The sequence below is a fragment of the Candidatus Zymogenaceae bacterium genome (genome assembly GCA_016931225.1).
In the GTDB taxonomy this organism is placed as follows: domain Bacteria; phylum Desulfobacterota; class Zymogenia; order Zymogenales; family Zymogenaceae; genus JAFGFE01.
This window is the reverse complement of the sequence record JAFGFE010000014.1, coordinates 1-57,671: the sequence shown is the minus strand read 5'-3', so window position 1 is coordinate 57,671 and position 57,671 is coordinate 1. Positions and strand designations below refer to the sequence as shown.

The window sequence follows — 57,671 nt, the reverse complement described above, 5'->3', positions numbered from 1 at the left end:
ATCAACCCCGGTGTGCTGAAATATGCGCTCGCCCATGACGATCAGATGGATCGCGTAATCGATATAGATGAGTTTCCCGTGATCGTCGAAGAAAAATCACGAACCACACCGGTCTATCTCTTTCTGAACGGCTATCAATATGATCGCTATCTCGACAAACTCCCGGAGCCGGCATCCATCGATATATACGGAATTTTTTTGATCTTGAAATTTTAGCAATAACTGTTCTCATCCTTCTACCCAAAAAGAGAATCGTTCTTCGAAATAGAAATCTTGAGAAATCTCCCTGTATTGTGTATAGTGCCGGAACAAGACGCTCTACCGGTGTCTGATTACTCATTGAAGGAAACACATCATGGAAAAACGATGGTATTTCTATATTTTGATCCTTGCTCTCTTGTGCACGGCGCTCTATTTTCCGGGCCTGGGGGTCAGGGATCTGTGGAATCCGAACGAGCCGAACTTCGCGGAAGCCGCCAGGGAGATGATGGCGTCCGGCGACTATACGGTTCCCACCCGAAACGGCGAGCCTCTGGGAATGAAGCCCGCCCCCTATTACTGGTTGATCATCGGAAGCTCCTACATAACCGGGGGCCTCACGGAGACCGCCGCCCGCCTTCCCTCGGCCCTGTTCGGGATGCTGACGGTGCTTGTGGTCTTTTGCCTGGCCCGGCGGGTCATGGAGGACGAGTGGGCGTTTCTCGCGGCGCTCATCTTCGCCACCATTCCCCGTATCATGTGGCAGGCCCGATGGGTGGAGGCGGATATGACACTCCTTTTCTTCATCACCCTCTGTCTCTACTTGTTCCTTCGCGGATTCGAATCCCTGGACGACAAAGGCAAGAAGCGCCTGTTTTTCATCCTCGGATACGCCGCGGCGGCGGGTGCCGTGCTCATCAAGGGCCTTGTGGGCGCGGTGGTGCCCGCTGTGGTGATCATCGCGTATCTTGCAGTGACGAGGGATCCAAAAAAGATACTCAAGATGGAGCCGATTCTGGGTCCGATCGTCTTTCTGGCCATCGCCCTGCCGTGGTATCTCGCCGCGGGATCGCACACATCCTCCACCGCCGGGGGGGAGGGCTATCTCTACGAGCTGGTGATCCGCCAGAACTTCGTGCGGTTCTTCAGCGCCTTCAATCACGACGAGCCCATATACTATTTCATCGGGATATTCTTCGGCGATTTCGCCCCCTATTCACTCATCTTTCCCGCATCGGTGGTCTGGGCGTTTAAGACCAGAGACGAGATGCCCAAGGGGATCATGTCCTTTTTCCTCACCTGGTTCTTCGCGGTGCTCATTTTCTTTTCCCTGTCCGACTCCAAGCGCACCCCCTACATCATGCCGCTCTATCCCGCCGCCGCCGTCCTCACCGCCTGGCTGGTTCGGGCGTGGATTCAGGATGTGCTTGACGGGTGGTACTGGGTGAAGGTGCCGGCCTGGATCATCTCCATCAGCCTCGCCGTATCAGTGGTCGGCTGCGTGATCTTCCTGTTAAATCCGTGGGGGATCTTTTCGCCGCTCTACCTCGAAGCCGTGGAACACGGCGTCGGTGCCGACATGATCCGAACGATGGCCGTCCCCGCCCTGGTGCTCTTAGGCGTCTGTACTGCGGCGCTCATCGTATCCCTGGCACGGGACCGGCGCCGTGCGTGGACCGTGGCCCTGGCATTGACCCTGGGCGTTGTGATGCTCTACACCCAGTTGAAAATATTGCCGCCGATCGACGAGTATAAATCGGCAAAACCCATCTCGGAATATATCGCAGCCCACCTGGAAGATGAGGACGGCTTTGGTGGGTATTCCCCGGACGACGACTTCATCTGGTATGGCTACATGTTCTACACCGGTCGATACATCGACCTGTTCAACACCCCCGAGGACCTGGCGTCGTACTACCAGCGGGATAGTCGGGTCGTCGTCATCATGCGGGACAGGTATTTTGAAGAGCTTCCCGAAGATATTTTGGAAGAGATCGAGACGGTTCAACCCTTTCAAGTGGGCCACAAGGAAATGATGCTCACGTCCAACGAGGAGTTGTAAGTCTTCATGCGCCGACGACCCGCACCCCGAAAGGAAGAATGAATGGAGTCTGAACGGGAACGACGGACGGGAGCGCTCCTCATGCTGGTGGGCGCGGCCCTGCTCTGGAGCACCGGGGGACTTCTGATCAAGTCGGTCTCGTGGCATCCCATGGCCATCGCCGGCATGCGGGGGATCATCGCGGGGCTTTTGGTGCTGTTGGTGGTCCGTCGGCCCCAGTTCACCTGGTCCGCGGCACAGATCGGAGGGGGCGTTGCCTATGCCGCCACGGTGATCCTCTTTGTACTGGCGAACAAGCTCACCACCGCCGCAAACGCCATCCTGCTCCAGTTCACCGCACCGATCTACGTGGCGATCTTCGGCCCCTGGTTCGTGGGCGAGCGCACCACAAAGTTCGACTGGTGCATCGTCCTGACGGTGTTTCTCGGCATTGGCCTGTTTTTCTGCGATTCCCTGGACACCGGGGGGCTTGTGGGGAACATTCTTGCCGTGGTGAGCGGCGTCACCTTTGCCTGGGTCGCGCTGTTTGTGCGCAGGCAGAAAAAGGGGTCAACCCTTGAATCCCTGCTCATCGGAAATGTCCTGGCGGCCCTCATCGGCCTTCCCTTCATGTTCACGTCCATGCCGGACGCTCGAAGCTGGACCTGCCTGATTCTCCTGGGTGTGTTCCAGTTGGGGCTTTCCTACATCCTTTTTGTGACCGCGGCGAAACGGGTGCGGGCCCTGGACTCCATCCTCATCACCGTGCTCGAGCCGCTTCTGAACCCGGTTTGGGTGTTTCTGCTCCTGGGCGAGCGCCCAGGCAAATGGGCCCTGGTCGGCGGGGGGGTCGTTATCGTTGCGGTGACCGTCCGTGGGATCATCATCGCCCGGCAGGACAGGGATGCGGCGCTGTTGCGCCAGCAATTGCCGGCGCCCACGGGGACGCCTCCGGAGAACCCGCCTTTCCCCTCGGATACAAAACGAAACCGATAACAATCGGCCGATCCCTCCGGACACCCCTTCCCCGGGGAGAAACGGCATTCGGAGGGGAGGCGGGCCCTGTAAACACCGGCCCGGGAACGGATAAGGCTTGACGACCGTCAGTTCGTCTCGAGGGAACCTACGTCTCCGCCGGACAGATCGGCATCGTAAAAGGAGTGGTTCTCCGGCAGTACCAGGAAAAGCGCCGTGGAGTCGTCGATCTCTGCGATCGCATCACTGATTTCGCAGCCAAATACGTGGCCGCCTGCGCTCCTATCGTCGGTCACAAAGTGCATGTGAAATCCCGCGACATTGATCCCCGCCGCCGAATCGGGGAAGTAGAATCCGACCATGGTGCCGGACACGTCTTCCAGTTCGAATATCGCCTGGTGTTCGATGGCCTCCGCCAGAGGAGGATAGGGAGGCGTCTGGCGGGGGACGCTGCGGACCGTCATGCGGGAAAACATGCCCGATACGACGATTGTATAAAAGATGTTTTCCGACGGCATCTTTTCTTTCAGGGCGGCCGTCAAACCATCGTAGTCGATATCGGAAACCGGAAACGACCGATCCCCCTGGAAATAGGTGACGACGGCAAAGGGCGTTGTGGCGTCATCGGGGATAACGTGCACACTGCCGTCCACGGCGATTCGATAAAAGATGCCGTCTACGGCGATCATCTCCCCGTCCAGGCCGTCCACGGTCCCCAGACCCGTATCCCCCATCATCACAAGCTCGGAAAACTCGGCGGCTCCGTCATAACAGCCGGCCAAAAGAGCATCAATGGTCGAGATCTGGTACAGGGCGTCTCCCCCGTGCAGCATACACACACAGCCCGACAACCCGAAACAAAGACATACCAATACAGCGACACATGCCGCTGTCATGCGTTTTTTATTATTCATACATCCTCCATATGGGTAAGAAAGTATATCAAATATTCTGAGAAAGCCAATCAAATTCCCCACAGATTCATCCGAAACGGATGTGCCTCTTCAACGTCGGACGGTACAATACACGAACGAGGGTGCGCAATCATCCACTGACAACATACTGAAATTACAAAATAGTTGGCTTTTCCAATATTTCTCGTCCTGTTTTCATTCAAATCAAAATGTGGTATCATCATACATGCTTTATTGCGAGTGTCTGTAATAGAAAGATATTGCATTCACGCATCGGCATCAATCATACATGATTCATTCACATATAAAAAACGTTTTGTCAATCATGGATCATCCTTCGGTGAATCAGACATGAAACGAACAGCAAAAAAACACCCGCAGACAGATTCCCTCTCGTCCCAAAAACGGGAAAATGAGGATCTGAAGAAACACATAGAGCGGCTTACAAAAGAGGTGCAATCCTCCCGTGAAAATGAAACACGGTTTCGGGAAATAGTCAAACGCAGCTATGATATCATCTTCATGATACATCCCGACACAACGATCACGTTCGTGTCTCAGTCGGTCAAGAGCGTCATCGGCCTCTCTCCCCGGCAGGTCATCGGCACCTCTGTGTTCGACTATTTACCCTCCGATGAACAGAACACGGTTCGGGATCATATCTCCGAGGCCCTGGCGGGCAAAAACGTGCCAAATTTTCAGCTTTCTGTTCACCGGAAAGACGGCTTGACAGCCACCATAGAGGCAAACTTCACACCGATAGTCAGAGACGGCGAAATCATCGGCATCCAGGGCATCGCTCGTGATCTTACCGCCCGAAAAAACATGGAACAGGCCCTAAAAGATACAAATGAAAAATACCGTCTGGTGGTTGAGAACTCCCACGAGGCCATCACCATCACTCAGGAAGGCACGATCAAATACGCGAATCCCCGGGCGCTTGAGATCAGCGGGTATACCCTGGAAGAATTGACCGCTCTCTCATCCTACATGGACATCATTCATCCCGACGACCGCCTCGAGGTTTTCGAACAGGAGGCGTATCGTTGGGAAAACAATATCCCAATGCACGGGTATGAATTTCGCATCATCGATAAGGCCGGCACAGTAAAAACTCTCCATATCAATACGATATTCATACTATGGGATGAGCGGCGCGCCTCCCTGGAATTTATGAACGATATCACCAAACAAAAGAAGACCGAGGCCGCCCTGAGACACACAACCGATCAGTATCGCCTGGTGGTGGAAAACGCGTATGAAGCCATCACTATCACTCAGGACGGCACGATCAAGTACACAAATCCCCGGGCCGTACAAATCATCGGCTACAGCACAGAGGAGCTGCTCTCTCTTCCGTCTTACATGGAGCTTATTCACCCGGACGATCGGCGGCGGGTGCTGGAAAACGAGAGCGTCTCGAGAAATGAAACAGACGTCTACCGTTACGACTTCCGCATCAACACCAAGAAAGGTGAGACACGATGGATCGAAATAAACGCGGTCAACATCGAATGGGAGGGTCGGCACGCCTCTTTGGACTTTCTCACCGACGTAACCGATAGAACTTTGGCGAAAAACGCCCTGACGGAATCGGAAGAAAAGTACCGCCAGGTGGTGGAAAACGCCCATGAGGCCATCACCATCACCCAGGACTACACGATCAAGTACGCAAATCCTCGTGCCGTTGAGATGAGCGGCTACTCCATGGAAGAGATACAATCCGGCTCATACATGGATTTTCTCGTGCATCCCGACGATAGGGAACAGCTTCTTGAACACGACGATTTACGCACCGACCAGCTGACCTTCACCTATGAATTTCGATATATCACAAAAGACAATCGGACCAGATGGGCGGAGGTCAATGCCGTTTTCATCCAGTGGGAGGGAAAAGAGGCGTCTCTTGATTTCATCCAGGATGTGACGGATCGTAAAGAGGCGGAGTGTGCCCTTCGGGAATCCGAGGAGAAATACCGCTTGGTTTCGGAAAACGCCAACGAGGGCATCATGATCGTCCAGGACGGAACCTTTCAATACGTCAACCCGAAAACTCTGTCGATTACCGGATTCACCGAAAGCGATGCGGTGGGTCGTTCCTTTTTGGAGTTTCTCCATCCTGACGACGTCGAGATGGTACGCCAAAATCATCAGAAGCGATTAAACGGTGAGGATGTCCCCGATCATTACAGTTTCCGTATTATCGATAATTTCGGCAGGACCAGGTGGATAGACAACCACCCGGTGGTCATGAACTGGCACGGAAAGATGGCCGTACTCAATTTCATCACGGATATCACCGAACGCAAGAAGAATGAAGAGGAGCTCCATCAATATCGAAACCATCTTGAGGAACTGGTTTCACAGCGTACCAATCAGCTCTCCGAAACCAATACACAACTCCGTATGGAAATTCGGGAGCGAAAGCTGGCCGAAAAGGCGCTCATCCAATCGGAAAAGAAATATCGAGACCTGATTGGAAACATCGATGATATCATTTACATCGTTGATGATGAAGGAAGAATCCGGTACACCAATGATGCATTTGAAAGAATCTCGGGTTATAAAACAACGGACCTCAACGACAAGGTTTTTTCTGAAATCATCGTGCCTGAATCCTTCGTCCGAGCCGAAGAGATATATAAGGAGCAGTTGAGGGGGAAAAACGTCGGTACCTTTGAGCTTGAGTTTTTCGCAAAAGACGGAAGTATCATCGTTCTCGAAATAAAAGAACGCCTCGTCTGGAACAAGGACCGGGTCATTGAAATTCACGGTATCGGCCGCGACGTGACCGAAAAAAAGCGGGCCGAAGAGGCGCTCAGGAAATCCGAGGAAAAGTACCGCCTTGTGGTGGAAAACGCCCAGGAGGCCATTACCATCACCCAGAACGGCATCATCAAATACGCAAATCCCCGGGCCCTGGAGATCGGGGGATACGACATGCATGAGCTGTCGTCCCTGCCGTTTATAGAAATCGTCCATCCTGACGATCGAGAAAAGATTGTCGATCAGGATTCAATCCGGTCCCAGGAGGTCTCGCGCACCTATGACTTTCGTATACTCACCAAGGACGGCAGAATTCGATGGATCGAGATGAACACGGTCACCGTCGAATGGGAGGGTGAAATGGCCTTCCTGGACCTGTTCAACGACATTACCGAACGAAAGGAAGCACAGGAACGTCTTGCGGAAAGCGAAGCCCGGTATCGAGAGTTGGTGGAAAACATCAACGATATACTGTTTGACATCACCGTAGATGGATCGATAACCTATATCAGCCCCGCCATTGAGCGAATACTCGGTATCAAGCCGGAGGATTTCATCGGAAACGGGTATCATCGTTTCATTCACCCGGAAGACCTCTCGCAGCTTCGGAAAAAAGTGATAAGAACACGAATAGGCGAACAGGAACCGTTCGAATTCAGGATGCTCACCGCCGACGGCGATATCCGCCATATTCGAACATCCGCGCGGCTGAATACGGAAAACGGTGTCCCGAAAAGCTTGATCGGCGTCGCCACCGACATCACCGTGGAAAAAGAGGCCCTGGAAAAACTGGAGAGCTCGAGAACCCAGCTCGACGCCCAGTACCGCTCCATACCCCTTCCAACATATACCTGGCAGAAAACCGACGATGATTTTACCCTCATCGACTGCAACGACGCGGCCATTAAAATCACCCAGGGCGGAGTGAACGACTTCATCGGAATCCGTCTCTCAGAAATGTATGAACATGATCCGCAGACCAGAGCGGACATGCATCGCTGTTTTACGGAAAAGAAGCTAATCACCCAGGAGATGAACTATCGTTTCAAGACCACCAATATAGTGCGTCACCTGATTGTGTATTACTCATATGTCCCCCAGAACCTTGTGCTGGTCCACACCATGGACATCACCGATCGAAAGAAAGCGGAAAAAAGGCTTGCAGACAGCGAGGCACGATACCGCGGCATCGTCGAAGATCAGACCGAATTGGTGTGTCGATTCAAAAAGGACGGCACCCTGACGTTCGTCAATCCGGCATTCTGCCGGTATTACAATACTCCCGAAGACGAACTGCTGGGGAAAAACCTTTCCTTGTTCTCCCACGACGAGGATCGGGAAATGCTCAAAGCATATTTCGATTCCTTCACGAAGGATGAGCCGATCAAGAGAAACGAACACCGAACCGTACTGACCGACGGGACCGTCCGCTGGCAGCACTGGAGCGATCGCGCGCTGTTCGATGAATCGGGAACGCTCATCGAATTCCAGTCCACCGGCAGGGACATTACCGAGCGCATTCATGCGGAACAGGAACTCATTCGCGCGAAAGATGAACTTGACGACAAGGTGAAGGAACGCACGATCAACCTCAACGAAGCAAAGGAAAAACTTGAACGGGAGCTGGTTGAGCGGCTCTTTGCGGAAAAGAGTCTGAAAGAATCACGGAAAGAGGCGCAGATGCTTTCCAAGAAATTGCTCACGGCTCAAGAGGATGAGCGAAAACGCATCGCCCAGGAGCTGCATGACAGCGTCGGTCAATTGCTCTCGACGATCAAGTTCCAGGTGGAAAACGCCTGCGAGGACCTCGCACGGTCATATCCGGGAGGAGACATCTCTTCTCTGAAACGGCTGGTGCCGGCGATACAGATGACGATCAAGGAGATACGGGGAATCGTAAAGAACCTGCGTCCCTCTCTGCTGGACGACCTGGGAATCCTGGCGACGATTTCGTGGTTTGTACGAAACTTCATGTCCAGCCGACCCGGCATACAGGTGGACAGCCATCTGTACATCCACGAACACGAAATTCCCGAGCATCTCAAGATCATTATTTATCGCATCCTGCAGGAATCCTTCAACAACATCGCCAAACACGGGCAGGCCGATCAGATAACACTGCTCTTGCGCAAGAACAACGGGAACATCGAGCTGTCGATTGAAGACAACGGCACGGGATTTGATGAAATCAAGGCCGGAAACCTGGAGAAATCCGGCCTGGCCTTTGGAATAACCAGCATGCGGGAGCGGGTTATCTTTTCGGGTGGGTCGTTTACAATGAATTCAGAAGAGGGGGAGGGCACGATTATTCAGGCATCATGGCCGTTTAAGGAAACTCCTCTTACGCGACAAGACCTTTCTTGATCGCATAGGCGGTCAGGGCGGAGACGGTTCGTGCGCCGATTTTTCGCATAATGTTTGCCCGGTGTTTTTTCACCGTCTTTTCGCTGATAAACAGGTATTCGGAGATTTCCCTGTTCTTGTATCCCTCCGCTACGAGTTTCAGCACTTCCCGTTCCCGGGGGGACAGTGTCTGCCAGACGCTGTCATCCCGGGGTGAAGCCCTTCCATCAAGGAAACCATCGATAACCTTGTTCGAAATACCGGTACAGATATAGCGCTTTCCCATTACCACGTTTTCCACGGCGAACAACAACTCGTCCTTGGTGGAATCCTTAAGCACATATCCATCGGCCCCGGCTTTAAATACTTCTATGATATATTCTTCATCCTCGTGCACCGTCAGCACCAACACCCGGATATCCGGGCTCTGCCTCTTGATTTCACGGATCGCGTCGATGCCGCTGAGGCGGGGCATCGAGAGGTCCATAAGCACCAGATTCGGCCTTTTCCGCTCCACGGAATGCACCGCATCCAGTCCGTCCACCGCCTCCCCCACAACCTGATATCGATCCCTGATCTTTTCATCATCGAACATGGCCTTGAGACCTTCCCTGAGGATGGTATGGTCCTCGGCGATGAAGATTTTATGCTTGTGCGCGTCCATGGTCTCTCAGTTTAATAGATAGAAGAAGACAAGAAGTATTCGGTGCCGCTTTTCCGACAGTATTCGATACCTTACGCCCCGGGTAGAGATGTTTCAGAATAGATAATCACACACGGAAACACCATAGACGATGGGAGGGGACCGAAAAATATGATGTGTCAGTATTCTCTCGTCTCTTTTCCCTTTTTTACTTCACCCTTTTTCATTGTTAGAATACCATGTATTTGTTCCTCTGTAAACAATTATATGAGATAGATTTATTTTTATTTATCGATCATTTCATTGTCCATTATTTTTAAAAAAAACCTTCCGGAGGTTTTCATCCCCCCTTCGTTCGGGTATAATGACACCGTATGGTGTCTGTCCATGTCCCGGATTTCCGGAAAGCCGAAAGGGAACATCTTCATGCCCTTGCTCCTGGGACTTGACGTGGGAAGTTCATCGGTAAAGGCGGCGCTGGTGGAGGCCGACTCCGGTACAGTGTTGGCCCATGCCGTATCCCCCGAACACGAGCTGCCGATCACGGCGCCCAAACCGGGCTGGGCGGAACAGGACCCGGAGATCTGGTGGGAACACGTGAAAAGGGCGGTTCGACTCCTGGCCCGGGACTCAGGCGCCGATCTCACGAGAGTCAGGGCCGTGGGCATCTCCTACCAGATGCACGGACTGGTCATCGTCGATGACACGCATGCCGTGATTCGGCCCGCCATCATCTGGTGCGACAGCCGGGCGGTCTCCATCGGGAAGAAGGCCTTTGGTGAGATCGGCCCGTCCGTCTGTTTTTCCCACATCTTGAACTCGCCGGGAAACTTCACCGCGTCGAAGCTTGCGTGGGTCAGGGAACACGAGCCCGACGCCTTCGGCCGCATCTCAAAATTCATGCTCCCCGGAGATTACATCGCCCATCGCCTGACCGGTGAGATCACCACGACCCCTTCGGGTCTCTCCGAGGGGATGCTGTGGGATTTTTCAAAGGGTGCCGTGGCCGACCTCGTCCTGGAGCATTACGAAATCCCCCCCGATCTCCTCCCCCGAGCACTTCCCACCTTCTCGATCCAGGGCGTCGTCACCCGAAATGCCTCGGACGAGCTGGGCATCCCCACGGATGTCGTCGTATCCTACCGGGCAGGTGATCAGCCCAACAACGCGTTTTCCCTGGGCGTGTGCGAGCCGGGAGAGGTGGCCGCCACGGCGGGAACGTCCGGCGTGGTATACGGTGTGGGGGATAGAATCGTCTTCGACGAGGCCTCCCGGGTCAATACCTTCGTTCACGTAACCCACACCAAGGAATCACCCCGTTACGGCGTTCTCTTGTGCGTAAACGGAGCCGGCATTCTCAACAGCTGGCTCAAGCACAATATCATGAGTATAGATGATCTCGCTTTCGACTATCCGGAGATGAACAGCCGTGCCGCCCAGGCGCCTGTGGGATCCGAGGGGCTTTTTGTCTTCCCGTTCGGCAACGGGGCCGAGCGGACACTGGGAGACAGAAATCCGGGGGCCATGATACACGGTCTGAACTTCACCGTCCACGATCGCCGCCATCTCTTGCGGGCGTCCCAGGAGGGAATCGTCTTCGCCCTGAAGTACGGCGTCGATATCATGAGGGATATCGGCCTTGCCATACACATCGTCCGGGCCGGCCGGGCGAATATGTTCTTGAGTCCGCTGTTCCGTGAGGCGTTCGTCAACACCGTCAACGCCCACCTGGAAATCTACAACACCGACGGTGCTGTGGGGGCGGCCCGGGGCGCCGGCGTGGGCGCCGGCATCTATCCCGATGTCGCCGACGCCTTTGCCGGCCTCAAAACAGAGATGGTCCTGGAACCGGACGATATCCTCGCCTCGTCGTACACGGCATGCTACGAGCGCTGGCGGGAAGAGCTGGAGAACCGTCTTGCGACCCTCGACTGACAATTCTTAAAACGGAGTCTCGATATGAATCGAATCGAACGGGTGAAGGCCGCCGTTCATTTCACCGGCCCCGATCGTCCGCCGGTGTTCAAGGCGGGCCTGGCCGACTTTTTCCCCCTGGTAATGATCCCGCCAAAAACCTGGACACCGGGACATCTCACTCATGAAGAGGGATTGTTCCCCTATTCCCAAGACGAGATGGCCGTCAAATTCCGCATGTGGCGGTGGAAAAAACCGACATGGGCAAAGGCCCCAAAGTACAGAAACTGGCTTGACCTCCCCCGAAAAGAGATCGACGAATGGGGCGTCGTCTGGTCCCAGACCGGAAAGCACGACTCCATCGGGCACCCTCTCGCCCCGGCGCTGGAGAGCTGGGACGACTACGACGAATACCTCTCCCGATACAACCCGGACCCGAAGGATGAGACCCGGTACCGATTATTCACCCGATTGAGCAGACTTCTCGGAAGGCGGTACTATCGACTTGGAATTCTATGGAATCTGGGCCCCTTCGGCATGGCTGCGAACATCCGGGGCTTCAATCGGTTTCTCATCGACCATCGAAAGCACCCCGAACACGTGAAAAAACTCCTCTCCCACATCACCACTATTTTCATTGAGAGCATGAGGATGTGGCACGCCACAGGCGCCAAGCCCCACGGCTTCATTATGTATGACGACCTGGGCGACCAGCTCAATCCTTTCATGTCCCCCGCCCTCTTCCGCGAGTTCTACGAGCCGGTCTACCGCCCAATCATCGAGGAATCACACAGGCTCGGCTGTGAGATCATCCTCCACTCCTGCGGCAAGGTGGACCCGCTCATCCCCTCCTTCATCGAGTGGGGACTGGACGCGTTTGAGTTCGACAGTCCCCGCATGTGCGGCTATCCGGACCTGGCCCCCTACCGGGGGAAGATCGCATTCTTCGGCTGCGTGAACATCCAGACCATCTACTCCCGGGGAACCCCGGACGAGTGCCGTCGGGAGGTCTGGCACATGATCAGAAACCTGGGGACGGAAAAGGGCGGATTCGGGGCGTATTTCTACCCCGAGACCCACCACATCGGGGCGTCAAAGGAAAACGTCCGGGCATTCCGGCAGGGGTTGAAGGATTTCGGCGTGTACGCGAACATACCGAAATCGTGGTGGGAGCATCCGACGCCCGACGAGTGGCAGGACCCGGAGGTGCCGCCGCTGCCGCCCGCGCCATAGGAGCCGGATACAATAACCCCTATTCATGGAGCAAAACACGTCATGGGCATGAACCGGAAGGAATTCAGAAACCCGACATTCGACGAACGGACGAGAACCTACATCAACTCCCCCACGTATCGCGGATTTCCCCTTGGGGGCATCGGGACCGGCGGCGTCTCCCTGTTTGCCGACGGAGACTTTTCCGAGTGCCGGACGGCGTACAATTGGTTCCGTGCGGTCAGGGACCTCCGGGGATCCTTCTTCGCCCTGCGGACGGAGGACGCTCGGGGCACGATTACGAGCCGGCTGCTCAGGAAGACCCATCACCACTCCCGGGAATTTTCCGTCCCGAATATCGCCGAAACACGGTTCAGGGGACGAGTGCCGCACTTCGAGCTTGATTTCGTGGACGAATCACTCCCGGTGACGGCGAAGCTTTCCGGCTTCACACCACTGATACCCCACAACGAAAAAGACAGCAGTGTGCCGGCGGCCCTCTTCGACCTTGTCGTGACAAACCCGACGGACCACGCACTTACGGTCAGCGCGCTCTTTTCCTGGCAGAGCCCCCTGGGGATAACCGGCACCGCAGGCAGCCCCCTGACATGGAAACACACATTCAAAACCGATGTGAGCCGATACTGTAAAAACCGACTCCCCGCGGGAGACATCGCCGGGGTGTCCTTCGGCATCGATACCGACTTCGACCCCAAAGACACCCGGAGGCGGGCGGTGGGAGAGCAGCTCATCGCCACGGAAATCCGAGACGATCGTACCGTCTCCACGTGCCCCACCTGGGATGAAAAAAAGAGCGTCCCTTCCTTCTGGGAGGAGTTCACCGGGGCCGGTCGCATCTCCCCCGCATTCGGCACGGGAGGAAAGAGCGGCGCCGTGTGCGTGGAGGTCATCGTGTCGCCGGGGGAATCGGAGACCGTCCCCTTCTACCTGATCTGGCACTCGCCCCATTACGTGCTCCAGAAGGAGGCCCGGAAAAAGCTCCGAAAAAAAGTCTTTGACGGTATTGATTACGGCACCTTTGCACAGAACAGCTTCGACGGCACAGGCGAGGTACTGAGCTACCTCATCCGGGAAAAAGAGCGGCTCTTTGCCGAGACGATGGAGCTTCCCGGCATCCTGACCGATCCGGAGGTCACGGACCTTCCGGAATGGCTGATTGATGTGGTGCTGAACGCCACAGACTCCATGCTCACCAACACCGTCCTGACGAAGACCGGCGATTACTCCATGATCGAGGGGATGGACTGGCAGTTCATCAAACGGTTTCAGAACAGCTTCTGGCCCTTCGGCGGCCTCACCGGGACCAACGACCAGCGCCTGTCCTCGCACCCCTATTCGTCAGTCTTCTTCCCGGGGCTCGACAAAAGCGAACTCGAAACCTTTCGCGACCTGGCCCACGCCGACGGCGGCAAGGTGCCCCACGGCAACGGCGGCGCGGAGATCGCCCTGGGAGACGCCGACACCCCCTACAGTAAGCCCATCCCCTGGATAAACGACGGCAAGAACGACTGGCCGGACCTGACCTGCTCGTTGATACTCCAGATGGGAAAGCTCATCAAGATCACCGGCGATCTCGACCTCCTATACGCGTCCTGGAGGCCGTTTCTCGAGATGACCGAGTATCTCCTGACCCTGGTGGAGAACAACGTGCCCGAGGGGTCCAGCACCTACGACGTCTTCTCGTTTGAGCCCTGCTTTCTTTACCACGCGACCCTCTACGCCGCCGCCAACCGGATGCTGGCGGATCTTTCGCGGCACATCCCGGACGACCTGGACCCGGACATTGTCAATCACCGGGCGGCCTTCATCGAGAGGGCAAAAGCATGCGAGGAAACCTTGACTGAAAGACTCTGGATGGCGGATAAAGGCTACTTCCGGGCCGCCGCCGACAACGAGCACCTCTTCCAGGGGGGGCTCGCCGGGGACTGGATCTGCCGCTACGCGGGCTTACACCCCGTCATCGAGCCGAACCGCGCCCGGTCCCACAGCCTGATCCAGCACGACATACTGGTGAAAGCCGCGAAAGAGCGGGGCAAAAACAGGACCTCCTTCGGCGGCGCGCCGCTGCCGTACAACGAGGCGGGACTGGACAAAAAGGAGGTCCCCATCTGGCTCTTCGGCGTCATCCGGTTCTGGGGATATAACTACATTTACCAGGCGCTTTCCTATCAGGCGTTCGAGGCGATATACCTGGGGAATACGGCCGAGGGGTTGGAGCTGATTAAAATGGTCTACGACAAGGTCTACCGGGAGGGATACCCCTGGGACATGAATCTGATGGGGCTTCCCGGATTCGTCTACATGACCCACCCGGTCATGTGGGCGCTCTTCAACGCCCTGACCGGCGCGGCGATGGACGTGCTCACCGGCACGCTCACGCTTTCCCCGAAGGCCCTTCCGGGGAAAACATCCCTCACGCTCCCGGTCTTCTTCCCCCGGTTCTGGCTGGCCGTCTCTTGGGATGAGGTGAAACAGTCGGGAACCGTCCGGGTGCTCAAGACCTTTCCCGCAGACGATCTCACAAAACAAAGGCCCGTGTCCCTCAGAGACGGGGCGTTCGTGCTCAACGAGTTGATCCTCACGGGGAGAGACGATCGTACCCGGACGATCGACCTTGGGGGCTTCATGATCGAGGAGGGGGCGGGGTTCGATTTCTCGCTGTAGGGGCGTTACGGCGAGGGGGAGGGGAGGGGCGAGGCGGGTGTGCCCACAGACATCCCCGTCACGTCATCGGACACCTCCCGGACGAAGAACTCCTGTGAGAAGGTGATGTTCGGCTCAGGGCCGGAGGAGTCGATCCGGTAGTGATAATCTTCGATGTCCGGGGATTCGAAGACCGAGGGATTTTCGCCGGTGTAGGCGTAGATATACACGGGCGGGCGAATCCGATAGCAGCACATGGTGGCGTCGGCGATGCTCCAGCCCGCCCCGGGGAGATACACCTCGGAAAAGGCATGGGAATCCAGATCGTCGGTGCCGAAATAGACATACCCGTTGCCCTTGCGTGCGGGAATGCCCACGGCCCGAGCCAGAGCCAGGATCGAGTCGGTGTATTCATTGCAGTCGCCGACGCATGATCCCAGCGCGCGAAACGCCCCCACCATCGGCCCCTGGAACTGGTAGGTGAAATTGCTCAGGACATGCCAGTAGATGGAACCCGCCTTGCCGCAGAGGGTCTCGTCCCCGACCGTGATGCGTCGGGCAGTATCGACAACGAAGCCCCGGTTCGATTCGATCAGCGGCTCCGGCTCCAGAAACTCGTCGATGACCGCCCCGCTGCACGTCTCCGGCACATCATACACCCCCCGCATCCTGACGAGATAGTCCATCTCCACCCTGATGTCCGCCTTCGGCCCGACGTTGAAAAACTCGAAGCGATAGAATCGATTGCCGTAGTTATCGGTGATAATGCTGTAATCGGTGATGTTCACCGTAGCCTCCAGGACATCCTGGTAGTCCTCGAACGACTCGATGACCGGGACGATCAGCTCCACCCGATCCGCCGTCCCCGATCCCCCGGCATGGCTCATCGTAATGTGGTTGGAAAACCGCACCAGACGATCAGGCCGGTTTTCGTACGAAAAGGAGTAGCTCCCTCCCGTGTTGGGGGTGGATATCTTGACGAAGAATCCGCCGGACAGCGGCACCTCCACCGACCGGGCGTTGCGATAGGTAAAGGACGACATGTTCGATTTTCCGTCCCCGTTGATCAGTTCAACGTGGAAGTTTCCGCCCTGAATCGGTCCCGGGAAATCGAGGAAGAAGTCGGCCGCATCGCTCACCAGGTATATCACGTCCGCGTCGTGTGCTCCCGCGAGATCTCCGGAGACCGTCACGCGCCCGCCGTCTATATACCGCTTTGTCCCGTCGTCTTCCAGGGCGCTCCGCTCAAGCAGCAGCTTTGCCGCCTCGTCGATATGATACTCCACGCTCCAGGAGCCGGTCCCCGCCCGGGAATAGACGGAGACATAGAACACGCCGCCGCCGATGAGCTGGATGATTGTGCCGTTATCCAGGTCGAAATCCCCCAGCACCGTCGTCCGATCCTCGCCCACCACCTTCACCCAGAAATCCACGGCCCCCTCCGGATAGGAAAACGAAAGCTCCACCAATTCGTCGATGCCTGTGTCGATACTGAAGCTGTGGGTATCCCCCGGGGCCCTGAGAGAGCCGGAGCGGATATCGGCGAACGACACGGCGGACAGCGTGGTCAGCGCCAACACCATCGCCGCACATACTATCAGGGGAGCCGTTCTTTTTTTGTTCATCGTCATCGCAGGCCGTCGGAACGTCAGACAATAGGTTTGTGATGGTATTGATTATATCATGGTTTCGAAAAATCTCATCTCAATGGTCCGTGGAAATCACACGGAAATTTCGTTTATACAGCACCTCCCCGAACCCGATTGGATTGGTATCCCCCTTTGAATCCCGGACAAAAATGCTTGAGAAATAAACGGTATTGACTTACAATATGCGAACCCGAGTGGTACGGTTCAGCACACAGATCGATCCAATTATTTGAATAGATCTACCAAATAAAACAAGGGGGAGAAGAACATGCGGGATAATAAGCTATCGGTGGGCGTGAAGATGGGCTACGGCGTGTGTGACATGGGGGGGAACCTCTTCTTCACCGCCATGGCCTTCGTTTTTCTGTTCTATCTCACGGACGTGGTGCTCATCAAGCCGGCCCTGGCCGGGGTGATCGTGGCGGTCGGGAAAATCTGGGACGCCGTGACGGACCCCGTAGTCGGCTTTATCTCCGACAGGACGGAGACCCGATTCGGCAGGAGGCGGCCCTTCATGCTGGCGGGAGCCTTTCCCCTCTTCGTCGCAACGGTCATCATGTTCACCAACCCGCTGTTGTTCTTCGACAAGATTTCGTTCCTCTCTCCGGACGTTTTTACCAAAGGTTTCAACTGGTCGGCGGCGGCGTGGAACCCGAGTGAGCATCAGACCCTCCTCCTCGTCTGGGGCATCATCTTTTACTGCCTGCTGAACCTCGCCTATACCCTGGTCAACATCCCCTACAACTCCCTGACTCCGGAGCTGACCCAGGACTATCACGAGCGCACGAGCCTCAACGGCTTTCGGTTCGGCTTCGCCGTCTTCGGCACCCTCCTGGGCGCCGCGGCGGCTTTTCCTATCATCCACGCATTTGTGAACAACAACGTCGGTTTTTTGGTCCTGGGAACCATTTTCGGACTGGTCATGATGATCACGGCCCTCATCACGGTGATCGCGGTCCGGGAGCCGGAGAGACACGGAGACAAGCCGACCAAGGGCTTCTTCGAGACCTACCTGAAGGTTTTCAAGAACAAGCCCTATCTCTTCATTGTTTTCACCTATGCCCTACACATCACGGCGCTGTCGGTCGTCAGCGGCGTGGCGGCGTATTACTTTAAGTATATCCACCAGAACGAGGATATCATCACGCTGGCCATGGTCATCCTGCTGGTCACCGCCATGCTGTTCATCCCGGTGAGCGTCATCCTGTCCAAAAAAATCGGCAAGAAGCTGGTTTACAGCCTCGGGATGGGTGTTTTTGGTTTTTCCATCCTGATCATCGGGCTTTTTGGAGCCCGCTTTTCCGTTAATTTCTCCCTTGTGATGATGTTCTTCGCGGGGATCGGCATGGGATTCACCTACGCCATGCCCTGGGCCATTGTGCCCGACGCCGTGGAATACGACTACCTGGTGACCGGGGAGCGCACCGAGGGCGCTTTCTACGGCATCTGGACCTTCGCCATCAAGATAGGCCAGGCTCTGGCCCTGGCGATTTCCGGCGTCGTGCTGCAGATAACGGGATACCAGGCGAATATCGTGCCCCAGCCCCTGGCATCGGCAAACACCGGCATCCTGCTCCTGATGGGGGCGATCCCGGCGTTCATCTTCCTGATCGCCATCCTGGTACTCTCCCGATACCCGATCACCGAGGAGCGCTACAAGGAAATTCTGGCGGATATCGAGAAAATGGAGAAGGGGGCCTGATACGGATCATACGCTGACTCCGGGATATATCGTTTCGTGCGGACGAAAAAGGGTGGCATGGCGGCTCGAGCGGATCACCATGAAGACGGATCGCATCATATGCGATCGAAGCCGGCCCATCCACGCCCGGCAGGAAAACAGACCATCATCCGTACCCTCGCGGGCGATTCGCCGGACGCCTATAGCGATTTTGACAGGCCCGATGCCGTCGCCGTTGAAGAGAACGAAACCACAGCCTCACCGAACGGGGTACGGATAACGCTCCCGCCTCATTCGGTCACGTCGATCACAGTAAATAGAGAATAACACCTTTGAAAGAGCGGGGAACACCGAGCATGGATCAATTACGGGAAGCGGTATATCGGGCGAATATAAAATTGTTCGAAAGCGGCCTGGTGCTTTACACATGGGGCACCGTCTCCGGCGTAGACAGGGATATGGGGGCCGTCGTCATCAAGCCGTCGGGAATTCCCTACAAGGAGCTCACGCCCGAGCTGATGATCACCGTATCCCTCGAGGATGGACGGATTATCGACGCGCCCACAGGCTCCGGGAAGTTCGTTCCATCACTCGATATGCACACCCACCTCGAGATATACCGCGCCTTCGACTGCAACGGCATCGCCCATACCCACTCGGAATACGCCACGATCTTCGCCCAGGCGAGGCTTCCCATCCGGGCGATGGGCACCACCCATGCCGACTATTTCCAGGGGGACATCCCGGTCACCAGACCGCTGAAGACCGCCGAGGTGGAAAGCGACTACGAAACCAACACCGGCCGCATTATCACCGAGTGCTTTCGGGAGCGGGACCCGAAAATCATCCCGGCGGTGCTCGTGTCCTATCACGGTCCCTTCACCTGGGGACGCACCCCGGAGGAGGCCGTGGAGCATGCGATCGTCCTGGAATTCATCGCCCGGATAGACTACCGCACGATGATCCTCAACCCGAACGCCACCAGGCCCGCCGCAAGCATGATAGAAAAACACTACCGGAGAAAACACGAATCGGGGGACCCCCAAAAAGGCGAGTGACGGGAAAAACAGCCTGGATACATGCGAACAGGAGGAAATCATGTACCTGCCCCTGGGTACCTACTCACCACAGGTGAAAATCGGTCTGGTCTCCGCTTCCAGAGACTGTTTTCCCCGGTCCCTCTCAGAGATACGGACCGGACGACTGCGTACCGAGGCGAAAAAGCTGGGCCTTGATCTTTTCACACCCGATGGAGACAGCGCCGTCATCGAATCGAAGGCCCACGCACGGGACGCCGCCGATCAACTCAACCGGGCGGGATGCGACGGGGCCGTCCTCTTTCTGGGAAATTTCTCCCCCGAGATCGAGGACGCGAACTTCATCCGGTCGTTTCGGGGACCGGTCATGATCATCGCCGCCGCCGAGGAATCGGCCGATACCCTTCCCGCCGACCGGGGAGACGCCCTGTGCGGCATGCTCTCCGCCGTGCTTGCGGCAAAGAAGCGGTCCCTGAGCTGCCGGATTCACATCCCGGAACGGCCGATCGTCGATGCCGAGACCGGCGCCCGGGAAATCTTTGAATTTGAGAAGATCATGCGGGTGTATACGGGGATATCCGGCGCCACACTTGGGCTGTTCGGCCCCCGGCCCCGGGATTTCGAGACCTGCAACTACAACCTGGCGTCGCTCTCGTCCATCGGTGTTGAGATCGAGGAGCACTCCTTCTTCGACCTGGTCAAGGAGGTCAAAAAAGCGGAAAGCGACGATCTTTCCGACATCACAGCCTCCATGAAGCGGGAGGTGGGAGAAATCCCGGCAGACCTGGCCGGGCGGCTGGGCGCCTACGAGCGGGCGGTACTGAACCTTCGGGAGCAGCTTCGCCTTTCGGCCATGACCAGTCAGTGCTGGTCCGAACAGGAGGAGACCCTGGGGCACGTCCCCTGCTACATCAACGCCCGGATGGCCGGCCTGGGGTTTCCCATCGCCTGCGAAAACGACGCCTATTCCCTGACCGCGGAGTTGATGGGGCAGTACGCCTCGGACGGGAGCGTCACGGTCCTGGACCTCAATCACTCGATCCCGACCGATTTCGACACGGTCACATCACACCTTCCCACGGAAGACCTCGTGGGGCTGTTTCACTGCGGCAATACGGCCCTTTCCCGGATGAAAAATCCCGCCCTCAAGCACCAGGTCATTATGAAGCGGCTCATGGAGCCCGAGGGGGACCCGGACATCACCCGGGGCACCATCGAGGGACAAATCGCCGCCTCCCCCCTGACGCTGCTTCAGGTGCACGGGCGGGGTGACCGGCTCTGCGCCTATATCATCGAGGGGGAGTTTTTAGACGTCGACCCGAAGACCTTCGGCAGCACGGGCGTGGCCCACATTCCGGGCTTCGGCCGCTTCTATCGTCACGTGCTCCTGGGGAGATTTCATCATCACGCGGCGGCGGCCTTCGATCGGGTGGGGGGCGTTCTGTTCGACGCGATGAAGCTTTTGGGGGTTGAAACCATCCATACGCCGCTTCCGGACGGCGTCCCCTATCCGGGCGAAAATATATTTCGAAGGTAATCGGGGAGCGACGGCGATTCGCCGTCTGTGGGGCGCACCAGGATCGCATGTGAAAGCCCCCTCCCCTGAAAAAAGATAGAGAGACACCCATATTTCCAACATCAACCGCGCCGTTCGCCGGTTCCCCGTAAAGAGGAGAGCCGGCGAACGCACGGATATATGAAATGACATCAGCCATGAAACTGTTACGACTCGTCTGCTTTCTGTCCATCATGTGTTACGGCATCTCCTTGACGATCATCGGACCGGCGCTGGGAGAAGTGGGGGCGAGCTTCGGCCTGACCACAGACCGCCTCGGCCTTCTCACCACCGCCCTGTCCGTGGGGCTTCTCATCTCGGTGCTCCTGTGCGGCTACATTGTGGATCGAACCCCGGTGAAGCTCGTCATCATCCTGGGACAAATCTTCCTGACAGCGGGGCTTTTGCTGTTTTCCTCTACCGGTCTCTTCTGGGCGGCCCTTGTCGCCTTTTTCATGATCGGGGTCGCCGGAGGCGTCATCGAGGTGGTCACCAACACCATCATCGCCGATGCATACGCCCACAACCGGGGACTGGGGATGAATATCCTCCACTCCTTTTTCGGCATCGGCGCGTTGATCGGCCCGTTTTTTTCCGGGCTGTTTCTGGACCTGGGGCACCCCTGGCGGTTCACCTATATGAACGCAGCACTCCTTTCGGGGCTTGTGCTGATGCTCCTGTTTTTCACGGCGTTTCCCCGGCAAGTGGATTCGGAGAGAATCGAGCTTTCCACCGCCGTCGACATCGTGAAAAGCCCCTACGCGCTGCTGTTGGGCCTGCTTGTGCTCTTGTACGTCGGGTCCGAGATGGGGATCAACTACTGGTCCGTCCTTTACATGGAAAAAAGGATGGATATCTCCACCCTCATCGCAAGCTCATACCTGAGCTATTTCTGGATCGCCATGACGGCGGGGAGGTATGTGTGCGCCGCGATATCGAAGAAGATCGGCGAATGGGGACTACTTCTCATCCTGACGATCGGGGCGCTGGTGGGATATGGGCTGTTTCTGACGGTCGACGTCGGCTGGGCGGCGGGCGTCGCCATGACCGGGGCGGGCGTATTCTTCTCCGGGATTTTCCCAATCCTCATGGCACTGGGCGGAAACCGCTTCTCCCACGCCCTCGGCTCCATCAACGGATTTCTGATGTCGTTTATGGCCGGTGGTATGCTGATCTTCCCCTGGCTGGTGGGGGTTATCGCCCAGCGGACGAGTCTCGATACCGGCATGATGTTCATCCTCATGCTCCTTCTGCTGCTCGCCGCGGGATCGTTCCTCCTCGCCCCCCTGGGGGCGCGCCGGACGCAATCATAACGCGTCCCCTCCCGCGGGGGTCGGGGGTGATCACACAAATAAAGGAGTATGTCGTCGAGGCGAAAAAAACGAGAGTGTTCACGCAGGAGCGGAACATATGACGGTTGAGAAGAGACTCAAGAGATTCTCTGAGTATCTCTCGCTCGGGAAAAGGAAGCGGGTGGGACTGGCCCTGGGAAGCGGCGCCGCCCGGGGATTGACCCATCTGGGCGTCATCAGCGTGCTGAAGCGGATCGGGGTGGAGATCGCGTGCATATCCGGCACCAGTATCGGCGCCCTAGTCGGGGCCTTTTTCGCCGCGGGAAAGATCGACGAGCTGGACAAAATCGCCGCCGGCCTCTCCTTTCGGGAATCGCTGAAGCTCATCGATCCGGTCATCCCCCGAAGCGGTCTCATCGAGGGGAAGCGCATCGAGACGTTCCTCCGCACTCACCTGGGCGATGTCGCCGTTCAAGAGCTTCCGATCCCGTTCGCCTGTGTGGCGGCGGACTTCCGCACCGGCGCCGAGGTGGTGCTGGACACCGGAGACCTGGTCCGCTCTGTCCGAGCCTCCATCTCCATCCCCGGCATCTTCAGGCCGGTCCATCACCGGGACATGTTCCTGGTGGACGGCGGCATCGTCAACCCGGTGCCGGTGGAGGTGGTACGAAGGCTGGGGGCGGAGTTCATCATCGCCGTCGATATCTGCCCCCGGCTCCCGGAGACCTGCCTGGTCACAAGCCACCTTATGGACCCCGGCATCAACAAGGGAGCGGCGGAGCCCCCGGAGCCACCGGAATCAGGCCCTCATGAAACCGACGACAGACTCTCCGCCCAGGCGTCGAAGCCCGCGACGTTCCCCACGGTGTTCGAGATCATCGACACCTCCATCGGCGTGATGGAGTCCATCATCAGCAGGGATCGACTCGCCGCAGAAAAACCGGACGTGATCATCACCCCGAACCTGGACGAGCTGGGCCGGTTCGATTTTCATAAACACGAGGTAGGGGTACGTGAAGGATCGCGGGCGGCGTGGGCCGCACTCTCCGAATTCGACCACCTCGCCCGGTCGTCGGGGGACAACCCCGCCGACTGAGAAGACACCAAGAGCTTCAGGAGACGGAAAAAACCGGACGGATTGTGGAATCCGCCCGGTTTCCTTTTTCCATTAATCTTTTAAATACCCGGACGGCGCCGCCGAACCGGGTGCGTCGGCATTCCGCCCCCCTCTCCCCCGTCACGACAGGCAAACGGAGGGATCGGCATCGTCGGCGAGAGGCACTCCTCACCCATCACGACAGGATATCCAACGCCTCCCGCCCGCTCATCCCGATCGTCACGCCGTATCCCGCGGCCTTTTCCGTCACGTCCTGAATCTTCGCCGAGAGGAGATCATCTGTCGTCACCAGTTGTTTTTGGGGCGTTCCCCGGGCGATGGCGACGGCGGCCCCCGCCCGCTCCATCACGTTTTTATCGACCACGCCGCAGGCCACCACCCCCTTTTCCGCGATGATCATCACGAACTGGGAATCCGTCCACGACACCTCGAGGCCGACGGCCGGTGAGTGTTTTCCCGCCACGGGGAGTGTTTTTACCTGTGCCATATTTTATCTCCTCTTAAAACACAAAGACCTTTACATTAATCACACATATAGCTTATTATGTATGTCTTAAAAAACTAAAAATGAACGGAGGGCTCCATGACAGACCTGTCCACTTACACAACCTTAGACGGAAGAGTCTCTCAATATAAAGAAGATTATGATCTAGAAGATAAGCCATCCGCCTTTACTCGTTTATCACTAGAGTTATTACTTGACTTGAGTGAAGATGAAATCGAGGATGCAGTTACAGATGGTCCTTTTGATGAAGCTATTGATGCTGTTCATATAGTAAATAATGTTGTACACTTTTTCAACTTCAAATATTCATTGTCTTTTGATGGAACAAAAAAAACTTCCCCAGCAATGAATTTAATAAGATGTTAAGTACAATCCACAGAATACTTAATAAAGAAATAGAGGAGAATGACGTAAATGATATTCTTTGGGAAAAAGTAAATGAAATATGGGATTTATTTAAAAACAGACATCCCAAATTCGAAATTTACATTTGCTCTAACAAAGAAAAACCTATCAAGACAGAAATAACAAAATTTGAACGGTCATTAGCACAATATAGGTGTTTTAATTTCCACTACTTTGACCAAGATGATTTAGTTACAAGACTATTCGAAAAACGATTTAATAAAGTAGATGGCAGTATTCATTTTATAGATAAACAATATTTTGAAAGAAGTGATGGTGATTTGAAGGGAATAGTTGCTACAATTGATGCAACAGAACTAATTTCAATAATTAAAGACCCTGAAAATCCAGAAAAGTTAATAGAAGATGTTTTTAATGAAAATGTAAGGATGTTTAAGGAATTAAAGAATAGGATTAATCAAAGCATTTTTGAATCTGCCTTATCAGACACGAATTATGAATTTTGGTATTTGAATAATGGGATTACTATTGTATGCGAAGAATGTAAATATACTCCGAATACACGTTCTCCGTTAGTCACTCTAAAGAATTTTCAAATAGTTAATGGTGGACAAACAACACATACACTATTTGAGGCTTATAAAAAAGATAAAGAGAAAATTTCTAATGTATTACTTCTTGTTAGAATATGTAAAACAAAAGACCCAACAATATCTGAAAGAATAAGTGAATCAACAAATAGCCAAAATCCAATTAGTACAAGAGATCTTCATTCAAACGATAGAATTCAAAAAAACCTTGAAGAACAATTTCAAGCCTTAGGTTATTTTTTTGAAAGAAAAAAGAATCAATATGCTGATAAACCAAAGAAAAAGCGTTTAGATAATGAATTATTGGGTCAAATATATTTAGCCTACTATCTCGATATGCCCTCAGAAGCAAAGAACAATAAAAGACTTATTTTCGAAGAAAAATATGAAGAGATTTTTGATGAAAATGAGATCAGTGCGAAAAGAATGCTATTACCATATAAAATATTTCTTCCTTTAGAAGCCATGAAAAAGACAATCCAAAAGAAAAAAAGGGAAAAAGAAAGAATAAATGAAAAAGATGCGTTTGTATCAAGGGCAATATTTCATATACTAAATATAACAAAATATATTGCGGAAAAAGAGAATTTGAATCTTGAAAAAGAACAAGATATAAAAAAGGCTACAAAAAAAGCAATATCCTATATTAACGAAGTTGTTAAAAATGAGATAAGAGAAAGAAAAGAATTATATACACACGATAAGTTTTTTAAAGAAATACCTACAAACACAAAGATTAAAAATCATGTATTATCAAAATACAACTGATCTAATGAAATTAGTAACTTAAAAATCACTTTTAAATGTGAAAGGCGCTCCTGACCTTGAGGCCCTCCATGGAATCCCCCTCCACCTTCAGCTCCCGCTTGAAGAGCGCCGTCTCCAGCCGCCGCTGGCCCAGGCAGACGGCGGCCCAGACGCCTGCGGCCATGGTGATGGTGACCCCCGGATTCTCCAAAAGCTCCCCCTTCGTGAGGGAGACCTTCCCGTCCTTCACTCGAATGGAGTAGACGGTCTCCGGTACGCCGCCGTCCGCCGTCAGACGAAGTCCCACCCGGCCGTCCCAATCCTTGGCGGCCACGGGGTCAAACCTTTTTACGAATTCCTCGGTCAGCTCGTCGGCCCGGGGGGCGTATTTGGAAAAGCTTTTCCCGAAGAGCGGCTGCTTAAAGCTCTCAATATACGACTCCTTCTTCTCCCGGCGCACCCGTCTTCTGGCATAAAGAGCCGGGAAGGGTTTTTCCAGCTCGTCCAGGTAGACGTCCCTTCGCTTCTTCGCGGCGTTGTAGATGGCGAAACTCATCTTGAGGATCTCCTTGCCGTCGGCTCCGGTCAGAAACGGCTTCGCCTCGCCCCTGACGGCCTCGACGAAGTTGTGGGCGGCGCCGGTAAATCCGCTCACCCAGTCACTCTGGACGTCGAAGGTGTGCCATCCGTCTGAATCGAACAGGCTCACCGCCGGGCCCTCGTGGATATCCCCGGTGCAGCGATGGATGAAGATGATCCCCTTGCTGCCGGTGATCTCGAACCACTCGTCGTTGGCGTAGTACTTCGAGGGGACGTACAGCTCCTCGGCGAAGCAGAAGTCGCACAGGCCGTAGCGCTTTTTGTCCTTGTATTTCCACATGAGGGTCACGGGGCTGTCCATGAGGCCGTCGAGAGAGTCGATCCACGCGCTGACCCGGTCCACCTCCCCCATCAGGAACCAGGCCACCGCCCACTCGTGATGTCCGTGGTCGTAGGTCTCGGAAAAGCGGCCCTCCGAGTATTCGTCGAAGCGCCAGTCATACGACGACACCGGCAGGTCCCACCCGCCGTGGGCGCTCGAGACCATCTTCATGCGTATCATCTGCGGCTCGCCGATGGCCCCGGTATTGATGAGCTCTTTCGCTTTCACGATGGGGGGATAGAAGACGTAGTTGTCGGTGATCTTGTAGATTTTATCGGACCGGTCCGCCCGGGCGATCATCCGGTCCGCGCTCTTGAGGCTGATCGTCATCGGCTTCTGTATCGCGACGTGCTTTTTCGCATCCAGGGCGTCGATGACCATTTTTTCGTGGAGCTTGTGGGGGGTGATGATCTCCACGGCGTCGATATTCGGATCCGCAAGCATCTCATGGTAGTCGGTGTAGGTCTTCTCGACCTTCCACTCGGCCTTTCGCTGGGCCAAAAGCTCCGGGTCCGTATCGCACACGGCATAGAGTCTCGCCTTGTCATAATTCTTGTATGCCGGATAGTGGAGGTTTGATATCTGACCGCACCCTATGAAACCTACGTTGATCTTTTCCATTGACACACCTCGCCTCGTTTTTTGAAACAGGGTTTTTCTCATTCTATCCGCATCGATCAGGCGGCCCGTCCCGGCTCCGACTTCATCATCCGCCTCATCGAATCGTTTTATCAGAAGCCGGCCCTTAGTCGGTGAAAACTGTCTTCTGTTGTATCACTCACGTGCGTCGAGGTCAAGTCCGTCCCGTTTTTTTGAGAAACCCTCCCTTCATCACAAAAAGACCTGGATATCCGCCTGAATCGACCCTCCTTGACAAGCGGGCGAAACGGCTCTACAATACAATCCCGGGGGGCGACTCCCCGTCAATGGACACATTTTCAACCCGAGATCTCCGGAGGCATCGATGACCGACCCCCGCACACCCATACACATCCCCCATCCCGAACGGTTCACCTGGGATTTCTGGTATCATTACGACGCAAAGAAGGGGCTCTTTCACTTGCTGTTTCTCAACGCCGACCGGACCCTTGCGCCCCAGAATCTCCACCATTTCTCCTCCCACGTCGGATACGCCGTGACGGAGGATTTCACCTCCATCGACTGGATCGACGATAACGTATTAGAAGCCGACAATTCGGGGTGGGATAACACCTCCATCTGGACCGGAGATGTGGCCTCAGTGGTGGGGGGATATCTCCTTTTTTACACGTCGCGAGACGGCCGGGTGGGAGACACACTGACCCAGAACGTGGGGGCGGCGTTTTCCACCGATTTTCGGAACTGGGAGCGGGTCGGCGGCTTTCGGTTGGAGCCGGACGAGGGATACTACGAGCCGAAAAGCATCATCGGAGATCCAAGCATCCATGCCTGGCGGGATCCCTTCCTGTTCGTGTGGGAGGACGATGCTTACATGGTGATCGCCGCCAAGGACGTCTCCCATCCCCTGGGAAGGAAGGGGGCGGTGGGGCTCTTGAAATGCCGCGGCCGGGACCTGACCGAGTGGGAGGCGCTTCCGCCGCTGTTCTCCCCGGGCGGTTACTGCCAGGTGGAGGTGCCCCAGGTGGTACTGGACGAGACACAGAGTCCGTCCATCGTCTATTCCATGCCGCCGGAGTCGGATCACATGCCGGCGACATCCGGGGTCGGGGGGTTTCATCGGGTTTCCGTGTCTTTTTCCGACATGGATGAAAACCACGCCCGCACTCCCGAGGTGCTGCTCCCCCATGCCGGGAATCCCTACGCCTGCCGCATCATCCCGGAGCTGGACGGCCTGATTGTCGGCTTCCATCTCACGGAGGGGGGCTTCGTCAATACCGGGATATCCACCGGCTTCGGAGCGCCGAATAGGAATTTCGAAGGCTTCACCTTCGGCGGATAGCGGCCCCCGCTCCCCACGCCGTACGGAAAGAACCAGACCCTACAGGAAGAGCCGTCCCGTCTGCCAGATGAGAAAACAGACGATCCAGGCCAGGGCGAAGGTATAGCCGATCAAAAACAGCGGCCACCGCCAGGTGCCCGACTCCTGCTTGACCACCGCCACCGTGGCGAGACACGGCGTGGAAAGGAGGGAAAATACCATGATCACCACCGCCAACAGGACCCCGGTGTTGCCTTCAAACATCGGGTCGGTGCGAATGGACTGAATCAGGTTCGGGCTCCCCTCAGCCGAGTCGCCTCCCACCGCATAGAGGGTTCCCATCGCCGCCACGAATATCTCCTTGGCGGCAAAGGACGACACCAGCGATATACTGAACCGCCAATCCAGACCCAGGGGGCGAAATACCGGCTCAATGGCGCGTCCGAGCCTTCCCCCAAAGCTCTCGATCATCTGCTCACGCTCCCGCTCCCGCTCCAGTTCCCAGCGGGCCGGGAGATATTCCTCGCGGTATTCAATCAACGCCCGATAGAGCTCCGGATCCCTTGCCTTCACGGAGGCGAGGTGACTTGTGAGGATCGTCTCATCGGCAAGACAGGTCGCCCCGTCCCCGGCGGTGTCTTCCCGTTTCTCCGCTATTTTGGAGACGGCGTCGTCGTATGCCCGGTAGGGTGCGTATACGCCTTCCAACTCCCCTCCCGTCTCGAAGGCCTCGGGATGGATGCCGGTCTCCTCAAAGAACGCCACGGCCAGGGGATCCGTGGGGGAGGGACCCTCAAGACCCTCGTCTATCCGCGGAAAGCTGAACAGCACCCAGAGCACGATCGACACCGCAAGGATCACCGTCCCCGCCTTTTTCACATACTCCCGGGACTTGTCCCACATGTGAAGCGTCACGCTCCTGACGGTGGGAAGGCGATAGGGGGGAAGCTCGATGACCAGGGGCGCCGATTCCTCCTTGAGGATGGTCGTCTTGAAGAGGATTGCCATGAGCATCGCCATGATCACGCCGCCGAAATAGAGGGAAAAGAGGGTGAATCCTTGGGCGCCCACGGTGCCCCCGAAGATTTTTGTATCAGGAACCAACGCTGCGATCATCAGGGTATAGACCGGGAGCCGGGCGGAACAGGACATCAGGGGGGCGATCAGCATGGTCACCAGCCGGCTCTTGTCCGACTCCATGGTCCTGGTGGCCATGATCCCCGGCACCGCACACGCGAACGACGACAACAACGGCACAAATGCCTTCCCGTTCAATCCGAAGGCGCTCATCACCCGATCCATGATGAACGCAGCCCGTGCGAGGTAGCCGGAGTCCTCCAGTATGGCGATGAAAAGAAATAGAAACATTATCTGGGGAAGGAACGTCAGCACCCCGCCCACACCGGCGATGATCCCGTCCACCACCAGGTCCTGAACGAGCCCCGCCGGGATAACGGCGGCGGCAAAGCCCCCCAGAAAAAAGAAAATTTCCTCGACCAGATTCATCAGCGGCTCCGCCCAGGTGAAGACCGCCTGGAAGACCAGATACATCACGCCCACGAAAATCGGCAGGCCCAGCATGCCGCTCAACACCACCCGGTCGATGGTGTCCGACATGCGGATGTGATCCTCCCGGACATGCACGACGCTATCCCTGACGACACCGTTAATGAAGCCGTAGCGCCCCTCGGCGATCAGGTTGGTCGGGTCCTCCTTCAGGATGGAGCGAAGCCGGTCCGTCCCCTCGTCGAGGAGTGAGCGGATGTTTCCCCAGTTTTCTCCTGCGGCGAACCTCGCCTCCACCTCGGTATCCCGCTCCAGAAGCTTGACCGCATGCCATCGGGAAAGCTGAGGAGGATCGTCTGAAAGATCGGCGGATACTTCCTCAGACAGACGGGCGATCTCCTTTTCAATCTCCTCCCCGTACCTGATTTCCGAAGGCGTGACGGCCCCGCCCGCCAGGGCGCTTCTGACGATGACATCGAGAAGCTCATCCATCCCCCGCCGCTTGGTGCCCACGGTCTGCACCACCGGCACCCCCAAAAGCGCCGAGAGCCGATCGGCGTCGATCTCTATGCCCCGCGCCTCGGCGAGATCCATCATATTCAAACACACCACCAGGGGCGCGCCCAGCTCCATGAGCTGGGCGGTCAGATAGAGGTTGCGGGACAGGTTCGAGGCGTCGACAATATCCACCACCAGGTCCGGCTTTTCCGTGACGATGAAATCCCGGGCCACCACCTCCTCCAGTGAATAGGCCGTCAGGCTGTATGTCCCCGGCAGGTCCACCACGGTAATGACAATTCCGTCCGTCTCGACGGTCCCCTGTTTTTTCTCCACGGTCACGCCGGGGTAGTTTCCTACCTTATAGCGGGAGCCGGTGAGAGCGTTAAAGACGGTGGTCTTGCCGCTGTTCGGATTGCCCGCCACGGCGACGGTGATTTTTTTCTTCATGAGAGGCTTTTTGCGATTATGTCATTGAGGGTGTTCTTTTCGTGCGCTGTGAGGCCGATACGGTATCGGCCGTCCCCCGAACGATACACGTGTACCGACCCCCGTACGTTTGTACCATCGATACGGAAGTTAGTCACGCCTAATTATTGGAGCAAAAATTTTTTATGTCTCCTCGGTCCCATTGGTGGAGACCAGGACCTTCCGGGAAAGAACCTGACCCAGGGCGATACGGCTGCCGTCCACCGCCACCACCGCCGGGCCGGGCCCCGGTGTCCTGATGACCTCCAGGTCCTTGCCAGGCACCAGCCCCATGGAGACCAGTCGCTGGCGGATTCTTCGACCGCCGCCGATATCGGTGATGCGGACGATTTCACCCTCGGACACCAGAGACAGCGGCATGACCCGCTCCCGCTCCCCGCTGCATTTCGGACACAGCCCATACAGGGTCATATTGTGCCGCAGGGGGATAAATCCGCGGAAGTGAGCGTTTCTCTCCTGAAGGGCCTCTATCCGGGGATCGGTGAACTCCTGTATCCTGCCGCACTTGACACACACCATATGGTCGTGGTGCGTGTTCAGGTCCCGGTATTCATAGAGCACCTTCCCGCCGTCGAGACGTATCCGGTGAATGATACCGTAGTTGATAAAGGTCGCGATGTAGGATTGAAGGGTCTCCGGTTCCAAGTCCCAGCCGTTCTCCCGTACCAGCTTTTCCAGCCCGTCCATGGTCAGGTGAGATCCGTTCTCCAGAAAAAGGGAGAGCAGCCTCAGGCGTTCTTCGACGTCCCCTCCGCCGTCCTCGGCGAAAATGGCCTTGAATTCCTCAAAAATCTTCTGTCTACCCTTTCTCGACCCTTCTGAAAAATTTCGGGGCATATCTTTTTCCCTTCGCCGCCGTCTGTACACCAACCCGTACCGATCCACACTCATCAACGTGGTGAAGAACGGGGCGGTCATGAGAGGATAATTTCTTTAAAAGAGTCTCTGAGTATATGTTAGCCATACCTAATCTTTTTTGTCAAGTGAAATCACGAAAAAAACCACACGACCGAATCGGGAAAAACCCGTGAAAAAACAGCACGCCCCCTTGAAATGCACCCGGGGATGATTACATTATCTGTGCGCCTGTAAATCGAGCGCCGCCGATGGGAGCCATCGACGGACCTCGATGCAATAATATCAAAAACGAGAAAGAGATACAGCCGTTATATCAATCACCTCTGATTTCCGGGAATGAAGAACGCTTTGCGAGACGGTCTCGGGGATTGCCGGGGCGATGTGATGCGGATAAAGGAGAAATAAATATGGCCAATCTGATGAACCCGGATGCCGACGGCGAACGGATCGAAAGATTCCCGGATGTACTGCCCATTCTCCCCCTGAGAAATACCGTGGGATATCCCTTTTCCATGATGCCGCTGATGATCGGGGTGCCCCGCTCCGTCAAACTGATGGAAGACGCCATGGAGGGCGATCGCCTCGTGGGACTGGTGACGATGAAGGACCCCTCTATTGAAGAGCCGAATCCCGACCAGGTGTACGAGGTGGGAACGATCGCGAAAATCAACAAGGTGTTCAAGGCCCCCAACAATACCATGCAGGCGCTGGTACAGGGTCTGGAGCGCTTCCGCATAGACTTCTGGAAGGAGACCGATCCCTATCTGATGGCGAAGATCACCCCAACACCCGATATCCTCACCGAGAGCGTGGAGGTGGAGGCACTGGTTACAAGCCTCAGAGACCTGGCAAAAGAGGTCATCGATCTCTCTGTGAATATCCCCGACGAGGCGGCCGATTTTCTGGACAAGATTACCGACACGAGGCATCTCGTCTACATGATTGCGGCGAACGCCGGCATAGAGATGGACGAGGGACAGAAGATACTTGAGGCCGATCGCATCGAGGACAAGCTCCGGGCGCTCATTTCCCACCTTTCCCGGCAAAAGGAGGTCCTGTCTTTGGGGCAGAAGATAAAATCCGACGCCCAGGAAGAGATGAGCAAGGCCCAGCGGGAATACTACCTGCGCCAGCAGCTCAAAGCCATCCAGAAGGAACTGGGCGAGATCAACGAGGAGGAGTCGGTCACGGCGGAGTATGAAGAGAAAATAAAAAAGGCGGACCTCCCGGAAGAGGCCCTGAAGGAGGCCCAACGGGAGCTCAAGCGCCTTGAGGGGATGCCGCCCCAGGCGGCGGAATATACGGTCATCAAGACCTACCTGGACTGGCTGGTGGAGCTTCCCTGGAACACTCTCAGCGAGGATCACCTCGACATCAACAACGCCCGAACAATACTGGACGAGGATCACTATGACCTGACCGACGTGAAAGAGCGTATCCTGGAATACCTGGCGGTCAGAAAGCTCATCAGTGACCGGGGTCTGGATAAAAAGGAGCAAAAAAAAGAGACCGACAAGAACGCCCTGGGGGTGATTCTCTGCTTTGTCGGCCCTCCCGGCGTGGGCAAGACCAGCCTGGGCCAGAGCATCGCCCGGGCCCTGGGCAGGGGTTTTACCCGCATGAGCCTGGGCGGCATGCGCGACGAGGCGGAAATCCGCGGACATCGCCGCACCTATATCGGCGCGATGCCCGGCCGCATCATCCAGGCCGTCAAGCGGGCGGGAACCAGAAACCCGGTCTTCATGCTCGACGAGGTGGACAAGATCGGCAGCGACTGGCGGGGCGATCCCAGCAGCGCGCTGCTTGAGGTGTTGGATCCGGCCCAGAACCACGCCTTTAGGGATCACTACCTGGACGTGGACTTCGACCTGAGCGACGTCATGTTCATCACCACCGCCAACCAGCTCGAAACGATCCCGGCGCCTCTGCGAGACCGCATGGAGATCATCCAGCTTGAGGGGTATACCGAGCACGAAAAGAAACACATCGCACAAAAATACCTGATACCCAGACAACTCACGGCGAACGGGCTCCTTGAAAGCGAGGTTTCCTTCACCGACCGGGCCCTGGGCAAGGTCATTCAGGATTACACCCGGGAGGCGGGCGTCCGCAACCTGGAGCGACAGATCGGGGCGATCTTTAGAAAATGCGTGGTAAAAATCGCGGAAGACGCCTCGACCCACATCGAGATCACCCCGGAGACGGTCAGGGAATACCTGAAAAAAGAGAAGTTCGAATCCGAGCTGTCCGAGAAGATCGAGCTTCCCGGCATTGCGACGGGACTGGCCGTTACGGCGGTGGGGGGAGATATCCTGTTCATCGAGGCCACGCGCATGAAGGGAAAGGGTGATTTGAAGCTGACCGGACAGTTGGGAGACGTCATGCGGGAAAGCGCCGAGATCGCCTTCAGCTATGTACGCTCCAAGGCGGACATGCTGGGGGTCAATCCCGATCGATTCGAGAATACCACCGTCCACCTGCACGTCCCGGCGGGCGCCATTCCCAAGGACGGACCCTCTGCGGGACTGGCGATGGTCATGGCCATGACGAGCCTCTTTTCCGACCGGCCCGTCAACAGCCACGTCGGCATGACGGGCGAGGTGACCCTGAGGGGTCGGGTGATGCCGGTGGGAGGCATCAAGATGAAGGTGCTGGCCGCCCACCGGGCGGGGCTCTCCACGGTGGTGCTGCCGAAGAAGAACGAGGCGGACCTGGAAGACCTGCCCCGGGAGGTGCTGGATTCCATGCGCTTCGTCCTGGTTGAGCGCATCGAGGAGGCGCTGGACGTCGCCCTGAAGACGGGAGACCTCAAAACGGACGCGGAAAAAGGGGATGTGCCCCTCGGCCCCGCCGACGGGAACGGCAACGGAAACGGAAACGAGGCCAGGCCGACGTCTTCGGGTTTGCCCATTTAATATTAAAGACTACAGATTACACGACGATAGATTATTTTGGGGGATGTGTGGCGACGCATCCCCCTTCGCTTTTCCAAGCCGGTTTTCCCGGGCGCAGCGCCCTCTATCCCAGGTGATACAGAAACATCAATCCACTCAACGACATCAGGAGGATCGATCCTGTAATCGAAACGATACCGTATGTCCACAAAAACGCCTTGCGGTTGCGCCCGACGACATGGAACATGGCTTTGCGGGAGAGAATTGTGGCGACCGCCGCACAGGAGACGGTCAGCCCCATTCCCAGGGCGACACACAGCATCGAGATAAGTCCGGTACCGGGTATCCCGATGATAATCGCAAAAGAGAGAATAATGGCCGCGCCGGGACAGGGCACCATCCCCGTGGCCAGCGCGGTGACGACAACTCCCCCCTTCACGGGCGCATTCTGTGTATGGTCGGCGGACCTCTCCCCGCCGTTCACAAGCTCATAGATCGTCTTTGAAAAAAGAAACACCCCGACAAGAAACAACAGGGCGAAGCTCACGCGCTGGAGTACCGGGCTTGCCTGTTCGAAGGAAGACATACCCGTGGTTTTAAAGACCGCGTACAGACCCATTATAATCGCCGTCGCAGATCCGACATGAAAGAGGGCGATGAGGGAGGACATCAGGATTCCGTCACGCAGCGTCCCGTGACGGTTCAGGAAATAGGACGCAACTATCGTTTTCCCGTGTCCGGGGCCCACGGCATGAATGACGCCGTATGCGAAAGACATCGCCAGAAAAAACCAGAAGGACGACCCGAAGGGATGATCCCGGACAGCCCTGCCGACGGTCGCCATCCTGTCTCTGAGGTGTTTCTGCCAAAGTGCAATTCGAGATGGAACCTTTTGAAGGAAGGGGGGCGGCGAGATGTTCGTTTCAGGCTCCTCGACCTCTGTATCGTCCCCGCCCCGGTCCAGGAACGGATTCTGCGCCGGTGCAATACAGGGAGGCAGAAGAAAGAACACGCATACGATACCGATACAAATTAATCGCTTCATTTTTTTCGAAACGCGGCGACCACCGAATCCGGGACAAGTGACCCCAGGGGAGTAATAACCTCATCGTGCATCTCATATTTCAGATCAACCACAAGGGCATCGTGATTACTCTGGGTCTCCATCCGATATTCGGCAATGGTAAGATGTGTATAAATCGTTTCGTCGAACAACAACACCTGCACCCGCTTCTCGCCGCTTGGAGGCGCCGCAACCCGGCACGGCACGAAGAACTCGTAGACGATCCGGTAGTCCTCGGTGTATACGGAGAAGTCCCGCAGAGATTCGATGGTGTGCTCCTGTCCGTCTATTGTCAAGATGTTGTAATAATTATAGTCCCTGGTATTTTCATAAAAGATATCCCGCAAAAGCACGACGGTCTCATTCGTCAGGCGGCCGTCCTCCGCGCCGAAATCGCTCAGGAGTCCCTGACTAAACATCTCGTCAAACACCCACCGTTCTCTGATCCCCACAAGTCCCCCATCGTCAAACACGAAAACCAGTTCCGCGTCAATGAACACATGAGGGTGAGACAGCACCGGACCCGCATGGACACAAAAAAGAAACGCCGCCAAGAGAGAGAGAAGCTTCTTCTTCATCAAAAAACCGACAAACCGAATAATTTCGGTATTTTATTACGCGAACAGACCCATGTCAAACGATTTCAGCACACAACACACAATAGGGTATCCTCTTCACATACTCCATCAATACACCACGGGTTCATGTGCCGGACACTAAATTCCTCGAACGAGTCCATCGTCCGGCCGCCTCTTCTCTTCTCAGACAGAAACAGCCCCGGGGCGTCATTTGAATGATCCATCACACAAAAGCACCCTTTGAAAAAAAGACTTGACATGATGTTCGTTATAACATATTATTTTAGCCTTCCCTAAACTTTCTGAAAGGTGCTTCTCGATATGCAGACTGAATCTCTCTCAGCCAGCATGGAAGATTACCTCGAGGTGATTTTCCACGTCATCAACGAAAAGCAGGCGGTGAGGCCGAAAGACATCGCCAAGCGGCTGAAAGTCAGCAACGCCTCGGTGACCGGGGCCCTTCGTACCCTGACGGAAAAGAAACTGATACACTACGCCCCATACGATGTCATCACACTGACCGACCGGGGAAGGACAGCCGCCAAGGATGTGGTCCGACGCCACGAAGTGCTGCGGGATTTTTTTGTGAAGGTCCTTTCTGTGGACGAGGCGACAGCCGATGACGCCGCCTGCCGGATGGAGCACTCCATTCCCAGGGTTATCCTCGAGCGGTTCATCCAGTTCGCCGACTTCATAGAGGTCTGTCCAAGGGCCGGCTCCAAGTGGATCGCCGGATTCGGATATCAGTGCGACTACGGAAGAGTCCAGGACAACTGCGACGATTGTATTGAATATACTCTTAAGGAAGTAAAAGAACAAAAGGCAAAAGGAGGTAACAATGCCATGAAGGATGTACGGTTGAAGGATTTGGAACCGGGACAGAAATGCAAGGTTGTCAAAATCGCCACCCGGGGGGAGACACACAAGCGCATCGCTGAAATGGGCGTCACGCCCGGCGCGGTGCTCGAGGTCGAGCGGGTGGCGCCCCTGGGAGATCCCGTCGAAATCAAGGTCAGGGGATATCATCTTTCCTTACGCAAGGACGAAGCGGAGGGAATCGAAGTTGAGAAGATATAGCACATCTGTCATTGAACACGCACTTCCTGTGCCCCTGACCGAGGTGGAAACCGGTGCGATGGCGCGGATTGTGTCTATCACGGCGGGTCACGGGCTCACCGGGAGGCTGTGCGCCATGGGCCTGGTAACGGGCGTAAGCATCGAGGTGCTTCAAAACGCCCAACGGGGGCCGGTTATCGTCGCGCTCTGCGGATGCCGAATCGTGCTGGGCAGGGGTATGGCCGAAAAAATCATGGCGGAATGATTTTTTTTGGGGATAACTTTAGTCATGCCTAAATTTTATTGACCCGCCTAAAATTCACATATTGCAAAAGAGGGGAGAGGAAAACCATGAAACAAACACTCACCGTCGCCCTTGTGGGAAATCCCAACTCGGGCAAGACAACCATATTCAACAATCTGACCGGCGCCCGCCAGCACGTCGGCAATTACCCCGGCGTCACGGTGGAAAGCAAGGAGGGGACCTGTCGGCACAACGGTGTCGAAATCAAATTCATCGACCTGCCCGGCACATACAGCCTGACCGCATATTCCGCCGATGAGCTGGTGGCGCGCCGCTTTATAATTCATGAAAGGCCGGATGTCATCGTCGACATCATCGACTCGTCGAACCTTGAGCGAAACCTGTACCTGACGATACAGCTCATGGAGCTGGGAGTACCCCTGGTTCTCGCCTTCAACATGAGCGATCAGGCGGGGGCGCGCGGATTTGCCATCGACACCGAAAAACTCTCCACATTCCTCGGTGCGCCCATTGTCTCGACCGTGGGGCACAAGGGGAGAGGGATGAAGGAGCTGCTTGAGGCCATTGTGGCGACGGCCGATGTCGGCACAAAAGTGAGAGAACCGTTTACCCTCGACTACGGCCGTGAGATCGAGGAGGAAATCACGCACATCACATCCTTACTCGGTAAAAACGGCGCGTACCCCGAGGAGTATGACCCCCGATGGCTGGCCACGAAGCTTTTGGAAAACGACAAGGACATTGTATCCATGATCGACTCACCAAAAGTCAACGACCAGCTCGACAGGAGCGCCGAGCGCATCGAGAAGATCATCGGCGAGCATCCCGAGACCGCCATTGCCGGGAGCAGATACGGATACATCTCCGGGGCGTGCCAGGAGTCCGTCCGCTCGACCATCGAAATCCGCCATACCATATCGGATAAGATAGACACGGTCGTTGTCAACCGCATCCTCGGGATCCCCATCTTCCTGGGGCTGATGTACCTGGTCTTTCAACTCACCTTTACACTGGGCGCCCCGTTCATGGACTGGCTCGACCAGTTCGTCGGCTGGCTCGGCGTTACGGTGTCCGGCTGGTGGCCGGCGGGCTCCGAGAGCGCCCTGAAATCCCTTCTGGTGGACGGCATCATCGCGGGCGTCGGCGGCGTCCTGATCTTTACACCGAACATCCTGCTGTTATTCATTGCCATCGCCTTTCTGGAAGACACCGGCTACATGGCCAGGGCGGCGTTCATCATGGATCGATTGATGAACAAGATCGGCCTGCACGGCAAGAGCTTCATCCCCATGCTGATAGGGTTCGGGTGTTCGATACCGGCGATCATGGCGACCAGGACCATCGAGAACGAGCGGGACCGCCTCACCACGATGCTCGTGGTGCCGCTGATGAGCTGCGGTGCGCGGCTGCCGATCTACGCGCTCATCATCCCCGCCTTCTTCCCCCAGGCCTTTCACGCCCCGATGCTCTGGATCATCTACATCATCGGCATCGTGCTGGCCATCATCGCCGCGAAGGTACTGCGGAGCACCCTTTTCAAGGGGGAGACCGCACCGTTCGTGATGGAGCTGCCGCCGTATCGGATGCCCACCATCAAGGGCGTTTTGATCCATATGTGGGAGAGATGCTGGCTGTACCTGAAAAAGGCCGGCACCATCATCCTGGTCATCTCGATCGTCCTATGGGCGATGATCGCCTACCCGGGGCTCCCCGAGGATGAGACGGCCCGCTTCGAGGCCGAAAGGGTCAATATCGAAGCCCTTGACGTCTCCGACGAGGAAAAAGAGGAGATTATCGCGACCATCGACAACGAGGAGGGGGAAGCGGCGCTGACATACAGCATCGCGGGCCGTATCGGCCACGGGCTGGAGCCCATCCTGAAACCGATGGGATTCGACTGGAAGATCGGCACGGCCCTCATCGGCGCCTTCGCCGCCAAGGAGGTCTTCGTGGCCCAAATGGGAATCGTCTATTCGGTGGGAGAGGCGGACGAGGAGTCCGAAAGCCTTCGTGAAAAACTACAGGCAAACTACAATCCGCTGATCGGCTTCTGCATCATGCTGTTCTGCCTCATCAGCGCGCCGTGCATGGCGACCATCGCCATCACCAAGAGAGAGAGCAACTCCTGGAAATGGGCGCTCTTCCAGCTCTTCGCGCTGACGGCCCTTGCGTGGGTGCTGACGGTACTGGTCTACCAGGTCGGGAGCCTCCTCGGCATCGGCACGGGATAGGAGAGATATATGATGGAAACAATTATTGTAAGTGTCATTGTTTTCGGCGCACTGCTTTTCGGGATACGATCGTTGTATCGAACGATGAAGGGTGATAACGACGGCTGCGCCGGATGCGGATGCGGGTGCACCATGCCAAAAGAGTGTTCCGAAACAGCGAAAGACACATCGAAAGGATAATCCACAAGACGCTCCGTTTTTAACCTTTCACCTGAGGCCGCACAACTCGACGGGAGATACCGGATTTGACCCTGCACCCCCTTTTTTGAAGGCGGAATCCTCCCCGGCGGTTCGCGGCCTTTTTTCTTCGACGCTCCCGTGACGGGTGCATATCACCTCGTATGGTACGATATACACCGTCGCCCCGCCTTTTCATCTTGCCTTTTTCCTCCCGGTTCTTTATCATTTCCGACAGTATGTATTTATTCTCCACAGTGTACGACAGAAATGACGCCTCACAGCGGGAAGACCGGGCCGCGCATGCCGTGGACATCCGGGGGTTGACGATTCGGTTCGGGAACACCACGCTGTTTGAGAACCTCTCCCTGACGGTCGAACGGGGGGAAAAGGTGGCCCTGTCCGGGCCGTCCGGGTCGGGGAAAACCTCCATCCTCAAATGTATTCTCGGATTTCTCGTCCCCCGTGAAGGCACCATCTCTGTTTTCGGCCGCGAGCTTTCTGAAAAAACGGTGTGGCAGGTACGAAGGAGTGCGGCGCACGTGGCCCAGGAGCCGGAGCTGGGCGACGGCACGGTCGGTGAAATTCTGGAGAAACCCTTCACCTATCGGGCGAACAGGCACCTGAGACAGAACCTGATACATATCCAGGACCTGTGCGAGAGGCTGCTCCTCTCCCTCTCGATTCTGGATTCACAGATGACGGAGCTTTCCGGCGGTGAAAAGCAGCGCGTTGCGTTGATCGGTGCCCTGCTGCTTCAGCGGCCGCTGCTGCTTCTTGACGAGGCGTCGTCCGCCCTGGACAAGGAAGCCACCCGGGCCGTTCAGCTCTTGCTTGCGTCTCTTACGGATGTGACGATCCTCTCGGTCTCCCACGACGATACCTGGCTTTCCTTTTCCGACAGAGTGGTCACACTCCCCGCACGCACCGTACCGGAGGCGATATGAACGGTATTATTGATATCGGTGCGGTGAACCTCGCCTTCGGATATGTCCTGTTGATCATCCCCCTGGCCGTCATCATCTGGCTGAAGATCCCGATAGTCACGGAAACCGTCGTCTCCATCGTCAGGATGACGATTCAGCTCCTCTTCGTCGGATTTTACCTCCAGGTGATCTTCGACCTCAATAATCCCTGGCTCAACGCCGCACGGGTGCTGATCATGATCATCGTGGCGGATGTATCCATCGCCCGGGGGGCGGGGGTGCGCATCTCTCATTTCGCCGTGCCGCTGTTCGTCAGTCTCCTGGCGGGGATGATCCTGCCGCTTTTGTTCTTTGTGGGCCCCATCATGCTGGTGCCGAATCTCATGGACGCCCAGTACATCATCCCCATCGGCGGGATGATCCTGGGCAACTGCCTGAGGGCGGATATCATCGGCCTCTCAACATTCTACAATTCCATACAAGGAAGGGAGAAGGCATACCTGGCGACGCTGGCCCAGGGGGCGCGGTTCTCCGAGGCGGCCCGCCCCTTCAGCCGGGACGCGGTGCGGGCGGCGCTGGCCCCCACTGTGGCCACCATGGCCACCATAGGGCTTGTGGCCCTGCCGGGTATGATGACCGGCGTGATACTGGGCGGCGCGGACCCGATGACCGCCATCAAGTACCAGATCGCCATTATGATCGCCATCTTCACCGGCACCTCCATCACGGTATACCTGGCCATCGGTCTGACGGCCCGGATCGGTTTCAACTCCTACGGCATGCTGGATAGAGGGATTTTCCGAAAGAACGGGCGCGGACACCGCCGTTGACCGCCAAACGCCCGGTACAAGGAGCGGAGGGCGAAAGAAATGCATAGGGAGGGAAGGGGGACCGTGAATCACCGCCGGCGTCCGGCTCCTCACTGTTTCTTACTCTCTCCTCCCGGCTTGAACACCGATACCAGCGACAGGGCGATCACCAGGACGATCTCGACGACGCAATACACAACACCCTGACGAGCAGCGGAGCGGTATTCGCCCGCAAACAGCCCCGGGTGAAGTCCCGCATCCGTCGTCACCGTCATTTCGCCCACCGCCGGCGCCAGGCCGAAAATCAGCACCGCCAGAATCGCTGCGAGGCCCGCCCACTTGACGACGATCCACCGATGGCGAAAAAAGCCCCAGGGCGTACACAGTGCGTAGACGAGGCCGGTCACCACAACCCCCACCAGGCCGAGGTTCACCGCATACCACAGGACATAATAAAGAGCCGGGTCGCCCGCCTGCCGGGATACGCCTTCGTCGCCCAATCGTCCGATCATGAGCACCAGCAGCACGATCAGCCCGATACCGAATATCTTGGCGAAGAGCGAATGAATGGGCTTCAGGACCTTCTGACCGGATGGGGAAAGTGTCCACTTTTTGTCCGACATCACAAATCTCCGGGATGAAATTTGAATGGCCAGAGTGTTTTTGCTTTGAGAACGGTATCAGCTGATATAATATACAGACATGAAAAGTCGTACGCTTATTGCCGTTTTGGTCCTCACTCTGGTCGGATTTCTGCTTTTAATCGGCGGCGTGGTCCTGAAAATCGCCCTGGGCATCATGACCGAGTCCGGCGTCATTCACCCCCGTCCCGCCCTCGACGGATTGACCACGATTCTTGTCCTCATCGGGGTGCTGGGCTTTTTTACGGGCAGTATCGGCATGGCGTTATCCGCCGGGTGGTATTACCTCTCCTACAGCCCGAAACGGGCGTTCACGCATATCATGAACTCGGAATACGCTCGATTCTTGGAGTCCCATGCCCTCACCGAGGGAAAGGCGAGGAGTATCCAGGGCGAGTGCGTTCTCGAAGGAATCGTCGATGAAACGCCCGTAATCGTCAGCCTGACCCATCGGCACACGAGGCCGTTCGGCCCGTTTTTCGTGCACCGCCGTACGACCTTTTTCTCCCCCTTTCCCGAATCACATCCCTCGCCCTTCCGTGTTCTCCCCACCGGAAAGAAGAGAGGCAAACTCGGGACGATATCCGAGACATTCGCCCGGTGCTACTCCCTCCCCTCCCAAGAGGAGCGGGAGGCCTTCATCCACTCCGGAATCGACGAGGGCGTCATGTCCGCCGTTCTCGACTTTACCGGGAAACACGACGGCACCTTCAGCATCGGGTATGAGGGGGTCTGGTGGGCCGCGGATCGCCTGGACTTCGGCGGGGGGGCCGAAGATATCTTATCTGAATTCATATCGACGGTGCGCCTGATAACGGGCGCCGTGGCCGCCGGCGCCCGAGACGCACAGGACGCCGTCGGGAAATCTCCGGCGTCGCATCCCGCCGGTCCCCCGGTATACGTCTCGATGCGCGCCCTTTCCATTCTCTTCCCGATCCTTCTCGTTTTGGGCGTTGGGTGTATCTTTTTGGGCTGGAAATGCTACCCCGAATTGATGGATACCGCCCGCATCTTCGTGATAACGGGGCTCTTCCTCTCCGCTCCGGGGCTCATCGGTACGCCGCTGGCGCTGATATACCGGCTCAGAAGCCGTCCGGCGGGACGGCGCTGAAGGCGAAGCGCCCCGCTCCGCCTCAACGCAATGAGCTCGAGGTATTCCTGACCGGTCCGAACGAATCGATGCCTTTCAGACAAGCCCGTGACGCACATGCACCACAGGCCGGCCAAACGCCGCCCCCGTCCTCACCATCCCCTCAAGTGCCGTTCTATCGGAGCGCGCCCGCATACCGGTATGTACAGGTCCGTGTTATACGTCATCCACGGTGAGGCCCGAGGGCATCATGTCATCATCCGGCGGAATCCCGGTTTCCTGGAAGATTTTTTTCCTCTCACACGCTACCGATTTTTCTTTGTTCAAACAGAAGGTCTCTATGAGCGTTTTGCACGCTCCGGCATGAGATTCCTGATATTTTTTAAAAAAGCCACAAGTTTCCAATCGCTCGCATTTCGACATCTTTTGCTGCTCCATGTTGCACATGAATTGCTGTTTTGAGAATTTCCGTATTCTATTGATACCCGGCGGTTTCGATTGTGCTTCGGCACCGTCGTCCGCCAAACCGATCCATAACGCTTTGGGCACTCCGGCATCGCTTACCCGTCTATTGTCTTCTTATATACTCTCATACAGACCGATCCTCCGAAAAACAAGAAAAACGGCGTACCCGCACCCGGGCTCCGCCGCATCTCCCTCTCCCGTTGGCTGCTCGATTTACCTCGACACGCTCATGTATCAAACCCTCTGTTACTATTTTCATTTCATCGATTGAACGTCATAGAAGAAATTATTTCAAATAGTAATTATTCTCATTGTATCATATAACTATTTTTCATTCAAGCTTTTTTCGACACAAAACACGGAGAAATATAAATGCCGGAATGGCGCTCTTGCCCATCCCGGCAGATGAAGACCCAGATCCGCTCCCTCGTCGGATATATGATATTCAGTGTCCTTCGTCGTCACACATCACCGCAAAGCTGCAGCAGTCGCCGCCTGCGGCCATGCAGGTTTCTTCCGATGCCCGCCATCGGACATTCGGCGCGGCCCACCGGGCAAGGCCCATCAAAAATCCCTCCGTCACGTAACAGACCGGATGTCCGCTCGTCCGATCAAAGCAGTGGACGTACGACCGATCCCGGTAATAGAGTGCGCCGTTTTCCATCTCCACCCAGGCGGTGGTATCCATCTGGGCGGAGATAATCGCCGCCGTTATGGTCAGGATGTCCGTTGCCCGCTCGATATCGCTCTTCCCGGCGAACTGTTGCTTGAGGGCTTCGGCTACGGCCTGGTTTTCCTCTATTCCCCATACGGCCTGCATGTTCCCGACCTGACGGAGAATGGAAATCGCACCTTTCTCGCCGTAGATATCCTCGATGGCGCAGTCCAGCCGTGTGGCTTCCGATACCATACAGTCTTCGAGATTCTCATTGCTTGGTGGGAGGTTGTCCCGATATTTCTCCAGGGACGTTCTGCGCAGAAGTGTACGTAACCCGTTTTCGCCGACGATATCACTGATCCCCAGCAGCATTACCCGAAATGTCATGTTGCTGACCGGCCTGTCTTCCATGAGTCCCTCCGGTATTCACCAACACATTCACAAGAACAGGCAGGGCGACGTCCCGTATGGGCGTTTATGAGAGGCAGCCTGACGGCCCTTTATAAAAAATATATATACTTAATATATAAGTCAAGAAAAAAACCCGGCGCATTTCCGAGCGGTCTTCGCCTCCATCCTCAAGTGGATTTAGACTTGCGATTTGTTTCCGTTTGTGGCATCGTTTGTGTGAGCGTTCATATACGATGTTTCGGCGGGATGATATATCCCGCCGGCCATTCATTCTTCTGTAAAACAGGGAGGATATGATGACCGAACACAAGAAGCCCGACGACATCACCCGTCGGGAATTCGTGGCCGCCTGCGCGGTGACCGGCACGGGCCTGTGCCTCTGCGGCACCGCCGGCTGCTCGACCTTCACCAAAAAGGGGAATACCCCCGGGGCCGAGGGCGACGCCTACACCATCGATGAGGGAAATCTCCTCGTGCTGAATCTTGAAAATATCCCCGAGCTTTCGGTTGACGGCGGCTCGGTGAAGATCATCGACGAAAGGCTCTCCGACGGGGTGATCGTGGTGCGGGTGAGCGGAGACGATTACCGGGCGGCGTCCCTCTACTGCACCCACCGGGGGGTGGAGCTGGAATACAGGCCCAAGAAGGGGCACCTTGTCTGCGCCAGCGCGGGATCGAGCGCCTTCACCCTGACGGGCGAAAAGATAAAGGGCCCCGCCACATCCGACCTGGCGGTGTATCCCACACAACTCGAGGAAAACCGCCTGGTCGTCACGGTCACGGCGGCGTAATCATGAAACGAAAGACCGCGCCGCATCGGGGGAGCACTCTCCCCGGTGCGGTGCGCGGAATCTGTATCGTCCTTTGTCTTGTGGTGACGATCCCCTGTCTCGCGAAAGGCGAATCCCCCGTCACATGGGCGATCGAGCCGCGATTTTCCGATGCGAAGCCCTTTTCCGGCGGCCTGGCCCCGGTGATGATAGACGGCATGTGGGGATACATCGACGCATCGGGCGATGTCGTGATCGAGCCCCGCTTTCATTATGCCGAGCCCTTCAGCGGGGGTCGTGCGGCGGTGATGATCGACGGCATGTGGGGCTTCATCGATCGCACCGGGTCCTTCGTCATACCCCCCGTTTATTTTTCCGCCGGTAATTTCTCCGAGGGATACGCCTGGGTGGACACCGGCACGGCCCGGGTGTATATCGACGTGGACGGAAACCAGGTGATTACCCCTGATCGGTTCTACTGGGGGGGAGACGTCTCGGAAGGATTGATACCGGCCATGCTGGGCGAATATACGGGGTATGTGGACCTGAATCTTTCCGTCGTCATCGATGCCCGGTTTCATGACGCCGAGGAGTTTTGCGAGGGCCTGGCCGCCGTCGCGATAGACGGGAAATGGGGCTTCATCGATAGAACCGGGCGCTTCGTCATCGAGCCGGAATATGCCGAGGCCGGGGACTTTTCGGAAGGTCTCGCCTCGGTGATGATCGTTAAAGACGAATCGATCCTGTGGGGGTATGTGGATGAAGAGGGCGCCCTCATCATCGAGCCGACGTTCAGTTGGGCGGAATCCTTCTCCGACGGCCTGGCGGCGGTCTATACCGACGACGGCTGGGGATACATCGACCGGACGGGACGGATGGTGATCCCGCCCCGGTTCATCCAGGCGGGGCCCTTCTCCGAGGGGCTCGCCCCGGTCTGCACGGGGGAGGGATGCGGGTATATCAGGCATCCGGATGAGTAGGACCACCTGCCCGGCGGCGATGTTTTTCAGAGACATGTAACCCATTTCGCAGATGACCGTCCCCGAAAATTTCACCACACATCCGTCAAAATTTCACCAATCCTTGTACCTATAACCACCCATCATCCAACAAAACGGATCGTTTCACCGTCTATTTCGATTTATATATTAGTATATTTCTAATATTATAAATGTCTTGCATTCTTCTCTCCTTTTTGGCATACTAATGATAATCGTTCCTAAATAATACAGGAGGCGCTTATGGCCAAACCACAAGACGGGTGCGTGACGCCCGCAAAGGGACCGATATTGGAAGAACCGGCCGAATCTCCGGCCACAAAACAAGCCGCCAAACAGGAGGTACGCAGAATGGGCGTGAAAGTCGGAAAACCGGCCCCGGATTTCGAGGTGCCGGCGTTCATCGACGGAGGGTTCAAGAACATTTCCCTGTCCGATTACAAGGGGAAGTGGGTTGTGCTCTGCTTTTATCCAGGGGACTTCACCTTCGTTTGACCGACGGAATTAACGGCGGTCGCCGTTAAGAACGACGAGTTCAAGAAGCTGGGTGTCCAGATACTGGCCATGAGCGTGGACAGCCGCTTCGCACACAAGATCTGGCAGGAGGAGGAGCTCTCCAAGATGGTGCCCGGCGGGGTGCCCTTTCCGATGCTCTCCGACGCCGGCGGACGTGTCGGAACCGTATACGGGGTATACGACGAGGAGGCGGGAGTGGACGTCCGGGGGAGGTTCATCATCGATCCGGACGGCGTCATCCAGGCCATCGAGATTCTCACCCCGACGGTGGGGAGAAACGTGATGGAGACCATCCGGCAGATTCAGGCGTTCCAGCACGTCAAGAAGACCGGCGAGGTCACGCCGTCGGGCTGGAAGCCGGGGAAACCCACCCTCTCACCGGGGCCTGACCTGGCGGGGAAGGTCTGGGAGGTCTGGAAGACGGACCTGGCCTTCGACTAACACGAACCGTGACATATCTACTCACATCATGCTCTCATTCATGCTGAAAACAATAAGATTGATATAGATACCGCCCTTTCACTATCCACCGAAAACAAAAAAGCCCCCGATTCGTCGGGGGCTTTTTTGCATCTTGACAACGGCGTGAGGCGCTTTTATCACGTCCAGGGCCAACCGGCACGCATCCGTACCGAAAAAAAAGATATCCTCCGTCACAAACAGGCTTGACACCCGCCATCCTCCCTGTTAAGAGAGAAGACGGATGTAACACATGAAGGAGGCCCCGGTGAAACGACACTCTTTTTCAATATATACGGGCATAATCGCCCTCCTCTGCGCCGCGTTTCTCTTTTCCGGCTGCCAGAACGCCGCACGCTACTACGCCCGCGCCCTCGGGGAAAAAGACCCGGAAGTGAAGGTCGAGCTGTTCACGAAGGCGATTGAGCAGGACCCGGAGATGGCCGAAGCCTATCTCGAACGGGGGAAGGCACGTATCAATACGGGACGCTACGAAGACGCGGTCGATGATTTTTCGACATACATCAGGATGCAGCCTGAGAGAGGAAACGCCGACGCCTACTTTCACCGGGGGATCACCCTGAGCTACATGGGGAGATACGACCGGGCCATCAGCGATCTTTCCACGGCCGTATCCCTCAAGCCGGATGATGCGGACGCCTTTTACGCACGGGGAACCTGCTACGAATTCATCGGCAAGTATGACGACGCCGCCCTCGATTATACTCGGACGATCGAGCTGGACCCGAAAAACGTCTACGCCCACTTCAACCGGGGAAAGGTCCTCGCCATGCGCGATCGCCATGAAGAGGCCGTCCGGGACTTTACCGCCGCCATCGAACTGGACCCGGAGTTCGCACCCGCCCACAACAACCGCGCCCAAAGCCTCCTTGCCCTGGGACGCTGCGAGGAGGCCGCCCGTGACTACACGACCGCCATCGAGATGGGATTGGATCTGCCGGACTCGTACTACTTACGGGGGCTGGCCTACCGGGGTATGGGGGAGGTGGCGGCGGCGGAGACCGATTTTCGAACGGCTTGCGACGGGGGAGAGGAGCGGGCCTGCGAGGCGCTTTTGGAGATGGGCCGGTAATAAAGCTGTGAAAACCACGTGGGGAGCGTGAAACATAAAGGGGTACACAGTGATGGAGACGGACAATCGAGTTTATTTTTCCCTTCCTCATGCGTATCAGAACATCGGCGCCGCCTAACTCGTCCGCCGCATCTCCGGATGACGATACCATCCGGGACATTCCCTCCCGACCACCGTTCATTGAAAGAAAAGCGGCCGCACTAAAATGCGGCCGCGTTTTCGTGCATCGCCGTATTCGGCGATCGGCTCCCGGTTTCCCTCCTCCCACCGGGGGCCTGGGCCCCCCGCCCGAGCCGATGAAGCCGTCAGCGTACAGGATTGTGTTATATAAAAAGTCCGTCTCTCTCTACTTCTTCGGCCCCTCCGGGGGCGGTCCCTGGGGGTCTCCCGGAGAGTCATGGGGGCCGCCTTTTTCCATCATCATGTCGGGCGGGATATCCTTGGCCTCTTTCTTGGTGATATAGCCGTTCTTGTTTTTATCCAGGGCTTTGAGTTGTTCCGGGGAGCCCATGAATTCATCCTTGGAGATCTTCCCGTCGCCGTTTTTATCCCATTCCTTGATATAATCGGCTCCTTTTTTCTCCACTGGTTTCGGCTCCGGCTTCGGCTCCCCCGGAGGCGGCCCCTCCGCCAGTACGGCGGATCCATTGCCGGTAATACCCAGGACGAACCCGTTGAAGGACATCGTGATGGTGCCGTTCACGTCCCGGTGCGTGGCGCCATCGGCCGCCAGCACATTCTGCGCCAGGACCGTCGGGATGATGACAAGCGAAAGCGCCAGCGCCGCCAATACGGGAACAGATATTCTCATTTTGTTGCTCCTTTCATCTTCTCGGTAAATTGATCCTCCCGTATCCTCACTTACACTCTGTATGTATGATTTCCGATACATGCTCTCAATGGGGGCAGGGCACATGCCGCGATTCATGTGATGCGCCTTACCCTCCTTTGTTTTTCACCCCTCCCCCCGCATTTTCAAAAACCACCGCCGTGGCCGCCGCGCCGTTTTTCTCGCTTTTTTGGCGGCGAAGCGGAACGGGCGGCCGTCCACCGCATCACCAACCCAGATAACACCGCATTCATATCACACGAAGGCGGGGCACACCTTCCCGCCCCGGTTCACCGAACATAAAAAAACGGCCGCGAAAAGGCGGCCGTATGTTTTTTTATGATGCTACAACCGGCATCCGGCCCCCATCATACCCCCGAAGGTGTGGGCTCCTCGCTGTCGTCAATTTGACGTCACCGCCGGCATAAAGGTTACAGGCATGTTCCGGCGGGCAGGTGTGTGCATACACTCGCAAATAAAAAACGGCCGCACACACGTGTGGCCGCATAATTTTTCTATAGTGCCGTAATCGGCATCAGGCTCCCGTTATTCCTCCGGAGGCGCGGGCTCCTCGCTCGCGTCGATGAATCCGTCGCCGTTGGCGTCCAGATCGTTGAAATTTTCCACGGGGCCGGTGTATTCATCTGCGGATACCTTGCCGTCGCCGTTCGCGTCCCAGTCGTTGATAAATCCCTGACCCTTTTCGAGCATCACCTCACCGCCCTCGGCGGGGGGCATCTCGGGCGCCTCGCTCTTGTCGATAAAGCCGTCCTTGTTTTTATCCAGTGCGTCGAAGTTTTCCGGCGGGCCCAGATATTCATCCCGGGCAACCTTGCCGTCGCCGTTAATATCCCAGTCGGCGATAAAATCGGTGCCCACCCTCACCTCGGGCTTCGCCCCCTCCGGAGGCGGTCCCTGGGGCGCCTCCACCGGTTCGATGAATCCGTTGCCGTTGGTATCCAGATCGCTGAAGTTCTCCGGCGGACCGGTAAACTCATCCGAAGACACCTTGCCGTCGCCGTCCGCGTCCCAGTGAGTGATGAAATCGGAAGGTGGCGCATCCTGGGCCAGAGCCGACGGTATAACCGCAAGCGAAAGAACCAACACCACCGCCAATACGGGAATAGATAGTTTCATTACGGTCTCCTTTCCTCTTTAAAGGAAAACGATTCTTTGTTACGTTGCATATCCTTTTTTTGGATATTATATTTTTATTACCATATCAGGCTTTGTGACGAAACTCAAGAGACTTTATACGCTCAATTTTTTCGCCTCTTTTTCCGCCTGCTTTGTAAATGCCACCATGTCGACCACCGTGTCGTTCTTTCTCGCCTCCTCCGCGGCGAAACACAACAGGTGGCTGTCCACCGCGTCCTGAACGTCGGTGAGAATTTCCCGGGAGGTGTCCGCCCTCTGTACCGATTTCGCGAAATCGATGAGCACCAGGCCGTCCGATCCGCCGTGAAACAGCGGATTGAAGCGCACCCGCTTTCTCTTCACCGATATTTTCGGATTGAAGGTGCGCATCTGGAGCGTCCCGGAGAAGTCCTTTGAATAGAGCTCGCCCATAGTGCCGTTGACGTTCAACGTACGCTCCCAGGCGACGCTGAAGGCCGATAAAGAAAGCGCCGCCATGACGCCGCCGTCGTACTGTACGTTGACGATCTGGTGATCCATCACGTCGTTATCGCAGCGATAGACGCATCGGCCGTGGGGGCCGGTTTTGAGCTCCTCGATGCGCCCCGCCCGGTCGGTGCTGACCAGGTTATACATGGAAAGGCTCCTGAGATACGGATACCTGATGTAGCCGTCGATGACGGTCCCGGGGGTAATGCCGGTCAGGAGTGACAGGGGTATCTGGGGGAATCCGGGTTTTATGTACTGCCGGTAGGCGTGAAACTGGCAGGTGTCCTCGATGGGGCAGCCGTCCAGGCACCGCTCCGGCGCGCCCTTCGGGGCGTTTTCCGGCCGAAAATAGGTCAGCTCGCCGAAAGACGACACCTTCACCGGCCGGGAGCCGGCGAACCAGGTCAGGAGGTCGAAATCGTGTATCCCCTTGGCCGAAAGAAACGAAATCACATCGGCGCTTCGTCTGGCGAAACCCCGCACATAGCTCATAATGAAATGCCAGTAGCCCAGGTTTTCGATGGCCTGCATCCCCATCACCCGGCCGATGGCCTCGGTATCGATGAGCTTCTTCATGCGCTGGTACAGCTCGAGGTATCGACACTCAAGAAATATCTGAAGGATCAATCCCTGTTTCTTCGCCTCCTCGGCCAGGCTCACGCACTCGGCCGGGGTCTGGGCCATCGGCTTTTCCAGAAGCACATGATACCCCTTCCTGAGGCTCTTGATCGTCGATTCGTAGTGGTGAACATCCGGCATGGCATTGATGACGGCGTCGGCCAGCTGCGGCCTTTCAAGGAGATCCCGCCAGTTCGAAAAGGCGTTTTCGGCGGGAATACCGAAGCGCTTGACAAAGCGCTCCCGCCGCTCGTCATTCGGCTCCGCCACGGCCACGTATTCAAACAGCTCCGGATGCTTCTCCACAAAGATTCCGTACATCACCTGTCCGCGTTCCCCCGCTCCCAAAAGCGCGATTCTTACCGGTTTTTCTTTCGCCATAATCCACCTCGGTTTCTTTGGAATGCGCATATCCCGTATTACAAGCCGTTCTTTTGACTCTTTTCAATATCCTCAAGGATCTTCGTGTGCATCGCCTGATTGATGGGATAGAAGCTGATGATGAGGATCCCCAGAATAATCAGGGCGATGGGGACGAAGGTCGTCAATATCCTGATGCCCAAAAGCGTCTGATTCGTCTGGCTTTCGTTCGCTACAAACCCGAAAAAGCTCAGTCCCTGCCCGGCGATAAACCCGGCCAGGGCCGAGGCCATCTTCTGGCCGAAGAAAAAGACGCCGTACAGGATTCCCTCCCGTCTTAAACCCGTCTGAAGCTGCCCGTATTCCACGGTGTCCGGCACCATGGCCCAGGGGCTGAAAAAGTTCGTGGAAAGCCCGATCCCTCCCACGATGAACATCGGCAAAAGCACAGCCGGGTTCAGCTCCCGGACAAAGAAGATACCGAGCAAAGACAGGGCCAGAAGCCCCATGCCCGCATTGAAGGCCGCCTTCTTGCTCATTTTTTTCGACACCCACACCCACAGCGGCAACGCCAGGGCCGCGGGAACGAAGATGCACAGAAAGGCGAACGTGGCGAAGTCCGCATCGTTCATGATGTACTTGAAAAAGTAGTTTATCATCGCCGCCAGCACGCCCAGAGCTGTCAGGTGCATAATCATCCCGAAAGAGAGGATGATGAAGGGGCGATTGCTCTTCAATACCGTGAGGATATCCCGAAGGCTGTAGTGGGTGGTATCCCGCTGTACAACACGCTCCCGAACGCTGAAGAAGGTTACCAGGGTCAGGATCGCCGCAAGCGCCCCGAATATGGCCCCGGTGGCGCGGAAACCGACGCTCCCGCCGCCGAAGAGATCCACCAGGGGAAGGGTTGCTCCGGCGACGGTGAGCGTCCCCATCAGGGCAAAGAAGGTACGCACCCCGGATATCTTCGAGCGTTCGTGGGCGTCCACGGTCATGCTGGCCGTGAGGGCGCCGTAGGGGATGTTCACCACGGTGTAAAAGGTGCACACCAGGAGAAAAAATATCAGCGCGTAGATCGGGCGAAATCCCTCATTGATATTCGGCGAGGCGAACAAAAAAAAGAAGCAGAGTCCCAGGGGAATCGCTCCGAACAGGAGGTAGGGTCGCTTCTGCCCCCATCGGGTATGAGTCCGATCGGAGAGGTAGCCCATGGTTGGGTCCGTGACTGCGTCCCACGCCTTCGAGACGAAAAAGATCGTCCCCGCCACGGAGGCGGCGATTCCAAACACATCGGTAAAATAAAATATGAGAAAGATGAGAACCGATTGAAAAACGAGATTGGCCCCGAAGTCACCGACGCCGTAGCCTATTTTCGCGCCGGCAGAGATCGTGTCTTCAATCCGCACGGAGTTCTTCTGGTTCATGTCGCCCCCTCCACATAAACATTCAGGAAATCAATGATACTTTTCGGGATTATAAAAAGGTATGCCACCATGTCAGTATATGAACTCTGAAATGTGTGTCAAACCTTTTTTCCTCTCTTTTCGCTTCTTTCCGTATATCGCTTAAAAAAACGGGGTAGGCATCGTGATTTTCTCTTTTTGTCAGTGAACGTTCCTGTGCCGGTGGTAAAAAAAAACAGGCGGGGATATCGATTCCCCGCCTGTTTTAAAACTCTCATGTACTTTCGCGATCATACCGTCTCATACCGCTCTTCGAAAAAGGCCTGCTTGTCTATCTTTCCCATCCCCAGAGACGGTACTTTCTTGATGAAAACGATTTCCCTGGGGGTCTTGAAATCCGCCAGATACTTTCGAGAGAACTTGAGCAGCTCCTGCCCGGTGAGCCCGACTCCCTCCCGGGGCACAATGAAGGCCTTTACCGCCTCGCCCCTGAGATCGTCCGGCACGCCGATGACCACCGCATCCATCACGTCCGGATGCTTCAGAAAGGCGTTTTCCACCTCTGCGGGATACACGTTCAGTCCGCCGGTGATGATCAATTCCTTCGAGCGGCCCATATGATAGAGAAACCCCTCTTCATCCAGACAGCCCAAATCGCCGGTATAAAACCAGCCGTCCCGCAAGACCTCGGCCGTCTCCGTCGGGTTGTTGTAATATCCCTTCATGACCATCGGCCCCCGCACGATGATCTCGCCGCTCTGGCCTGTTGGCAGCTCGTTCCCGTCCTTATCCACGATCTTCACCTCCACGCGGCTGACCGGTATCCCCACCGAGCCCCGCTTGCGCGACGCGTCTTTTGTGGGGAGAATGGAGATAAGGGGCGAGGTTTCGGTCAAGCCGTACCCCTGGACGATATCCAGGTGGGTGAATCGCTTCACGCATTCTTCCATCAGCGCCTTCGGCACACTCATGCCCATCAGAGAGATGAATTCCAAACATGAAATATCATAGCTGTCTATCTTTGGATCTATCAACAACAGCTGCATGATGGGCGGAACCCCCACGAACCAGACGACCCGTTCCCGCTCGATGGTCTTCCATATGACGTCGGGGCGCATCCCCTCAAAGAGCACCATCGTGCCGCCGATGGAAACCAGAAGGTTCAGCATCACCAGCCCCCCGATGTGGGAGAGCGGCAGAACCACCGCAAACACCTTGTCGGGCGTCACGTAATCCGAATAAATCTCCAGCACCGCCAGGGGAAATTCCTCCAGGTGAGCCACCGTCAGCACAACGCCCTTCGGCCTTCCGGTGCTGCCGGACGTATAGAGGTGAAGCGCCTCGTCGGTTTCGGTCACATCCACCGTCGGGAACATCTCGTCGGTTTCGGCGATCAGTTCCTCATAGGTTACCCCCTCCACCAGGGAAGGGCCGTCGACACAGTACATGTCCCTGAGAGAGGGGACCGTCTCAAGATTCTCCGCCATTGCCGCGGTCGTGAACAGCAACGACGGCTCCGAGTCAAAGAGGACATCCATAATCTCATCGGGCTTGAGTCGGAAATCCAGGGGCACCAGCACGGCCCCCAGGGAAAGGGTGGCGAAATAGATATCAACAAACTGCGGTTCGTTGATGAGGGTGATGGCGATCTTATCTCCTTTTGAGATACCCCTGTGTGACAGAGACACCGCCAGGTTCTTCGCGCGGATATAGAGATCCCGGTACGTCAGCCGGTTTTCACCGACAATCAGTGCGACTTTCTCAGGGATGGTCTCCGCAAGATTCTCAAGATAGGTTTTCACATACATACTACACGATCCTCCTGTTATCGTGTAAAAGGATTGTCACATCCTCTCCATACCTCCGCCTTGTGCGGTACGTCCTGTTGGGGGGGAGATAACGGTCTCCGGGCGGTCCATGCCCCGCCTGGAGAGGCGACTGTTTCCATAAGACGCCATGAATGCAGAGTGAAATTTTATAGCACTTCCAAGCGGATTTCAATATTCAAATAATTAAAATTAGATAATGATAACTTGTTAACAAAAGACCCGCTCCCGCCATCTTCGATCATGAGAATTCACATAACCGGCTCTTCTCTCTTGACAAAACGGACAGGTACCAGTAGTGTAGAAGAATACGTAAAAAAGGAACGGAAACGTCCGCGTATACACCGTTAAAACAAGAAAGCACCGGCTTTTTAAGAGGACCGACATGCCGAAAGATTATGTTCACCAAGATATGAACGAAGAGGTGACCGCCATCTCCGGGCACTACACCAACGAAAAAGAGGATACGGTCACCATCAACGGGAAAGAGGTGCTCTACATCCTGGGACACGCGGTTGTCGACACATCCTGCTGCGGTATGGGCGGAGGAAGGTTCGCCCTCATCCCCGGATATCTTCTCAAGCACCACTACCGCACGGATGACGACGGGAAAAACGTCTCCCAGGTGGAGCCGATAGAGGATGACTGGGATATCAAAAAGGAAATCATCCATCAGATAGAACAGCGGGAATCATACTGCAATATCCGCTTCCTGGGCTGATCATACTATATACAAAAGGAAACGAAAGAAACGAGCCGATGATATGGGTTTCAGAATGTGCTATAAAGTAATGGAAAAATTTTTTCAATCGATACTGCTTTATCACAATGGTGAAACATAGAAATTTCGTCTTGAATCTTTTACTCCATGTATGCTATAATTTCTCCGTAGGTATGCGCACATGAAAGCAGAAATAATTAAAAGCGGCAGCCCAATCGGAGAAATTGTTTTCTCCGAGGGCTCAATGCAGATTAACTGCGACGACCCGGAGCTCCAGAGCAGGATATATCTACATATTACCAGCCCCGAACCGACCGAAGAGGGGCAGATAAAAAAGCTCGAGGCCATGCAGGGCACGGAAAACGGAACCGTGGAATATTTCAAGGCGGCCCTGGAATTTATCAACGAGATGGAGGCGGACTTCGAGCTGAAGCTGGTTGAATAGATTAAGACAAGCCGGTTAGGGGAGGGGAAAAACAAAAAGGGAGAATGAAATAAAGTAAAACGGCAGATACAATACAACTTGAAACAGTACCTAAAACCCCCTTTCTTATGAAGGGGGTTTTTTTTACAGGCATTCCCGCTAGGAGACCACATAAAATCCATTGATGGTGAAAACAACACATGTTATATTCAAATACAGTTATTTTGAAATGAAAATCCCTTTTAAGGGAATGAACCAACCCTGGTTTGGGAGTGTGTATGCGTGATCTGTTATGTTGGATGAGCGTTCTATCTGTCATTGCCACATGTTTTATGGCAGTTTTTACAGGCCTTTTATGGCGCTTGAATAGAGATTATTTCCGTTCTTTAAGAGAAGACAGAAAAAAGGATTTTGGCGGCACATTAAGAGTCACAAGTTGTAAGCCGCGAGGGTGGATAGAAGGTCAGAGATTCGCCTTTGAGATCGGTCTTCTTAATTGTCCTGAACGAGACTTGAGTTGACAGTGGCCGTACCTCCCGGCATGTCAATGGCGGTTACACAGTCATAACCTGCCGATCCAGAT

45 protein-coding genes (1 of these 45 running past the window's edge) are annotated in these 57,671 nt (G+C 55.9%); 29 read left to right on the top strand and 16 right to left on the bottom strand.

Annotation, left to right across the window (positions count from 1 at the left end):
• The 3 genes from JW885_05785 to JW885_05775 form a co-directional block, all read left to right on the top strand.
• Positions 1-216, top strand: partial view of a phospholipid carrier-dependent glycosyltransferase gene (locus JW885_05785; protein MBN1881666.1) — the 3' end only. 1,461 nt of this gene lie to the left of the window's left edge; only the last 216 of its 1,677 coding nucleotides appear in the window; its start codon lies off the left edge, out of view; the stop codon is at positions 214-216.
• A gap of 139 nt (positions 217-355) precedes the next feature.
• Positions 356-2,041: a glycosyltransferase family 39 protein gene (locus JW885_05780; protein MBN1881665.1), complete on the top strand. Its 1,686-nt coding sequence runs from the start codon at positions 356-358 to the stop codon at positions 2,039-2,041.
• Positions 2,042-2,083: 42 nt separating this feature from the next.
• Positions 2,084-3,016 carry a DMT family transporter gene (locus JW885_05775; GenBank protein ID MBN1881664.1) on the top strand — a complete coding sequence of 311 codons (933 nt, stop codon included), beginning with the start codon at positions 2,084-2,086 and terminating at the stop codon, positions 3,014-3,016.
• Positions 3,017-3,123: 107 nt separating this feature from the next.
• Here JW885_05775 and budA read toward each other — a convergent pair whose 3' ends face one another.
• Positions 3,124-3,909 (bottom strand): acetolactate decarboxylase, encoded by a 786-nt coding sequence (gene budA, locus JW885_05770; protein ID MBN1881663.1) that lies wholly within the window; start codon positions 3,907-3,909, stop codon positions 3,124-3,126.
• A 351-nt stretch (positions 3,910-4,260) separates the two neighbouring features.
• Here budA and JW885_05765 point away from each other — a divergent pair, with 351 nt between their 5' ends.
• Positions 4,261-9,039, top strand: coding sequence for a PAS domain S-box protein (locus JW885_05765; protein MBN1881662.1), 4,779 nt, complete (start codon positions 4,261-4,263; stop codon positions 9,037-9,039).
• On the opposite strand, the gene JW885_05760 is transcribed toward JW885_05765, so the two are convergent.
• A complete protein-coding gene (locus JW885_05760; GenBank protein MBN1881661.1) occupies positions 9,017-9,682 on the bottom strand; it encodes a response regulator transcription factor in 666 nt (221 codons plus the stop codon). The two genes, JW885_05765 and JW885_05760, sit on opposite strands and share 23 nt — an antisense overlap.
• A 405-nt stretch (positions 9,683-10,087) precedes the next feature.
• Between JW885_05760 and JW885_05755 the strand changes: the two genes are divergently transcribed.
• From JW885_05755 to JW885_05745, 3 genes are read left to right on the top strand one after another with little or no spacing between them, the layout of a single operon-like run.
• Complete coding sequence (locus JW885_05755; protein MBN1881660.1) at positions 10,088-11,596, top strand: carbohydrate kinase; 1,509 nt, start codon at positions 10,088-10,090, stop codon at positions 11,594-11,596.
• 24 nt (positions 11,597-11,620) lie between these two features.
• The gene (locus JW885_05750; protein ID MBN1881659.1) at positions 11,621-12,808 is read left to right on the top strand and encodes a hypothetical protein; all 1,188 of its coding nucleotides are present in this window, start codon (positions 11,621-11,623) and stop codon (positions 12,806-12,808) included.
• 42 nt (positions 12,809-12,850) lie between these two features.
• Positions 12,851-15,472, top strand: a complete 2,622-nt coding sequence (locus JW885_05745) for a hypothetical protein (GenBank protein MBN1881658.1) — start codon at positions 12,851-12,853, stop codon at positions 15,470-15,472.
• Between the two features lie 5 nt (positions 15,473-15,477).
• On the opposite strand, the gene JW885_05740 is transcribed toward JW885_05745, so the two are convergent.
• On the bottom strand, positions 15,478-17,076 hold the full coding sequence (locus JW885_05740; protein ID MBN1881657.1) for a transglutaminase domain-containing protein: 1,599 nt from the start codon (positions 17,074-17,076) through the stop codon (positions 15,478-15,480).
• Positions 17,077-17,368: 292 nt separating this feature from the next.
• Here JW885_05740 and JW885_05735 point away from each other — a divergent pair, with 292 nt between their 5' ends.
• From JW885_05735 to JW885_05715, 5 genes are all read left to right on the top strand, one after another.
• Positions 17,369-18,802, top strand: coding sequence for an MFS transporter (locus JW885_05735; GenBank protein ID MBN1881656.1), 1,434 nt, complete (start codon positions 17,369-17,371; stop codon positions 18,800-18,802).
• Between the two features lie 335 nt (positions 18,803-19,137).
• Positions 19,138-19,839, top strand: a complete 702-nt coding sequence (gene araD / locus JW885_05730) for an L-ribulose-5-phosphate 4-epimerase AraD (protein ID MBN1881655.1) — start codon at positions 19,138-19,140, stop codon at positions 19,837-19,839.
• A gap of 40 nt (positions 19,840-19,879) precedes the next feature.
• Entirely contained in the window at positions 19,880-21,355 is a 1,476-nt protein-coding gene (locus tag JW885_05725; GenBank protein MBN1881654.1) for a fucose isomerase, read from the top strand.
• 176 nt (positions 21,356-21,531) lie between these two features.
• Complete coding sequence (locus tag JW885_05720; GenBank protein MBN1881653.1) at positions 21,532-22,686, top strand: MFS transporter; 1,155 nt, start codon at positions 21,532-21,534, stop codon at positions 22,684-22,686.
• 97 nt (positions 22,687-22,783) lie between these two features.
• Entirely contained in the window at positions 22,784-23,761 is a 978-nt protein-coding gene (locus tag JW885_05715; GenBank protein ID MBN1881652.1) for a patatin-like phospholipase family protein, read from the top strand.
• Positions 23,762-23,957: 196 nt separating this feature from the next.
• Here JW885_05715 and JW885_05710 read toward each other — a convergent pair whose 3' ends face one another.
• Positions 23,958-24,269 carry a DUF1805 domain-containing protein gene (locus JW885_05710; protein ID MBN1881651.1) on the bottom strand — a complete coding sequence of 104 codons (312 nt, stop codon included), beginning with the start codon at positions 24,267-24,269 and terminating at the stop codon, positions 23,958-23,960.
• A gap of 96 nt (positions 24,270-24,365) precedes the next feature.
• Here JW885_05710 and JW885_05705 point away from each other — a divergent pair, with 96 nt between their 5' ends.
• Together JW885_05705 and JW885_05700 are read left to right on the top strand one after the other, a co-directional pair.
• Complete coding sequence (locus JW885_05705; protein MBN1881650.1) at positions 24,366-24,653, top strand: hypothetical protein; 288 nt, start codon at positions 24,366-24,368, stop codon at positions 24,651-24,653.
• Positions 24,647-26,011: an AIPR family protein gene (locus tag JW885_05700; GenBank protein ID MBN1881649.1), complete on the top strand. Its 1,365-nt coding sequence runs from the start codon at positions 24,647-24,649 to the stop codon at positions 26,009-26,011. Before JW885_05705 ends, JW885_05700 begins: the two co-directional genes overlap by 7 nt.
• A gap of 31 nt (positions 26,012-26,042) precedes the next feature.
• On the opposite strand, the gene JW885_05695 is transcribed toward JW885_05700, so the two are convergent.
• The gene (locus JW885_05695) at positions 26,043-27,533 is read right to left on the bottom strand and encodes a Gfo/Idh/MocA family oxidoreductase (GenBank protein MBN1881648.1); all 1,491 of its coding nucleotides are present in this window, start codon (positions 27,531-27,533) and stop codon (positions 26,043-26,045) included.
• 343 nt (positions 27,534-27,876) lie between these two features.
• Between JW885_05695 and JW885_05690 the strand changes: the two genes are divergently transcribed.
• The gene (locus tag JW885_05690) at positions 27,877-28,851 is read left to right on the top strand and encodes a beta-fructosidase (GenBank protein ID MBN1881647.1); all 975 of its coding nucleotides are present in this window, start codon (positions 27,877-27,879) and stop codon (positions 28,849-28,851) included.
• Between the two features lie 39 nt (positions 28,852-28,890).
• Here the strand turns inward: JW885_05690 and feoB (JW885_05685) are convergent, their stop codons facing one another.
• On the bottom strand, positions 28,891-31,284 hold the full coding sequence (feoB, locus tag JW885_05685) for a ferrous iron transport protein B (GenBank protein ID MBN1881646.1): 2,394 nt from the start codon (positions 31,282-31,284) through the stop codon (positions 28,891-28,893).
• Positions 31,285-31,446: 162 nt separating this feature from the next.
• On the bottom strand, positions 31,447-32,160 hold the full coding sequence (locus tag JW885_05680) for a transcriptional repressor (protein MBN1881645.1): 714 nt from the start codon (positions 32,158-32,160) through the stop codon (positions 31,447-31,449).
• A gap of 440 nt (positions 32,161-32,600) precedes the next feature.
• Between JW885_05680 and lon the strand changes: the two genes are divergently transcribed.
• Positions 32,601-35,096 (top strand): endopeptidase La, encoded by a 2,496-nt coding sequence (gene lon, locus JW885_05675; GenBank protein MBN1881644.1) that lies wholly within the window; start codon positions 32,601-32,603, stop codon positions 35,094-35,096.
• Positions 35,097-35,199: 103 nt separating this feature from the next.
• Here lon and JW885_05670 read toward each other — a convergent pair whose 3' ends face one another.
• Both JW885_05670 and JW885_05665 read right to left on the bottom strand, forming a co-directional pair.
• A complete protein-coding gene (locus JW885_05670) occupies positions 35,200-35,919 on the bottom strand; it encodes a hypothetical protein (protein ID MBN1881643.1) in 720 nt (239 codons plus the stop codon).
• A 197-nt stretch (positions 35,920-36,116) separates the two neighbouring features.
• Positions 36,117-36,716, bottom strand: a complete 600-nt coding sequence (locus JW885_05665; protein MBN1881642.1) for a DUF1007 family protein — start codon at positions 36,714-36,716, stop codon at positions 36,117-36,119.
• 321 nt (positions 36,717-37,037) lie between these two features.
• Between JW885_05665 and JW885_05660 the strand changes: the two genes are divergently transcribed.
• The 6 genes from JW885_05660 to JW885_05635 all read left to right on the top strand — a co-directional run bounded on the left by JW885_05660 (position 37,038) and on the right by JW885_05635 (position 42,201).
• Positions 37,038-37,793, top strand: coding sequence for a metal-dependent transcriptional regulator (locus tag JW885_05660; GenBank protein ID MBN1881641.1), 756 nt, complete (start codon positions 37,038-37,040; stop codon positions 37,791-37,793).
• A 58-nt stretch (positions 37,794-37,851) separates the two neighbouring features.
• Positions 37,852-38,037 carry a ferrous iron transport protein A gene (locus tag JW885_05655; protein MBN1881640.1) on the top strand — a complete coding sequence of 62 codons (186 nt, stop codon included), beginning with the start codon at positions 37,852-37,854 and terminating at the stop codon, positions 38,035-38,037.
• A gap of 86 nt (positions 38,038-38,123) precedes the next feature.
• Positions 38,124-40,268 carry a ferrous iron transport protein B gene (feoB, locus tag JW885_05650; protein ID MBN1881639.1) on the top strand — a complete coding sequence of 715 codons (2,145 nt, stop codon included), beginning with the start codon at positions 38,124-38,126 and terminating at the stop codon, positions 40,266-40,268.
• A 12-nt stretch (positions 40,269-40,280) separates the two neighbouring features.
• Positions 40,281-40,448 carry a FeoB-associated Cys-rich membrane protein gene (locus tag JW885_05645; protein MBN1881638.1) on the top strand — a complete coding sequence of 56 codons (168 nt, stop codon included), beginning with the start codon at positions 40,281-40,283 and terminating at the stop codon, positions 40,446-40,448.
• 254 nt (positions 40,449-40,702) lie between these two features.
• A complete protein-coding gene (locus JW885_05640) occupies positions 40,703-41,392 on the top strand; it encodes an ATP-binding cassette domain-containing protein (GenBank protein ID MBN1881637.1) in 690 nt (229 codons plus the stop codon).
• The gene (locus JW885_05635) at positions 41,389-42,201 is read left to right on the top strand and encodes an ABC transporter permease (GenBank protein ID MBN1881636.1); all 813 of its coding nucleotides are present in this window, start codon (positions 41,389-41,391) and stop codon (positions 42,199-42,201) included. The genes JW885_05640 and JW885_05635 overlap by 4 nt, the downstream gene beginning before the upstream one ends.
• An 89-nt stretch (positions 42,202-42,290) precedes the next feature.
• Here the strand turns inward: JW885_05635 and JW885_05630 are convergent, their stop codons facing one another.
• Positions 42,291-42,803, bottom strand: coding sequence for a hypothetical protein (locus JW885_05630; GenBank protein MBN1881635.1), 513 nt, complete (start codon positions 42,801-42,803; stop codon positions 42,291-42,293).
• A 79-nt stretch (positions 42,804-42,882) separates the two neighbouring features.
• Here JW885_05630 and JW885_05625 point away from each other — a divergent pair, with 79 nt between their 5' ends.
• Positions 42,883-43,932, top strand: a complete 1,050-nt coding sequence (locus JW885_05625) for a hypothetical protein (protein ID MBN1881634.1) — start codon at positions 42,883-42,885, stop codon at positions 43,930-43,932.
• A gap of 889 nt (positions 43,933-44,821) precedes the next feature.
• Here the strand turns inward: JW885_05625 and JW885_05620 are convergent.
• Positions 44,822-45,445 (bottom strand): 4-vinyl reductase, encoded by a 624-nt coding sequence (locus JW885_05620; GenBank protein ID MBN1881633.1) that lies wholly within the window; start codon positions 45,443-45,445, stop codon positions 44,822-44,824.
• 296 nt (positions 45,446-45,741) lie between these two features.
• Between JW885_05620 and JW885_05615 the strand changes: the two genes are divergently transcribed.
• From JW885_05615 to JW885_05600, 4 genes are all read left to right on the top strand, one after another.
• Complete coding sequence (locus JW885_05615) at positions 45,742-46,236, top strand: Rieske (2Fe-2S) protein (protein MBN1881632.1); 495 nt, start codon at positions 45,742-45,744, stop codon at positions 46,234-46,236.
• A gap of 2 nt (positions 46,237-46,238) precedes the next feature.
• Entirely contained in the window at positions 46,239-47,195 is a 957-nt protein-coding gene (locus tag JW885_05610; protein MBN1881631.1) for a WG repeat-containing protein, read from the top strand.
• A 261-nt stretch (positions 47,196-47,456) separates the two neighbouring features.
• Positions 47,457-48,170 (top strand): peroxiredoxin, encoded by a 714-nt coding sequence (locus JW885_05605; GenBank protein ID MBN1881630.1) that lies wholly within the window; start codon positions 47,457-47,459, stop codon positions 48,168-48,170.
• A gap of 286 nt (positions 48,171-48,456) precedes the next feature.
• Positions 48,457-49,281, top strand: a complete 825-nt coding sequence (locus JW885_05600; protein ID MBN1881629.1) for a tetratricopeptide repeat protein — start codon at positions 48,457-48,459, stop codon at positions 49,279-49,281.
• A 346-nt stretch (positions 49,282-49,627) separates the two neighbouring features.
• Here JW885_05600 and JW885_05595 read toward each other — a convergent pair whose 3' ends face one another.
• The 5 genes from JW885_05595 to JW885_05575 all read right to left on the bottom strand — a co-directional run bounded on the left by JW885_05595 (position 49,628) and on the right by JW885_05575 (position 55,925).
• Complete coding sequence (locus JW885_05595; protein MBN1881628.1) at positions 49,628-50,092, bottom strand: hypothetical protein; 465 nt, start codon at positions 50,090-50,092, stop codon at positions 49,628-49,630.
• Between the two features lie 564 nt (positions 50,093-50,656).
• Entirely contained in the window at positions 50,657-51,247 is a 591-nt protein-coding gene (locus tag JW885_05590) for a hypothetical protein (GenBank protein ID MBN1881627.1), read from the bottom strand.
• A 114-nt stretch (positions 51,248-51,361) separates the two neighbouring features.
• Positions 51,362-52,735, bottom strand: coding sequence for a Gfo/Idh/MocA family oxidoreductase (locus JW885_05585; GenBank protein ID MBN1881626.1), 1,374 nt, complete (start codon positions 52,733-52,735; stop codon positions 51,362-51,364).
• A gap of 38 nt (positions 52,736-52,773) precedes the next feature.
• The gene (locus tag JW885_05580) at positions 52,774-54,138 is read right to left on the bottom strand and encodes an MFS transporter (GenBank protein MBN1881625.1); all 1,365 of its coding nucleotides are present in this window, start codon (positions 54,136-54,138) and stop codon (positions 52,774-52,776) included.
• Between the two features lie 269 nt (positions 54,139-54,407).
• The gene (locus JW885_05575) at positions 54,408-55,925 is read right to left on the bottom strand and encodes an AMP-binding protein (GenBank protein ID MBN1881624.1); all 1,518 of its coding nucleotides are present in this window, start codon (positions 55,923-55,925) and stop codon (positions 54,408-54,410) included.
• Between the two features lie 403 nt (positions 55,926-56,328).
• Between JW885_05575 and JW885_05570 the strand changes: the two genes are divergently transcribed.
• Positions 56,329-56,664, top strand: a complete 336-nt coding sequence (locus JW885_05570; GenBank protein MBN1881623.1) for a hypothetical protein — start codon at positions 56,329-56,331, stop codon at positions 56,662-56,664.
• A 244-nt stretch (positions 56,665-56,908) separates the two neighbouring features.
• On the top strand, positions 56,909-57,109 hold the full coding sequence (locus JW885_05565; protein ID MBN1881622.1) for a hypothetical protein: 201 nt from the start codon (positions 56,909-56,911) through the stop codon (positions 57,107-57,109).
• The last annotated feature ends 562 nt before the right edge of the window (positions 57,110-57,671 follow it).

Coding starts and splice junctions, on each gene's coding strand:
- JW885_05580 (MBN1881625.1), bottom strand. CDS start 54,138: ATGAACCAGAAGAACTCCGTGCGGATTGAAGACACGATCTCTGCCGGC.
- lon (MBN1881644.1), top strand. CDS start 32,601: ATGAACCCGGATGCCGACGGCGAACGGATCGAAAGATTCCCGGATGTA.
- JW885_05780 (MBN1881665.1), top strand. CDS start 356: ATGGAAAAACGATGGTATTTCTATATTTTGATCCTTGCTCTCTTGTGC.
- JW885_05705 (MBN1881650.1), top strand. CDS start 24,366: ATGACAGACCTGTCCACTTACACAACCTTAGACGGAAGAGTCTCTCAA.
- JW885_05620 (MBN1881633.1), bottom strand. CDS start 45,445: ATGGAAGACAGGCCGGTCAGCAACATGACATTTCGGGTAATGCTGCTG.
- JW885_05670 (MBN1881643.1), bottom strand. CDS start 35,919: ATGGCGACCGTCGGCAGGGCTGTCCGGGATCATCCCTTCGGGTCGTCC.
- JW885_05615 (MBN1881632.1), top strand. CDS start 45,742: ATGACCGAACACAAGAAGCCCGACGACATCACCCGTCGGGAATTCGTG.
- JW885_05760 (MBN1881661.1), bottom strand. CDS start 9,682: ATGGACGCGCACAAGCATAAAATCTTCATCGCCGAGGACCATACCATC.
- JW885_05635 (MBN1881636.1), top strand. CDS start 41,389: ATGAACGGTATTATTGATATCGGTGCGGTGAACCTCGCCTTCGGATAT.
- JW885_05700 (MBN1881649.1), top strand. CDS start 24,647: ATGTTAAGTACAATCCACAGAATACTTAATAAAGAAATAGAGGAGAAT.
- JW885_05750 (MBN1881659.1), top strand. CDS start 11,621: ATGAATCGAATCGAACGGGTGAAGGCCGCCGTTCATTTCACCGGCCCC.
- JW885_05595 (MBN1881628.1), bottom strand. CDS start 50,092: ATGAGAATATCTGTTCCCGTATTGGCGGCGCTGGCGCTTTCGCTTGTC.
- JW885_05735 (MBN1881656.1), top strand. CDS start 17,369: ATGCGGGATAATAAGCTATCGGTGGGCGTGAAGATGGGCTACGGCGTG.
- araD (MBN1881655.1), top strand. CDS start 19,138: ATGGATCAATTACGGGAAGCGGTATATCGGGCGAATATAAAATTGTTC.
- budA (MBN1881663.1), bottom strand. CDS start 3,909: ATGAATAATAAAAAACGCATGACAGCGGCATGTGTCGCTGTATTGGTA.
- JW885_05775 (MBN1881664.1), top strand. CDS start 2,084: ATGGAGTCTGAACGGGAACGACGGACGGGAGCGCTCCTCATGCTGGTG.
- JW885_05725 (MBN1881654.1), top strand. CDS start 19,880: ATGTACCTGCCCCTGGGTACCTACTCACCACAGGTGAAAATCGGTCTG.
- JW885_05680 (MBN1881645.1), bottom strand. CDS start 32,160: ATGCCCCGAAATTTTTCAGAAGGGTCGAGAAAGGGTAGACAGAAGATT.
- JW885_05765 (MBN1881662.1), top strand. CDS start 4,261: ATGAAACGAACAGCAAAAAAACACCCGCAGACAGATTCCCTCTCGTCC.
- JW885_05720 (MBN1881653.1), top strand. CDS start 21,532: ATGAAACTGTTACGACTCGTCTGCTTTCTGTCCATCATGTGTTACGGC.
- feoB (MBN1881646.1), bottom strand. CDS start 31,284: ATGAAGAAAAAAATCACCGTCGCCGTGGCGGGCAATCCGAACAGCGGC.
- JW885_05660 (MBN1881641.1), top strand. CDS start 37,038: ATGCAGACTGAATCTCTCTCAGCCAGCATGGAAGATTACCTCGAGGTG.
- feoB (MBN1881639.1), top strand. CDS start 38,124: ATGAAACAAACACTCACCGTCGCCCTTGTGGGAAATCCCAACTCGGGC.
- JW885_05610 (MBN1881631.1), top strand. CDS start 46,239: ATGAAACGAAAGACCGCGCCGCATCGGGGGAGCACTCTCCCCGGTGCG.
- JW885_05695 (MBN1881648.1), bottom strand. CDS start 27,533: ATGGAAAAGATCAACGTAGGTTTCATAGGGTGCGGTCAGATATCAAAC.
- JW885_05710 (MBN1881651.1), bottom strand. CDS start 24,269: ATGGCACAGGTAAAAACACTCCCCGTGGCGGGAAAACACTCACCGGCC.
- JW885_05575 (MBN1881624.1), bottom strand. CDS start 55,925: ATGTATGTGAAAACCTATCTTGAGAATCTTGCGGAGACCATCCCTGAG.
- JW885_05655 (MBN1881640.1), top strand. CDS start 37,852: ATGGCGCGGATTGTGTCTATCACGGCGGGTCACGGGCTCACCGGGAGG.
- JW885_05715 (MBN1881652.1), top strand. CDS start 22,784: ATGACGGTTGAGAAGAGACTCAAGAGATTCTCTGAGTATCTCTCGCTC.
- JW885_05585 (MBN1881626.1), bottom strand. CDS start 52,735: ATGGCGAAAGAAAAACCGGTAAGAATCGCGCTTTTGGGAGCGGGGGAA.
- JW885_05665 (MBN1881642.1), bottom strand. CDS start 36,716: ATGAAGAAGAAGCTTCTCTCTCTCTTGGCGGCGTTTCTTTTTTGTGTC.
- JW885_05745 (MBN1881658.1), top strand. CDS start 12,851: ATGGGCATGAACCGGAAGGAATTCAGAAACCCGACATTCGACGAACGG.
- JW885_05740 (MBN1881657.1), bottom strand. CDS start 17,076: ATGAACAAAAAAAGAACGGCTCCCCTGATAGTATGTGCGGCGATGGTG.
- JW885_05590 (MBN1881627.1), bottom strand. CDS start 51,247: ATGAAACTATCTATTCCCGTATTGGCGGTGGTGTTGGTTCTTTCGCTT.
- JW885_05690 (MBN1881647.1), top strand. CDS start 27,877: ATGACCGACCCCCGCACACCCATACACATCCCCCATCCCGAACGGTTC.
- JW885_05625 (MBN1881634.1), top strand. CDS start 42,883: ATGAAAAGTCGTACGCTTATTGCCGTTTTGGTCCTCACTCTGGTCGGA.
- JW885_05630 (MBN1881635.1), bottom strand. CDS start 42,803: ATGTCGGACAAAAAGTGGACACTTTCCCCATCCGGTCAGAAGGTCCTG.
- JW885_05645 (MBN1881638.1), top strand. CDS start 40,281: ATGGAAACAATTATTGTAAGTGTCATTGTTTTCGGCGCACTGCTTTTC.
- JW885_05565 (MBN1881622.1), top strand. CDS start 56,909: ATGCAGATTAACTGCGACGACCCGGAGCTCCAGAGCAGGATATATCTA.
- JW885_05755 (MBN1881660.1), top strand. CDS start 10,088: ATGCCCTTGCTCCTGGGACTTGACGTGGGAAGTTCATCGGTAAAGGCG.
- JW885_05570 (MBN1881623.1), top strand. CDS start 56,329: ATGCCGAAAGATTATGTTCACCAAGATATGAACGAAGAGGTGACCGCC.